The sequence below is a fragment of the Pseudomonas sp. TCU-HL1 genome (assembly GCF_001708505.1).
Taxonomy (GTDB): domain Bacteria; phylum Pseudomonadota; class Gammaproteobacteria; order Pseudomonadales; family Pseudomonadaceae; genus Metapseudomonas.
Genome location: NZ_CP015992.1, coordinates 1917046 through 1971518 on the forward strand (window position 1 = coordinate 1917046; position 54473 = coordinate 1971518).

The 54473-nt window shown below is 64.8% G+C and carries 59 protein-coding genes, 1 pseudogene and 1 riboswitch (1 of these 61 running past the window's edge); of the genes and pseudogenes, 40 read left to right on the top strand and 20 right to left on the bottom strand.

Going from position 1 to position 54473, the window contains the following annotated elements:
- Nucleotides 1–568: the 3' portion of an ATP-binding protein gene (locus tag THL1_RS08905; protein WP_069082927.1), read on the top strand. It extends 1049 nt beyond the left edge of the window; the window shows 568 of its 1617 coding nt (coding positions 1050–1617); the start codon falls outside the window, past its left edge; it ends in the stop codon at nt 566–568.
- A 267-nt stretch (nt 569–835) separates the two neighbouring features.
- On the opposite strand, the gene THL1_RS08910 is transcribed toward THL1_RS08905, so the two are convergent.
- On the bottom strand, nt 836–1552 hold the full coding sequence (locus tag THL1_RS08910) for a 4'-phosphopantetheinyl transferase family protein (protein WP_069082928.1): 717 nt from the start codon (nt 1550–1552) through the stop codon (nt 836–838).
- A 415-nt stretch (nt 1553–1967) separates the two neighbouring features.
- Here THL1_RS08910 and THL1_RS08915 point away from each other — a divergent pair, with 415 nt between their 5' ends.
- From THL1_RS08915 to THL1_RS08930, 4 genes are all read left to right on the top strand, one after another.
- On the top strand, nt 1968–2573 hold the full coding sequence (locus THL1_RS08915) for an outer membrane beta-barrel protein (protein WP_069082929.1): 606 nt from the start codon (nt 1968–1970) through the stop codon (nt 2571–2573).
- A 61-nt stretch (nt 2574–2634) separates the two neighbouring features.
- A complete protein-coding gene (locus tag THL1_RS08920) occupies nt 2635–3312 on the top strand; it encodes a response regulator (RefSeq protein WP_069082930.1) in 678 nt (225 codons plus the stop codon).
- Nucleotides 3309–4688, top strand: a complete 1380-nt coding sequence (locus tag THL1_RS08925; RefSeq protein WP_069082931.1) for an ATP-binding protein — start codon at nt 3309–3311, stop codon at nt 4686–4688. Before THL1_RS08920 ends, THL1_RS08925 begins: the two co-directional genes overlap by 4 nt.
- 98 nt (nt 4689–4786) lie before the next feature.
- On the top strand, nt 4787–5932 hold the full coding sequence (locus THL1_RS08930) for an IS110 family transposase (RefSeq protein ID WP_069082932.1): 1146 nt from the start codon (nt 4787–4789) through the stop codon (nt 5930–5932).
- A 399-nt stretch (nt 5933–6331) separates the two neighbouring features.
- Here the strand turns inward: THL1_RS08930 and THL1_RS08935 are convergent, their stop codons facing one another.
- On the bottom strand, nt 6332–7330 hold the full coding sequence (locus tag THL1_RS08935) for an AraC family transcriptional regulator (protein ID WP_069082933.1): 999 nt from the start codon (nt 7328–7330) through the stop codon (nt 6332–6334).
- Nucleotides 7331–7651: 321 nt separating this feature from the next.
- On the opposite strand from THL1_RS08935, the gene THL1_RS08940 reads away from it, so the two are divergent.
- The 3 genes from THL1_RS08940 (at nt 7652) to THL1_RS08950 (ending at nt 11700) form a co-directional block, all read left to right on the top strand.
- Nucleotides 7652–8947, top strand: a complete 1296-nt coding sequence (locus THL1_RS08940; RefSeq protein WP_069082934.1) for a dicarboxylate/amino acid:cation symporter — start codon at nt 7652–7654, stop codon at nt 8945–8947.
- Between the two features lie 254 nt (nt 8948–9201).
- Nucleotides 9202–10341: an acyl-CoA dehydrogenase family protein gene (locus THL1_RS08945; protein ID WP_069082935.1), complete on the top strand. Its 1140-nt coding sequence runs from the start codon at nt 9202–9204 to the stop codon at nt 10339–10341.
- Nucleotides 10342–10518: 177 nt separating this feature from the next.
- Entirely contained in the window at nt 10519–11700 is a 1182-nt protein-coding gene (locus THL1_RS08950) for a CaiB/BaiF CoA transferase family protein (protein ID WP_069086459.1), read from the top strand.
- A 7-nt stretch (nt 11701–11707) separates the two neighbouring features.
- Here the strand turns inward: THL1_RS08950 and THL1_RS08955 are convergent, their stop codons facing one another.
- The 3 genes from THL1_RS08955 to THL1_RS08965 all read right to left on the bottom strand — a co-directional run bounded on the left by THL1_RS08955 (nt 11708) and on the right by THL1_RS08965 (nt 13681).
- Complete coding sequence (locus tag THL1_RS08955) at nt 11708–12199, bottom strand: SprT family zinc-dependent metalloprotease (protein ID WP_069082936.1); 492 nt, start codon at nt 12197–12199, stop codon at nt 11708–11710.
- A gap of 127 nt (nt 12200–12326) precedes the next feature.
- Nucleotides 12327–12926, bottom strand: a complete 600-nt coding sequence (locus THL1_RS08960; protein WP_069082937.1) for a Yip1 family protein — start codon at nt 12924–12926, stop codon at nt 12327–12329.
- 155 nt (nt 12927–13081) lie between these two features.
- Nucleotides 13082–13681 (bottom strand): DNA-J related domain-containing protein, encoded by a 600-nt coding sequence (locus THL1_RS08965; RefSeq protein ID WP_069082938.1) that lies wholly within the window; start codon nt 13679–13681, stop codon nt 13082–13084.
- 100 nt (nt 13682–13781) lie between these two features.
- On the opposite strand from THL1_RS08965, the gene ttcA reads away from it, so the two are divergent.
- From ttcA to THL1_RS09000, 7 genes are all read left to right on the top strand, one after another.
- Nucleotides 13782–14606, top strand: a complete 825-nt coding sequence (gene ttcA / locus THL1_RS08970; protein WP_069082939.1) for a tRNA 2-thiocytidine(32) synthetase TtcA — start codon at nt 13782–13784, stop codon at nt 14604–14606.
- Between the two features lie 68 nt (nt 14607–14674).
- Nucleotides 14675–15346, top strand: a complete 672-nt coding sequence (locus THL1_RS08975; RefSeq protein ID WP_069082940.1) for a DNA-3-methyladenine glycosylase I — start codon at nt 14675–14677, stop codon at nt 15344–15346.
- 41 nt (nt 15347–15387) lie between these two features.
- Nucleotides 15388–16152, top strand: a complete 765-nt coding sequence (locus THL1_RS08980; RefSeq protein WP_069082941.1) for an NAD-dependent deacylase — start codon at nt 15388–15390, stop codon at nt 16150–16152.
- A 69-nt stretch (nt 16153–16221) separates the two neighbouring features.
- Nucleotides 16222–16845: a C40 family peptidase gene (locus tag THL1_RS08985; protein ID WP_069082942.1), complete on the top strand. Its 624-nt coding sequence runs from the start codon at nt 16222–16224 to the stop codon at nt 16843–16845.
- Nucleotides 16846–16988: 143 nt separating this feature from the next.
- Nucleotides 16989–17516 carry a C40 family peptidase gene (locus THL1_RS08990; protein ID WP_069082943.1) on the top strand — a complete coding sequence of 176 codons (528 nt, stop codon included), beginning with the start codon at nt 16989–16991 and terminating at the stop codon, nt 17514–17516.
- Nucleotides 17517–17523: 7 nt separating this feature from the next.
- A complete protein-coding gene (locus THL1_RS08995) occupies nt 17524–18174 on the top strand; it encodes an O-methyltransferase (protein ID WP_069082944.1) in 651 nt (216 codons plus the stop codon).
- Between the two features lie 5 nt (nt 18175–18179).
- The gene (locus THL1_RS09000) at nt 18180–18500 is read left to right on the top strand and encodes a hypothetical protein (protein ID WP_069082945.1); all 321 of its coding nucleotides are present in this window, start codon (nt 18180–18182) and stop codon (nt 18498–18500) included.
- A 78-nt stretch (nt 18501–18578) separates the two neighbouring features.
- Here THL1_RS09000 and THL1_RS09005 read toward each other — a convergent pair whose 3' ends face one another.
- Both THL1_RS09005 and THL1_RS09010 read right to left on the bottom strand, forming a co-directional pair.
- Nucleotides 18579–18920, bottom strand: a complete 342-nt coding sequence (locus THL1_RS09005; RefSeq protein WP_069082946.1) for a type II toxin-antitoxin system RelE/ParE family toxin — start codon at nt 18918–18920, stop codon at nt 18579–18581.
- Complete coding sequence (locus THL1_RS09010) at nt 18904–19200, bottom strand: type II toxin-antitoxin system Phd/YefM family antitoxin (protein ID WP_069082947.1); 297 nt, start codon at nt 19198–19200, stop codon at nt 18904–18906. Before THL1_RS09010 ends, THL1_RS09005 begins: the two co-directional genes overlap by 17 nt.
- Before the next feature lie 264 nt (nt 19201–19464).
- Nucleotides 19465–19677, top strand: a riboswitch (cobalamin riboswitch).
- A 71-nt stretch (nt 19678–19748) separates the two neighbouring features.
- On the opposite strand from THL1_RS09010, the pseudogene THL1_RS09015 reads away from it, so the two are divergent.
- The 11 genes and pseudogenes from THL1_RS09015 to THL1_RS09065 all read left to right on the top strand — a co-directional run.
- Nucleotides 19749–20267: pseudogene (locus THL1_RS09015) on the top strand (TonB-dependent receptor plug domain-containing protein); the annotation flags it as partial.
- A gap of 165 nt (nt 20268–20432) precedes the next feature.
- Nucleotides 20433–21044, top strand: coding sequence for a cob(I)yrinic acid a,c-diamide adenosyltransferase (gene cobO, locus THL1_RS09020; RefSeq protein ID WP_069082949.1), 612 nt, complete (start codon nt 20433–20435; stop codon nt 21042–21044).
- 66 nt (nt 21045–21110) lie between these two features.
- Nucleotides 21111–22445 carry a cobyrinate a,c-diamide synthase gene (locus THL1_RS09025; protein WP_069082950.1) on the top strand — a complete coding sequence of 445 codons (1335 nt, stop codon included), beginning with the start codon at nt 21111–21113 and terminating at the stop codon, nt 22443–22445.
- Complete coding sequence (gene bluB, locus THL1_RS09030) at nt 22442–23092, top strand: 5,6-dimethylbenzimidazole synthase (RefSeq protein WP_069082951.1); 651 nt, start codon at nt 22442–22444, stop codon at nt 23090–23092. The genes THL1_RS09025 and bluB overlap by 4 nt, the downstream gene beginning before the upstream one ends.
- A complete protein-coding gene (gene cbiB, locus THL1_RS09035; protein ID WP_069082952.1) occupies nt 23089–23997 on the top strand; it encodes an adenosylcobinamide-phosphate synthase CbiB in 909 nt (302 codons plus the stop codon). The genes bluB and cbiB overlap by 4 nt, the downstream gene beginning before the upstream one ends.
- Nucleotides 23990–24982 (top strand): threonine-phosphate decarboxylase CobD, encoded by a 993-nt coding sequence (gene cobD, locus THL1_RS09040; RefSeq protein ID WP_069082953.1) that lies wholly within the window; start codon nt 23990–23992, stop codon nt 24980–24982. The genes cbiB and cobD overlap by 8 nt, the downstream gene beginning before the upstream one ends.
- On the top strand, nt 24979–26454 hold the full coding sequence (locus THL1_RS09045) for a cobyric acid synthase (protein WP_069082954.1): 1476 nt from the start codon (nt 24979–24981) through the stop codon (nt 26452–26454). The genes cobD and THL1_RS09045 overlap by 4 nt, the downstream gene beginning before the upstream one ends.
- Nucleotides 26447–26968, top strand: a complete 522-nt coding sequence (cobU, locus tag THL1_RS09050) for a bifunctional adenosylcobinamide kinase/adenosylcobinamide-phosphate guanylyltransferase (protein WP_069082955.1) — start codon at nt 26447–26449, stop codon at nt 26966–26968. The genes THL1_RS09045 and cobU overlap by 8 nt, the downstream gene beginning before the upstream one ends.
- Nucleotides 26965–28023: a nicotinate-nucleotide--dimethylbenzimidazole phosphoribosyltransferase gene (gene cobT / locus THL1_RS09055; RefSeq protein WP_069082956.1), complete on the top strand. Its 1059-nt coding sequence runs from the start codon at nt 26965–26967 to the stop codon at nt 28021–28023. Before cobU ends, cobT begins: the two co-directional genes overlap by 4 nt.
- The gene (gene cobC / locus THL1_RS09060) at nt 28020–28586 is read left to right on the top strand and encodes an alpha-ribazole phosphatase family protein (protein ID WP_069082957.1); all 567 of its coding nucleotides are present in this window, start codon (nt 28020–28022) and stop codon (nt 28584–28586) included. The genes cobT and cobC overlap by 4 nt, the downstream gene beginning before the upstream one ends.
- On the top strand, nt 28583–29317 hold the full coding sequence (locus THL1_RS09065) for an adenosylcobinamide-GDP ribazoletransferase (protein ID WP_069082958.1): 735 nt from the start codon (nt 28583–28585) through the stop codon (nt 29315–29317). The genes cobC and THL1_RS09065 overlap by 4 nt, the downstream gene beginning before the upstream one ends.
- A gap of 118 nt (nt 29318–29435) precedes the next feature.
- Here the strand turns inward: THL1_RS09065 and THL1_RS09070 are convergent, their stop codons facing one another.
- Nucleotides 29436–29804: an endonuclease domain-containing protein gene (locus THL1_RS09070; protein ID WP_069082959.1), complete on the bottom strand. Its 369-nt coding sequence runs from the start codon at nt 29802–29804 to the stop codon at nt 29436–29438.
- Between the two features lie 140 nt (nt 29805–29944).
- On the opposite strand from THL1_RS09070, the gene THL1_RS09075 reads away from it, so the two are divergent.
- The 3 genes from THL1_RS09075 (at nt 29945) to THL1_RS09085 (ending at nt 32334) form a co-directional block, all read left to right on the top strand.
- Nucleotides 29945–30358 (top strand): MarR family winged helix-turn-helix transcriptional regulator, encoded by a 414-nt coding sequence (locus THL1_RS09075; protein WP_069086460.1) that lies wholly within the window; start codon nt 29945–29947, stop codon nt 30356–30358.
- A gap of 44 nt (nt 30359–30402) precedes the next feature.
- On the top strand, nt 30403–31608 hold the full coding sequence (locus THL1_RS09080) for an MFS transporter (protein WP_069082960.1): 1206 nt from the start codon (nt 30403–30405) through the stop codon (nt 31606–31608).
- A 171-nt stretch (nt 31609–31779) separates the two neighbouring features.
- The gene (locus THL1_RS09085) at nt 31780–32334 is read left to right on the top strand and encodes a glutathione peroxidase (RefSeq protein WP_069082961.1); all 555 of its coding nucleotides are present in this window, start codon (nt 31780–31782) and stop codon (nt 32332–32334) included.
- A 55-nt stretch (nt 32335–32389) separates the two neighbouring features.
- Here THL1_RS09085 and THL1_RS09090 read toward each other — a convergent pair whose 3' ends face one another.
- The 6 genes from THL1_RS09090 to THL1_RS09115 form a co-directional block, all read right to left on the bottom strand.
- On the bottom strand, nt 32390–33658 hold the full coding sequence (locus THL1_RS09090; RefSeq protein ID WP_069082962.1) for an OmpP1/FadL family transporter: 1269 nt from the start codon (nt 33656–33658) through the stop codon (nt 32390–32392).
- Nucleotides 33659–33838: 180 nt separating this feature from the next.
- Nucleotides 33839–34318 (bottom strand): hypothetical protein, encoded by a 480-nt coding sequence (locus THL1_RS09095; protein ID WP_069082963.1) that lies wholly within the window; start codon nt 34316–34318, stop codon nt 33839–33841.
- A gap of 243 nt (nt 34319–34561) precedes the next feature.
- Nucleotides 34562–35416, bottom strand: coding sequence for a sulfurtransferase (locus THL1_RS09100; RefSeq protein WP_069082964.1), 855 nt, complete (start codon nt 35414–35416; stop codon nt 34562–34564).
- Nucleotides 35417–35518: 102 nt separating this feature from the next.
- Complete coding sequence (gene metC, locus THL1_RS09105) at nt 35519–36694, bottom strand: cystathionine beta-lyase (RefSeq protein WP_069082965.1); 1176 nt, start codon at nt 36692–36694, stop codon at nt 35519–35521.
- Between the two features lie 201 nt (nt 36695–36895).
- Complete coding sequence (locus THL1_RS09110; protein ID WP_069082966.1) at nt 36896–37369, bottom strand: Lrp/AsnC family transcriptional regulator; 474 nt, start codon at nt 37367–37369, stop codon at nt 36896–36898.
- A gap of 372 nt (nt 37370–37741) precedes the next feature.
- Nucleotides 37742–38803, bottom strand: a complete 1062-nt coding sequence (locus THL1_RS09115) for an SMP-30/gluconolactonase/LRE family protein (RefSeq protein WP_069082967.1) — start codon at nt 38801–38803, stop codon at nt 37742–37744.
- Between the two features lie 413 nt (nt 38804–39216).
- Between THL1_RS09115 and dapA the strand changes: the two genes are divergently transcribed.
- The 6 genes from dapA to THL1_RS09145 all read left to right on the top strand — a co-directional run bounded on the left by dapA (nt 39217) and on the right by THL1_RS09145 (nt 44420).
- Nucleotides 39217–40071: a 4-hydroxy-tetrahydrodipicolinate synthase gene (dapA, locus tag THL1_RS09120; RefSeq protein ID WP_069082968.1), complete on the top strand. Its 855-nt coding sequence runs from the start codon at nt 39217–39219 to the stop codon at nt 40069–40071.
- A 110-nt stretch (nt 40072–40181) separates the two neighbouring features.
- Nucleotides 40182–41309: a ribonuclease D gene (gene rnd, locus THL1_RS09125; RefSeq protein WP_069082969.1), complete on the top strand. Its 1128-nt coding sequence runs from the start codon at nt 40182–40184 to the stop codon at nt 41307–41309.
- A gap of 47 nt (nt 41310–41356) precedes the next feature.
- Entirely contained in the window at nt 41357–41650 is a 294-nt protein-coding gene (locus THL1_RS09130) for a YcgL domain-containing protein (protein ID WP_069082970.1), read from the top strand.
- A complete protein-coding gene (locus THL1_RS09135; RefSeq protein WP_069082971.1) occupies nt 41650–42579 on the top strand; it encodes a D-2-hydroxyacid dehydrogenase in 930 nt (309 codons plus the stop codon). The genes THL1_RS09130 and THL1_RS09135 overlap by 1 nt, the downstream gene beginning before the upstream one ends.
- A 91-nt stretch (nt 42580–42670) precedes the next feature.
- The gene (locus THL1_RS09140; protein ID WP_069082972.1) at nt 42671–43120 is read left to right on the top strand and encodes a YcgN family cysteine cluster protein; all 450 of its coding nucleotides are present in this window, start codon (nt 42671–42673) and stop codon (nt 43118–43120) included.
- 76 nt (nt 43121–43196) lie between these two features.
- Complete coding sequence (locus THL1_RS09145) at nt 43197–44420, top strand: hypothetical protein (RefSeq protein ID WP_069082973.1); 1224 nt, start codon at nt 43197–43199, stop codon at nt 44418–44420.
- Nucleotides 44421–44739: 319 nt separating this feature from the next.
- On the opposite strand, the gene THL1_RS09150 is transcribed toward THL1_RS09145, so the two are convergent.
- Complete coding sequence (locus THL1_RS09150; protein ID WP_069082974.1) at nt 44740–45435, bottom strand: type 1 glutamine amidotransferase domain-containing protein; 696 nt, start codon at nt 45433–45435, stop codon at nt 44740–44742.
- A 41-nt stretch (nt 45436–45476) separates the two neighbouring features.
- Nucleotides 45477–45851, bottom strand: coding sequence for a YajD family HNH nuclease (locus THL1_RS09155; RefSeq protein ID WP_069082975.1), 375 nt, complete (start codon nt 45849–45851; stop codon nt 45477–45479).
- 131 nt (nt 45852–45982) lie between these two features.
- On the opposite strand from THL1_RS09155, the gene THL1_RS09160 reads away from it, so the two are divergent.
- Nucleotides 45983–46309 (top strand): hypothetical protein, encoded by a 327-nt coding sequence (locus THL1_RS09160; protein WP_069082976.1) that lies wholly within the window; start codon nt 45983–45985, stop codon nt 46307–46309.
- Here THL1_RS09160 and THL1_RS09165 read toward each other — a convergent pair whose 3' ends face one another.
- A complete protein-coding gene (locus THL1_RS09165; protein ID WP_069082977.1) occupies nt 46310–48352 on the bottom strand; it encodes a S9 family peptidase in 2043 nt (680 codons plus the stop codon).
- Nucleotides 48353–48447: 95 nt separating this feature from the next.
- On the opposite strand from THL1_RS09165, the gene THL1_RS09170 reads away from it, so the two are divergent.
- The 4 genes from THL1_RS09170 (at nt 48448) to THL1_RS09185 (ending at nt 51734) form a co-directional block, all read left to right on the top strand.
- On the top strand, nt 48448–48927 hold the full coding sequence (locus THL1_RS09170) for an MFS transporter (protein WP_069082978.1): 480 nt from the start codon (nt 48448–48450) through the stop codon (nt 48925–48927).
- Nucleotides 48928–49057: 130 nt separating this feature from the next.
- Nucleotides 49058–49831 carry a class II glutamine amidotransferase gene (locus tag THL1_RS09175; protein WP_069082979.1) on the top strand — a complete coding sequence of 258 codons (774 nt, stop codon included), beginning with the start codon at nt 49058–49060 and terminating at the stop codon, nt 49829–49831.
- An 18-nt stretch (nt 49832–49849) separates the two neighbouring features.
- Complete coding sequence (locus tag THL1_RS09180) at nt 49850–50374, top strand: DUF2937 family protein (protein ID WP_069082980.1); 525 nt, start codon at nt 49850–49852, stop codon at nt 50372–50374.
- 304 nt (nt 50375–50678) lie between these two features.
- Nucleotides 50679–51734, top strand: a complete 1056-nt coding sequence (locus THL1_RS09185) for a sterol desaturase family protein (RefSeq protein ID WP_069082981.1) — start codon at nt 50679–50681, stop codon at nt 51732–51734.
- A 30-nt stretch (nt 51735–51764) separates the two neighbouring features.
- Here THL1_RS09185 and THL1_RS09190 read toward each other — a convergent pair whose 3' ends face one another.
- The 3 genes from THL1_RS09190 to THL1_RS09200 form a co-directional block, all read right to left on the bottom strand.
- Nucleotides 51765–52943 carry a vWA domain-containing protein gene (locus THL1_RS09190; RefSeq protein WP_069082982.1) on the bottom strand — a complete coding sequence of 393 codons (1179 nt, stop codon included), beginning with the start codon at nt 52941–52943 and terminating at the stop codon, nt 51765–51767.
- A gap of 28 nt (nt 52944–52971) precedes the next feature.
- The gene (locus THL1_RS09195; protein WP_069082983.1) at nt 52972–53367 is read right to left on the bottom strand and encodes a GFA family protein; all 396 of its coding nucleotides are present in this window, start codon (nt 53365–53367) and stop codon (nt 52972–52974) included.
- Nucleotides 53368–53443: 76 nt separating this feature from the next.
- On the bottom strand, nt 53444–54289 hold the full coding sequence (locus tag THL1_RS09200) for an AAA family ATPase (protein ID WP_069082984.1): 846 nt from the start codon (nt 54287–54289) through the stop codon (nt 53444–53446).
- Nucleotides 54290–54473 lie beyond the last annotated feature (184 nt).

Sequence of the window (54473 nt, forward strand, 5' to 3'; positions counted from 1 at the left end):
GGACGGCGATATCCAGGAGCTGGATAAGCTGGTGGACGAGATGCTGACCTATGCGCGCCTGGAGCAGGGCTCGCCGGCGCTGCATTTCCAGCGCGTGGACCTGGATGCGCTGTTCGACCAGGTGATTGCCGAACTGTCCCCCCTGCGCGCCACTGTGCGTATCGAGCGCGGCCTGTGCCTGAACGTCGGCAGCGACGGTGCCTGGGTGGAAGCCGAGCCGCGCTACTTGCATCGGGCGTTGCAGAATCTGGTGAGCAACGCCATGCGCCATGCCGAGTCGCGGGTGCAGTTGAACTACCAGATCGGTCACAAGCGCTGCCGCATCGATGTCGAGGACGATGGCCCCGGCATACCGGAAAGCCAGTGGGAGAAAATCTTCAAGCCCTTCATGCGCCTGGACGACAGCCGCACCCGCGCCTCCGGCGGCCACGGCCTGGGGCTGTCCATCGTCCGGCGGATCATCTACTGGCACGCCGGCCGCGCGCAGATTGGCCGTAGCGATGCGCTGGGTGGCGCGCGATTCAGCCTGGTGTGGCCGCGGCGGCAGAGCGAGGCGGAAACGCTGTAGGTTTTGCTTCGCTTTTCTGTGGGAGATTCCATGTCAATCAGCCGCGCAGCGGCCCGTAGGTTGGTCCGAGCCTGCGAGGCCCAACGTGGCCAGTCACAGGCGCCGCAGCGTTGGGTTTCGCTGCGCTCTACACCAACCTACGAGAGGTTCGTGAGCGAATTTATTCGCGATGCAGGCCGAAGGGCTGACATAGGACAGCTGTGCTGTCCCTTTCGCGATTGAAATCGCTCCCACAAGGTCGGGGAGCAGGAGTGATTTCCACCCGCCTCAGGTTGGCACTGCCACCAGGCTCAATAGGCGCCCCTCGAAGTAGCAGTAACGCCCTTCCAGCTCACGCCCTGCCGTCCATTCCGCCGACAGGTCGATCAGCAGGCGCAAGTGCGCTTGTGCGCCGTTGCAGTCCGCCAGCTCCGCGTCGTGGAAGTAGAAGCGCTTCTGCGCCAGGGGGTAGAGCGCCTTGAACAGGCTTTCCTTGAGGGAGAAGGTCAGGGTGATGCGTTCGGCCTGCTGTTCGGGCGCCAGGCCGTCCAGTCGATTCAGTTCGGCCGGGGTGAGAATCTCTTCCGCCAGGCGCAGGGCGCGGTCGGTAGCCAGGGGTTCTTCCAGGTCCAGCCCCAGGCCGCGCCACTGTGTGCGGCTGGCGACCAGCGCGGTGGCCAGTCCATGATTGTGGCTGATGGAGCCGGTGATGCCTTCGGGCCAGACCGGCGCGCGGTCTTCGCCCAGGGCCGGCACGTCGGGGCGGCCGGTAAGGGCGAGGAGCGCGGTGCGGGCGCAGAGGCGGCCGGCGAGGAACTCCGTCTGCCGCTTGGCCACCGAGCGCTGGATATTGGCCGGCGCGGGAATGGCGCAGCGGGGGAAGTCATCGGCGGCGAACAGGGCCGAATCGAAGCGGCAGGAGCGCATGACAACACCGGGCAGTGGTTCAGCGAAGGGCCAGGTGGTGTTGAGCGGGCTGCAGCAGGCGGGGTGGTTCGAAGTCATGGCGGCATTCTGCCCGGCGTCGATGGAATCGGCCAGCCGCTCGCCCGTTTACATATGTTTGCAAATGGCAAACAAAGCGAAACGGAAGCCTGGCCCTGGTTTTTGCCAGACTAGCCCTGCGTTTCTTCTGGAACGCAGGTGAGGTTGTAGTCTGGAACCCTGGCCATGCCGGTTCCGGACATTTTCTCTGAATTGAGTGCGGGAGCCTGGATGGGCTCCCGTTTTTTTTTTTTGCCTGTCTTGCAGGGGCAGCTGGCGGGTGGGCTGAAGCCTACCCTGGAAAAAGTGTCTTAAGACAGCGTAGGAGGTTTCGTTCAGCTCAGGTTCAAGAAAGGTTCAGGAACGGTTCAGTGGTCGATGGGCAATCTAGCCCCGAGTTCAACGACTACTCGATCACTCGAAAAGGAATCACACCATGAGCCGTATCTTCAGCCGTATTGCCCTTGCTTCCGCCCTGGCCCTCGCCGCTGCTGGCGCCCAGGCCGCAGACAACTTCGTCGGCCTGACCTGGGGGCAGACGAACAACAACATCCAGAAGTCCGATTCGCTGAACGCGAACCTGAACAATCCCAAGCTGGACAAGGTCATCCACAAGACCGACACCTGGGGCGTGCGTGCCGGCCAGCAGACTGACAGCGGCCGCTACTACATGACCTACGAGAACTTCTCCGACACCAACAGCGGCTACAAGCTGCGCCAGCAGAACCTGCTCGGCAGCTACGATGTGTTCGTGCCGGTCGGCGACTACAACACCAAGCTGTTCGGTGGCGCCACCCTCGGCCTGGTCAAGCTGGAACAGGAAAGCAAGGGCCTGAGCCGCGACAGCAACATCAACTACGCGGCTGGCCTGCAGGCCGGTATTCTCCAGGACCTGAGCAAGAACGCCTCGATCGAAGCCGGCTACCGTTACCTGCGTACTAACGTCAGCACTGATATGGGTGAACACGGCGGCCCGCGCCTGGGCTCCCTGGATTTGCACAGCAGTGGCCAGGCGTACATCGGTGCCAACTACAAGTTCTGATGCGCTCCATGCAACAGGCCGGGCGATTGCCCGGCCGCCTCATTGAAAGGGAGAGCTGCCCATGAAGCTGCTGGTTGTGGAAGACGAGGCGCTGCTGCGCCATCACCTCTACACCCGTCTGGGTGAGCAAGGGCACGTGGTGGATGCTGTTCCCGACGCCGAGGAAGCACTCTATCGCGCCGCGGAATACCACCATGACCTGGCTGTGATCGACCTCGGCCTGCCCGGCATCAGCGGGCTGGACCTGATTCGCCAGCTGCGCAGCCAGGGCAAGAGCTTCCCCATCCTCATTCTCACCGCCCGTGGCAACTGGCAGGACAAGGTCGAAGGCCTGGCCGCCGGCGCTGACGACTACGTGGTCAAGCCGTTCCAGTTCGAGGAGCTGGAAGCACGGCTCAATGCGCTGCTGCGGCGTTCGTCCGGCTTCGTCCAGTCGACCATCGAAGCTGGCCCGCTGGTGCTGGACATCAATCGCAAGCAGGCACAACTGGACGGCGAGACGGTGCCGCTCACCGCCTACGAATACCGCATCCTCGAGTACCTCATGCGGCATCACCAGCAGGTGGTGGCCAAGGAGCGCCTGATGGAGCAGCTGTACCCCGATGACGACGAGCGCGATCCTAACGTGATCGAGGTGCTGGTCGGCCGCCTGCGTCGCAAGCTGGAGGGTGGCAGTGGCTTCAAGCCGATCGACACCGTGCGCGGTCAGGGCTACCTGTTCACCGAGCGCTGCCGATGACCGGGCGCTGGCAGGGTATCTACCATCCGCTGGGTTCGTCGCTGCGCCTGCGCTTGATGCTGGGCGCCGCGGCGATGGCGGTGCTGTTCATGCTGGCGCTGCTTCCGGCGTTGCGCGGCGCTTTCGTGATCGCGCTCGACCAATCCATCCAGCAACGCCTGGCGGCCGATGCCAGTGCGCTGATCGCGGCGGCCAGGGTGGTGGATGGCCGCCTGGAAATGCCCGAGAAGCTGCCGGACGAGGAATTCGACAACCTGGAAGCCAGCCAGTTGGGCTACATCTACGACAGCGAGGGTGTGCTGATCTGGCAATCCCGTTCTTCGCAGGACGAGCAGGTGAACTATCGCCCGCGCTACGACGGCCAGGGGCACGAGTTTCTTCGGGCGGTGGACGACAGGGGGCGCGAGTTCTTCGTCTATGACGTGGAAGTCGACCTGCTGCGCGGGCAGAAGGCCGCCTACAGCGTTGTCACCATGCAGCCGTTGAGCGATTACCAGTCCATGTACGACGGATTCCTCAAGCAGCTTTACCTCTGGCTGGGCGGCGCGTTGCTGGTGCTGCTGGGGTTGCTCTGGTTCGGCCTTACCTGGGGCTTTCGCAGTCTGCGAGGCCTCAGTGCCGAGCTGGATGAGGTGGAGACCGGCAGCCGCGATAGCCTGAGCGACGAACATCCGCGTGAGCTACTGCGCCTGACCAAATCCCTCAACCGCCTGCTGGACAGCGAACGCCGCCAGCGCGAGCGCTATCGGAACTCCCTGGATGATCTGGCGCACAGCCTGAAAACCCCGCTTTCGGTGCTACAGGGCGTCAGCGAGAACATTGCTACCCGGCCCGGCGACCGCGAGCAGGCGCGAGTGCTGCAGAGCCAGATCGAGCGCATGAGCCAGCAGATCAGCTATCAGCTGCAGCGCGCCTCCCTGCGCAAGAGCGGCCTGGTGCGCCACCGCATGCTGCTTGCCCCGCTGCTGGACACCCTCTGCGATGCCCTGGACAAGGTCTATCGCGAGAAACGCGTGCGCGTGGAGCGGGACTTCGACAAGGGCCTGACGATCCCGATGGAGCAGGGCGCCTTGCTGGAAATGCTCGGTAACCTGCTGGAGAACGCCTTCCGCCTCTGCCTCGGCCAGATTCGTGTCAGCGGCCGTGTACGGGATGGCTATTGCGAACTCAAGGTGGAGGATGACGGCCCCGGTGTCCCGGTGGACCAGCGCGAGCGCATCCTCAAGCGCGGCGAGCGGATGGACGCCCAGCATCCGGGGCAGGGCATCGGCACGGCGGTGGTCAAGGACATCATCGAAAGCTACGAGGGTGAGTTGTTCCTGGAAGAGTCGCCGCTGGGTGGGGCGGAGTTCCGGATTCGGTTTCCGTTGATTTGATCGAATCTGCCGCTTTTCTGTAGATCCTATGCAAAGGCCGCCCGCACGCCGATTCTTAATCCGGGGGATAGAAGGTTTGGCCCAGAGGAGGAATCGACATGCGAACGGCCTACGTTGAACAGCATAGTGCGAACGAACCGGTCTTGGCAGTGGCGCTGGAGTTGGCCAGGGCCAGTTGGAAAGTGGCGCTGAGTGATGCCCGGCGCGCCCCCCGGCTGAAGACAGTCGACGCACCGCAACCCCTGGCGCGCCTGGAGCAGGTGGTGCAAACGATCGCGGAGACGCGCGCGCTCTGGGCGTTGCCAGCGTCCGCCAGAGTGGTCGTGGTGTATGAAGCGGGCCAGGATGGCTTCTGGCTACAGCGCGCCTTGCAGGCGCGTGCGCTGGAGGTCCTGGCGATCGATCCAGCGAGCCTGCTGATGGCGCGGCGGAGGCGTCTGGCCAAGACTGACCGGCTGGACGCCTTGCGCCTGGTGGAGGCCCTGCTGGCCTGGCTGCGTGGCGAGCAGCGGCGTTTTCAGGTGGTGTGCCCGCCCAGCGTCGAGGACGAGGATCGCCGGCACTGGGGGCGCGAGCGCCAGCAGTTGCAGCGCGAGCTGCAGCAGCACCGCAACCGGATCGAGAAGCTGCTGGCGACGGTGGGCTGCTGGACCCGGCTGGATCGTGCCGGCCGCCAACAACTGGCCGAGGGCACGCTGCAGGACTGGGCTGGCCAGGCGCTGGGGGCGGCGCTGCAGGCCCGCCTGCAGCGGGAGCTGCAACGCTGGCAGGAGGCCCGGACCCAGCTGCGGCGGCTGGAGCACGAACACGCGCAGCGCTTCGGCACCCGCCAGGCCGAACAAGTGGCGCGACTGAGCCAGTTGCGCGGCATCGGCACCGTCGGCGCCCGGCAACTGGTACTCGAGCTGTTCTGGCGGCAGTTTCGCAACCGCCGTCAGTTGGGGGCCTGCGTTGGCCTGGTGCCCTCGCCCTACGACAGCGGCACGCTGCGGGTCGACCAGGGCATCAGCAAGCAGGGTAATCCCCGGGTCCGCGCGCTGCTGGTCGAACAGGCCTGGCTATGGCTGCACTACCAGCCGAACAGCGCCCTCAGCCACTGGTTCGCCAAGAAGGCCGGCGGTGATTGCCGTCGCAGTCGACGGGTAGCGATCGTGGCCCTGGCGCGACGCCTGGTGATCGCCTTGTGGCGCTACCTGGAGCGCGGTGAGCTGCCGGCGGGTGCAACACTGAAAGCCGTGCCCTGACACCACCACTCAGCCAGCGAGCCGCGACGAAAGAGTTACGCAGTCAACACGCCCGTAATTCGCCCGGGTCATCAGCGCGATGACCGATCTTGTAGAAAGGGTGTGGTGCAAAGGGGTATGCCTGAGCGCAACGCGCAAGCAGGATCGTGTTGGTCCTCGTGACCAGCGGATAGAAGGTGGTGAGACGCTAGGTCTCACGAGCAGCATGCCCCGCTGCCTTGATGCGTGCCCCAAGTCATGAATCGGAGGAACAGGCCTTGACACCGAGATCTTCATAGAAGGGGCGAATTCATTCGCCATGCAGACCGCAGGTCTGCCATTCACCCCCAAAGGGGCAGCTGCGCCGCCCTTGGCGAATGAATTCGCCCCTACACCGCCATTTCCTGTCAGTTGCTCAATTCACGCCTCCTGCGCCCTATACGCTCCCGGCGTCAGTCCCGTCCATTTCTTGAAGGCCCTGTGGAATGCCGACGGCTCGGAGAAACCGAGCTGTTCGGCGATGTCCTGGATCGACAGTTCGTCCCGGCCCAGGTGGTAGATGGCCAGGTCGCGGCGCAGGTGGTCCTTCAGCTCCTGGAAGCTGGAGCCTTCTTCACGCAGGTGGCGGCGCAGGGTCTGTGGGCTGATGTGCAGTTGCTGGGCGACGGCTTCCAGGTCCGGCCAGGTGCAGCAGTCGCGACCCAGCAGGCGGCGGATCTGGCTGGTCAGGCTGTCGCCGCCGTCCGGGCGGGCCAGCAGGTCGGCTGGAGAGTGTTCGAGGAAATGCTTGAGGGTGCGCTCGTCCTGCAATAGCGGCATGGCCAGGTAGCGGGCCTGGAAGCGCAGGCTGATGCGTGGCGCGCCGAACTGGCGCCGGGTTGGGAAGAGCAGTTCGTATTCACTGGCGTGGGCCGGTTCCGGGTAGCTGAAGGTGGCTTCTTCCAGGCGGATGCGTTGGCCGATCAGCCAACTGCCCAGGCGGTGCCAGATCACCAGCAGGCTCTCCACCAGGAAGTGATCCGGGTCCTGGAGCCTGGCGTCGTCCACGGTCAGGACGGCAAAGTCACCGTCCCGCGCGAGCGTGATGCGCGGCGCATCGGGGAACAGCCCGTAGAAGAGGGTGCCCCGGCCCAGGGCCTTTTCCAGGGTGCGGCAGTGGATGATGGCGTGGCACATCATGGCGAAGGTGCCGCGTTTGCTGCGCTGCACACCGAAGCCCATGTACTCGTCGTCCAGTACTTCCCAGAGCACTTGCATCAGCCGCGCGAACTGTTCGGGGGCGACTCGCGCGCGGGGTTCTTCCAGCAAGGCCGGCTGGATGCCGGCGGCGCGCAGCACGGGGGTGCAATCCACGCCATGGCGCATGGCGCCGCGCAGTGCGGCACGGACGAAATGGCTGGCGATGGTGCGCTCGCGCATGGGGCTGATCCGTGGTCGGGGTGGCCGATGGTAGGTCGCAGCTGGAGGGGGCCACAAGGGTGGAAGTGGCGGAAATCCCCCTGGGGTCCTGGCGGAAATCCGCCAGATACAGGCTGAATCTCGGTTTTTTGTTTTTATAACACATTGAAAAATAAGTATTTTATTTGTTTTCAGGAGTTGGCACAGCGACTGCTATAGGGACAGTGCCGTCCATTCGACTGGACCGCACAACAACAAAAGTCTCCCAGACAGGGAGATGTGTCGATCACAGTGACGCCAGGCCTTTGGAACAGGTCGGGATCACTTGAAAGGAACACTGCCATGTCCCGCCAACCGTTCTACAAGAGCTTGTACGTCCAGGTCATTGTCGCTATCGCCATCGGCATCCTCCTGGGCCATTTCTATCCGGAAACCGGCGTCGCGCTTAAACCCCTGGGTGACGGCTTCGTCAAGCTGATCAAGATGGCCATCGCGCCCATCATTTTCTGCACCGTAGTCAGCGGAATCGCCGGCATGCAGGACATGAAGGCAGTGGGCAAGACCGGCGGCTATGCGCTGCTGTATTTCGAAATCGTCTCCACCCTGGCCCTGGTCATCGGCCTGGTCGTGGTCAACATCGTCCAGCCGGGCGTTGGCATGCACGTAGATCCGGCTACCCTCGACACCAAGGGCATCGCCGCCTTCGCCTCTGCCGGCGAGCAGCAGAGCACCATCGCCTTCCTGCTCAACGTGATCCCCAGCACCATCGTCGGCGCCTTCGCGTCGGGCGACATCCTGCAAGTGCTGTTCTTCTCCGTGATCTTCGCCTTCGCCCTGCAGCGCATGGGTGACTACGGCAAGCCGGTCCTGGAGTTCATCGACCGCATCGCTCAGGTGATGTTCGGCATCATCAACATGATCATGAAGGTTGCGCCCATCGGTGCCTTCGGTGCCATGGCCTTCACCATCGGCCAGTACGGTGTGGGTTCGCTGGTGCAGCTCGGCCAGCTGATGCTGTGCTTCTACATCACCTGCGTGTTCTTCATCCTGGTGGTGCTGGGTGGCATCGCCCGTGCCCACGGCTTCAGCATCCTGCGCTTCATCCGCTACATCCGCGAAGAACTGCTGATCGTGCTCGGCACCTCCTCCTCCGAGTCGGCCCTGCCGCGCATGCTGAACAAGATGGAGAAGCTGGGCGCCAACAAGTCCGTGGTCGGTCTGGTCATTCCCACCGGTTACTCTTTCAACCTGGACGGTACTTCCATCTACCTGACCATGGCGGCCGTGTTCATCGCCCAGGCCACTGACACCACCATGGACATCACCCACCAACTGACCCTGTTGGCCGTGCTGTTGATCGCCTCCAAGGGCGCGGCGGGCGTCACCGGTTCCGGCTTCATCGTACTGGCCGCTACCCTGTCCGCAGTCGGCACCCTCCCGATTGCCGGCCTGGCGCTGATCCTCGGTATCGACCGCTTCATGTCCGAAGCCCGCGCCCTGACCAACCTGATCGGCAACGGCGTTGCCACCATCGTGGTTGCCAAGTGGTGCAAGCAGCTGGACGAGAACACCCTGCAGAGCGAGCTGGCTTCCGGCGGCAAGCCCCAAGTCTCGGGCGCTCCGCAGACCGCTGCCTGATCGACAACTGCTACAGCGTTCTCCTCCTTGTGAGGAGACTTTCTCAAGCCCGGCTCCCCGTAGCCGGGCTTTTTTTGCCTGCATTGTTCCTTGTGGGAGCGAATTCATTCGCGAAACCTAGCCGGATTCGCGCACTGGCCGAGCTGCCCTCGCCTGACCGATTGAGTCAATTCGCACTGAGCGCTTGCGTCATTGAGGGGGCAGGCGGCTGGCGCCTAACCTGCGGCACGACTTGGGCCCAGGGAGGCAACGCCATGCAGCGCATTCATTTCGAAACCGAGCACAACCTGTTCCGCGAGGCCTTCCGTGCCTTTCTGCAGAAAGAAGTAGTACCGCACCAGGAAGAGTGGGAGGCCGCCGGTGTGGTCGACCGCAGTGTGTGGGAGAAGGCGGGGGAGATGGGCTTCCTGCTGCCCTGGGCGGACGAGGAATACGGCGGTGCCGGGCTGAAGGACTTCCGCTACGAGCAGATCATGTGCGAGGAGCTGGCCTACATCAACGAGCCGGGCTTCATGATCCCGCTGCACTCGGCGCTCTGCGGTCCGTACATCGCCGAGTATGGCAATGCCGAGCAAAAGGCGCGCTTGCTGCCCGGCATCATCCGTGGCGAAACCATCCTCGCCGTGGCTATGACCGAGCCTGCCGCCGGCTCCGACCTGGCCGGCATGCGCACCACCGCGGTGGACAAGGGCGATCACTACCTGCTCAACGGCTCCAAGGTGTTCATCTCCAACGGCCTGCTGGCGGACGTGGTGATTGTTGCCGCCAAGACCGATCCGTCGAACAAGCACGCCATGGGCCTGTTCCTGGTGGAGCGGGGCATGGAAGGTTTCGGTCGTGGCCGCAACCTGAAGAAGCTGGGCATGAAAAGCCAGGACACCGCCGAGCTGTTCTTCAACAACGTCAAGGTGCCCAAGGAGAACCTGCTGGGCGATGCCCGTGGAGGCTTCTTCTACCTGATGAACATGCTCGCCCAGGAGCGCTTGACCAACGCCTGCGGCGCGGTGGCTGGCGCCGAGGCCGCGCTGCTCACCACCCTCTCCTACGTGAAGGAGCGCAAGGCCTTCGACCGCCCGGTGGCGCACTTCCAGAACACCCGATTCAAGCTGGCGGAAATGCGCACCCAGATCGACGTCGCCCAGGTGTTCACCGACCGCTGCGTGATGGACCACAACCAGAAGAAGCTCACGCCTGAGGTAGCGGCCGAGGCCAAGCTGTTCACCACCGAACTGCTGTGCAAGGTGGTGGACGAAGGCGTGCAGTTGCATGGCGGTTGGGGCTACATGTGGGAGTACCCCATCTGCAAAATGTATGCGAATGCGCGCATCCAGCGGATCTTCGCCGGCACTTCGGAAATCATGAAAGAGATCATCAGCCGCGGGATGAAGCTCTGAGCCAATGCACGCAGGCCCGCCATGCTCGCCGGGCTGGTCAGCGTGCTGCTCTATCTCCTGCAGTCGGCGGAGAGCATCGACTATGTGCTGCGCCACTCGGCCTACAAGGTAATCATCCTCGGTAAGCTGGACGTTGCATTGGGAATGACCGCCCGAACACACGAATCTGGAGCTGCCATGAAAGGCCCATTGTCTTCGCTGAAAATCCTCGACTTCTCCACCCTTTTGCCGGGGCCGTTCGCGTCGCTGATGCTGGCGGATATGGGCGCCGAGGTGCTGCGGGTGGAATCCCCGTCGCGCGTGGACCTGGTGCGTGTGCTACCGCCCCACGACGGCGGCCAGTCCACCAGCCATGCCTACCTCAACCGCAACAAGCGCAGCATCGCCCTCGACCTGAAGCGGCCGGAGGCGGTGGAGCTGGTCAGGCAACTGGTGCGGGACTACGACATTGTGCTGGAGCAGTTCCGCCCTGGCGTAATGGACCGCCTCGGTCTGGGGTACAGCGCGCTGAAGGCGGTCAATCCGCAGTTGATCTACGTATCGATCACCGGCTACGGCCAGACCGGCCCTTACCGCGACCGCGCCGGGCACGACATCAACTACCTGGCCCTGGCCGGCATCGCCAGCTACACCGGGCGTCGCGACAGCGGGCCGCTGCCGTTGGGCGTGCAGCTGGCGGACATCGGTGGTGGTTCGTTGCATGGCGTGATGGGCTTGCTGGCGGCGGTGATCCATCGCCAGGCGACGGGGGAGGGGCAGCACGTCGACGTGAGCATGACCGACTGCGCCTTCGCCCTGCACGGCATGGCGGGGGCGGGTTACCTGGGCGCTGGCGTGGAGCCGGCCATGGAGAACCAGGCGCTGAACGGCGGCAGCTTCTACGACTACTATCGCACCCGCGACGGCCGCTGGTTCTCGGTGGGTAGCCTGGAGCCGCAGTTCATGCAGCAGTTCTGCGCCGCCATCGGCCGACCGGAACTGGCGGCCAAGGGGCTGTCGTCCAAGGCTGAAGACCAGCGCGAGCTGAAGCGGGCCATCGAGGTCGAGTTCGAGAAGCGCGACTTCGTCGAGTGGGTTGAAGTGTTCGCAGCTTTGGATGCTTGCGTGGAGCCGATGCTGCCGCTGTCCGAAGCGGTAGAGCATCCACAGATCAAGGCTCGCGACCTGGTGGTGGACGTGCCGCGCGATGGCCTGCCGGCGCAACAACAGATCGCCTGCCCGATCAAATTCTCCGCCGGCCTGCCGGCACCGCGTCACGCCGGCGGAACTGTTGGCGCGCATACCGCCGAAGTGCTGGCTGAGCTGGGGCTTGGCGCCGAGCAGATCGAAGCGCTGAAAGCGGCGAAGGTGGTGGGCTGACAATGCCTTACATCTGGCTCTGTTCCCCGCTGAACACCAGCGTCACCCGACAGCGCCGGCAGTAATAGCAGCGGCCGCGTGTCACCAGGGCGTGGCGCTGGGCGGAGAAAGGGTGGCTGTCGGGGCAGGCGCAGCGGTAGAGGTAGCGCGTTACCCGGCGCCGCTTCACTTCATAGGTGTGGCAGCGGTTGGGGGGCAGTTCGTAGGCGCCGCGCATGATCAGTTGCCATTCCTCGCCATGGGGCTGGATGCGCGCACCGAACAACTGGTGGGCCACTAGATGCGCCACCTCGTGGGCGACTGTCTGGCGCAGGAAGTCTTCCTGGTTTTCGCGGTAGAGCTGCGGGTTGAAACGCAGCTTGTTTTCGTCCAGATGGGCGACGCCGGCCTTCTGCCCGCGCAGCTTGAAACTCACTTCGGGGCGGGGGAACCGGCATTTGAAAAAGGCTTCGGCCTGCTGGTAGCAGGTTTCGACGCGGGCAAGTAGCTGCTCGGGCATAGGGCACTCCGTTGGCGCGGAATTATGCCGCAAAGCCGGAATCGCCCGAAGGGGGTGGCGCCGAGCGGTTATTCCCGGCCACAAGAAAAGGCCGCCCGCAGGCGGCCTTCTGGTCAGCGAGGAATAATCAGCTGGTGTACACCGGGCCGAGGCCGAAGCCCCAGAGGATCACGGCAGAGGCGATCATCGCCACCAGCACCACCAGGCCCACTGCCAGCACCGAGCTGGAGAACAGGAAGCCTTCGTCCTTGGGAATGTTCATGAAGGTCGGTATGCCCACATAGAGCAGATAGACCGTGTAGCAGATGGCGAGCGTGCCCACCGTCGCACCGAACCAGAGGTGCGGGTAAAGCGCTGCCAGGCCGCCGATGAACAGCGGGGTCGCGCAATAGGCTGCGAAGACGATGCACTCAGTGATGCTCGGGTTGGCATCGTAGGTACGTGCCATCCAGTGGATGAAACCGCCCATCACCGCCACCCCGGCCAGCATCGCCAGGTAGGACATGATGGACATCTGCATCGCGCTGGCCTGGGTGAGCATCACGGGATCGCCCTTGCCCAGTACCCAGCCGACCTGGGTGGTGCCGATATAGGCAGAAATCACGGGAATTGCAGCAAGGATCAGGACGTGGGTGAGATACATGTGGCTAACGCTTTCCTCTTCGCCACGAATCTCCTGCCACTCTTGATCGGGATGAGTGAAGAGCCCCCAAACGTGGTGGATCATGCTGAACACCTCCTCATTATTATGAGGTCGCCCCCCAGCGAAGCGCCGGAAGCGCGTAGCCAGCGCCGTCCGGTGCTCGGCCGACCTATGCGACCTTATGTCGCAGTATAGGCAGGCTGTCCGGCGTCGCCTTAGAGCGAATCGAAGATTCAACCTTAGCTGTAATAGCGTTGCAGTATTTCCATAGCCTTGTTGATCGACTGCAGGCGCGAGGTGCTGCCGCCGCGATCCGGGTGATGCTGGCTCACCAGTTGCCGATAGCGCTGCTTGATCACCGCCAGGCTGAGCGGCTGGTTGCCGTTGTGCAGGCCGAACAGTTCCAGCGCCGCGAGCTTCTCCTCGCTGCCTTGCATGCGCGTCCAGAAGCTGGCCAGCAGCCGCTCCACATCGTCTTCCGTGGTGTCCCGAAGGTTTGTCAGGTCCAGGTAGTACTCGCGCAGTGGGTCCAGTTCGCTGAGGGCCGCCGCCGTGCCCGCTTCGTAGGGCAGCAGCTGAACGCACAGCGGGCTGATGGCGAGATGGGCCAGACCTTCGCCGCTCAGGCGGTCGCGCAACAGATAGAGGGCGTTGAAGACCAGGAAGTGGGTGCGGAACAGCACCAGCTTGTCGGTCAGTTCGAGATGCGGGATATGGGTGGAGTGGTGCGCCTTCAAGGCCTGGATCAGCTGGTACTCGCTCAGGCCTTCAGGCGCCCCACGCAAGAGTTCGTGGAGTTGATCACTCAGGCTCAGGTTGGGGTCGAGTTCATGGCTCATTCGCGGGAGCCTAGCACAGGCGGATAAGGGGGCTGGGGCCGCGCGCGCTTTGTGCGTAAAATAGCCAGCTTTTCGCATCTCCCCCGGATTTCAGAGCACCATGGGCACCCTTTCGGTCAACCAGAACAAACTGCAGAAACGTATCCGCCGCCTGGCCGGCGAGGCCATCGCCGACTTCAACATGATCGAGGATGGCGACAAGGTCATGGTCTGCCTGTCCGGCGGCAAAGACAGCTACACCATGCTGGACGTGCTGCTGTATTTGCAGAAGGTCGCGCCGATCAAGTTCGAGATCGTGGCCGTGAACATGGACCAGAAGCAGCCCGGCTTCCCCGAGCACATCCTGCCGGCCTATCTGGAGTCCATCGGCGTGCCGTACCACATCATCGAGAAGGACACCTACTCGGTGGTGAAGGAGAAGATCCCGGAAGGCAAGACCACCTGCTCGCTCTGCTCGCGCCTGCGCCGCGGCACCCTCTATACCTTCGCCGACGAGATCGGCGCGACCAAGATGGCCCTGGGGCACCACCGCGACGACATCCTGGAAACCTTCTTCCTCAATATGTTCTACGGCGGCACCCTCAAGGCCATGCCGCCAAAGCTGCGTGCCGACGATGGCCGCAACGTGGTGATCCGCCCGCTGGCTTACTGCAACGAGGCCGACATCGAAGCGTATTCCGTCCTCAAGGAATTCCCGATCATCCCGTGCAACCTCTGCGGCTCCCAGGAGAACCTGCAGCGTCAGGTGGTCAAGGAAATGCTCAACGAATGGGAGCGCAAGTCGCCGGGCCGTACCGAGATCATGTTCCGTGCCTTGCAGAATGTGGTGCCTTCGCAGCTGGCCGACCGCAATCTGTTCGACTTCGTCAATTTGCGCATCGACGAAACCGCCGCGCCGCGCACTTTGGACGTGGTCAACATCTGACTGTGCCCCTGTAGGAGCGAGCTTGCTCGCTCCTACAGGGAATTGTTTCCGCATCGAAAGGACACCGCATGCGCGACTACCGTTGGCTCCACGAGTACTGCCTGAACCGCTTCGGCTCGGCCGAAGCCCTGGAAGCGCGCCTGCCGCAACCGCGCAGCGATGCCGAGCTGCGCGTGCTCAGTGATGACCGCTACCTGTCGCTGATCGCTCTGCGCGTGTTCCGCGCCGGCCTCAAGCACAGCCTGGTGGATGCCAAGTGGCCGGCCTTCGAGGAAGCGTTCTTCGGCTTCGATCCGCAGAAAGTGGTGCTGATGGGCGCGGAGCACCTGGAGCGTCTCATGCAGGACGCGCGGCTGATCCGTCATCTGGGCAAGCTCAAGAGCGTGCCGCGCAATGCCCAGTTCGTGCTGGACGTGGCGCGGGAGAAGGGCAGTTTCGGTGCCCTGATCGCCGACTGGCCGGTGACGGATATTGTTGGTTTGTGGAAATACCTGGCCAAACATGGCAACCAGCTTGGCGGACTGTCGGCGCCGCGCTTCCTGCGCATGGTCGGCAAGGACACCTTCATCCCGACCGACGACATGGTCGCCGCCCTGAAGGCCCAGGACATCATCGACAAGGCACCGACCAGCCAGAAAGACCTGGCCCAGGTGCAGGCTGCCTTCAATCAGTGGCATGCCGACAGTGGTCGCCCGCTCTGCCAGCTGTCCGTGATGCTGGCGCATACCGTCAATCACTGAGTCGCGATGCCCGCCCGGCGCCGGCCGGTAGAGGAGGGAGCATGTCGGATATCCAGCGTGTGGCGGCTGCCATCAAGGCGGCCGAGCGAATCCTGATCATCACCGGGGCCGGGCTCTCGGCCGACTCCGGCCTGCCCACTTACCGGGGATTGGGCGGTCTCTACAACGGTGCAACGGAAGAGGGACTGCCTATAGAGGAAGCGCTTTCCGGGCCAATGTTGCGGCGCAACCCTGCGCTCTGCTGGAAGTACCTCGCGCAACTGGGGCGCGCCTGCCTGGATGCCCGCCCGAATGCGGGTCACGAAGCCATCGCAGAGTTGCAGAAGATCAAGCCGGAATGCTGGGTGCTGACCCAGAACATCGACGGTTACCACCGCCAGGCGGGGTCACCGCCGGAACGGCTGATCGAGATCCATGGCGAGCTGTCACCGCTGTATTGCCAGTCCTGCGGGGCGGAAAGTTCCGACCTCGCCCGACATCTGGCAGGGGAAATGCCTCCCAAATGTCATGACTGTGGTGGTATTCTCCGCCCACCTGTGGTGCTGTTCGAAGAAATGCTTCCAGAGCAGGCCATCGACAGCCTCTACGCCGAGCTACGCAAGGGATTCGATGCGGTGATCTCGGTGGGAACCACGGCGAGCTTTCCTTACATCATCGAGCCCGTTCTCCGTACCCGCCAGGCAGGCGGTTTCACCGTGGAAATCAACCCGGCGCTCACCGACCTCAGTCCTGTCGTCGATGTCCACCTCAGAGGAAAGGCCTTAGAAGTTTTGCAAGGACTGCTGAGTCACATTTCGGGCGATTAAATTTGCAAATGGGTTTGATAGAGGGCATAGTCGCGCCTTCATCAAAAACCATTCGACACGGTCGTGCCCATGCTGAAGCGCTTCGCACCCCTCGTGCCTCTCACCTTCGCCCTGTTTCTCGCCGCTTGCGCAGGCAATGTGCAGCAGCAACCCCAGTTCCAGTCCCAGGCTCCCATAGCCGATGGCGCGCCCGATTCGCTGCTGAATGAGCGCGAGCCCACCGCCCTGGACCTGGCGAATCTCACCGACGACGAGCCCTACCAGATGCCATCCCTGTCCGATGGCCTGCTGGAGCGCGGTTTCGAACTGGTGGGCACGCCCTACCGCTTCGGTGGTCGTTCCCTGAAGACCGGCTTCGATTGCAGCGGCTTTGTCGGCTACCTGTTCAAGGAAGAAGCCGGTATCCAGTTGCCGCGTTCTACCCGCGAGATGATCAACCTGGATGCCCCGGTGATCGCCCGCAGCGAGCTGCAGCCTGGCGATATCGTGTTCTTCAATAACCGTGGCCGTGGCCGTGTCAGCCACGCCGGCATCTATATCGGCGATGACCAGTTCATCCACTCCAGCAGCAGCCGCAGCGGCGGTGTGCGCGTCGACAGCCTCGACGACCGTTACTGGAAGGCCAGCTACATGGAAGCCAAGCGCGTCCTGGCAATGAACACCCCGGCTCGCCAATCCCCGCTGCATCGTTGATCCCGCAGGGCGCGAGACGACAAGCCGAGGCGTCCTCCAGGGCTGCCTCGGCTTTTTTCTGCCCGGTCGTGCAGCTTTTGCTTGCAATATCACTGTGAGATCAGCAAATTAGCGTGCATTCCTCAAGTCAGGACTGACTTGCCATGCTCGCACCGGACCGCCTCGCCATCATTGCCCTGGCCGCGTTGCTCACCGCTTGTGCGAGCAAGGTACCGCCGCCTTATTCTCCCTCTGTCGTTACTGCCCCTGCCCAGCAGTTCTCGCCTGCGGCGGAAGACGTGCTGTTTCGCGCGTTGGGCCTGGTGGGCACGCCCTATCGCTGGGGCGGCAACACCCCGGACAGCGGTTTCGATTGCAGCGGCCTGATCGGCTACGTCTACCGCGATGCCGTGGGCATCAGCCTGCCACGCTCCACCCGCGAACTGATCGCCATGCGCGCGCCCAGCATCGGTGTCAACGCCCTGCAGAGCGGCGACCTGGTGTTCTTCGCTACCAACGGTGGCGGGCAGGTCAGCCATGCCGGCATCTATGTGGGCGAGGGGCGTTTCGTCCACGCGCCGCGAACCGGTGGAACGGTCCGCCTGGACAGCCTGTCGAACAGCTACTGGCAACGTAGCTACCTGAGCGCCAAGCGCGTTATCTTCGACCCGCGCCTGGCCCAGAATCACTGAGGTCGCCATGACCAACCGCACGCTGAACCTCGACGACGCCCTCTACAGCTATCTCCTCGATGTCTCACTGCGGGAGTCGCCTTTGCTGGAACGCTTGCGTGCGGAAACTGCAGCCATGCCCATGGCCCGTTGGCAGATCGCGCCGGAGCAGGGGCAGTTCATGGCCTTGCTGGTCAAGCTCACCGGCGCCCGCCGCATCCTCGAAGTAGGTACCTTCACCGGCTACAGTGCGTTGTGCATGGCCACCGAGATGCCCGAGGACGGCCGCATGCTCTGTTGTGACCTGCCGGGTGAGTACAACGCTATCGCCCACCGCTACTGGCAGGAAGCTGGGGTTTCCGCGCGCATCGAACTGCGCCTTGCGCCGGCGCTGGATACGCTGGCCGGCCTGGAAGCCGGCCGCTTCGATCTGATCTTCATCGACGCCGACAAGGCCAACTACCCGGCCTATCTGGAAGAAGCCCTGCGCCTGGCGCGCCAGGGCGGGTTGATCCTCTTCGACAATGTGCTCTGGAGTGGCCGCGTGCTGGAAGCCGAGCCGGACAGCGCCGATACCCGCGCCATCCAGGCCCTGAACCTGGCCCTGAAGTCCGACCCGCGCGTCGACCTGTCGCTGCTGCCCGTGGGTGATGGCCTGACGCTCTGCCGCAAGCGCTGAAGGGCATGCCCGAACCCATCCGCCTGCCGCCCCAGCCCGACGCCTGTGAGCTGTGTGGCCACGCCTCCCCGCTGACGCGCCATCACCTGATCCCCAAGGCCCTGCACGACAAGCCCTATGTGCAGAAACGTTTTGCGAAGAGCGAACGCATCACGGCCACCCTCTGGGTCTGCCGCCCCTGCCACAACCAGCTCCACAAGCTGTTCAGCGAGAAGGAGCTGGCCCTGACCTACAACAGCCGTGACGCCCTGCTGGCTGATGAGCGCCTGCGTACCTTCGTCGACTGGCTGGCCGGCAAGCCGGCCGGCTTCAATCCGAGGCATTGAATGGCCGCCCTCCCGACAGCCTGATCCGGAGCCTGCAGGGCGCTCAACACCATCCGGCGGTTTGCCTCGCGATTGACTTCAGCGCATCAGGCAATAGTTGATGAGCTGCTCTTCGATGCTCTGTCGCTGGCGTAGGAACAGTGCCACTACAACCCGTGCCTCGGGCTCAAGGTAGCGATAGAGGATGCGGTATTCACCGATATGCAATTCCCGGTAATGACGAATGCCGAAGAGGGCAGCCTGCTCGCACACCGGGGCGGCCAGCGGGTGTGACTTCAAGCGCTTTTCGGCGCTCCTGACCAGTTCGATCAGTCGCGCCTGGGCTTGTTCGGGGCCATGGTGGGGCGTGAGGTGGTGGATCTGGGCAACCAGGCTTTCTTCGGCTGTCGAGGCGTAGGCGATCTCAATCGTTCTGCTCATCCTGGGCGTCTCCCGGTGCTCCCGGTGCTCCCTGGGCAATGGGGCTGCGCTGCTTGAGGCGTTCCAGCAGGGTGTCACCCGAGATCAACCGGCCTTCGGCCGCATCGCGGTCGGCGAAGGACAGCAGTTTGATCAACGCAAGCGCTTCGTCACGACGCTGGCGCTCGGCATAGGACTCGACCACGTAGGCCGGCACGCCATTCTGGGTGATCACCATGGGCTCGCTGAGGTCCAGCGAGGCAGCATGCTGCTTCAGGTAGCTGATGGTCTGGATTTTCATGACATCTCCCAGGTGGTGTGGGCGCGGCGCCCCGACGGGGTGAAGCGCCCCAACGAGACTGAATGGGGTGGGCCATTTATAGTCCGAATTAAGACTTGCATCAATTGACGAATTCGGGCCGAACTCACCGGTTGCATTGAGAGCCTTGCCACAGCGCTGGTGGAAGTGAAGAGCGACTTCCACCCTTGTGTTCGATTCGTTGAGAAATTGCCTGACCTGCCGGCTGCGCCGTGTCGGATTTGACGCTACCCCGCGCACCCTCTAACCTTCGCCGCTGCCTCAGGTGCCCCTTGGCTTTGGCCAAAGGGGTGAAACAGGGAAGCCGGTCCATTCCTTTGAAGAATCCGGCGCTGCCCCCGCAACGGTAGGCGAGTAGAACGCCGCAATCGGCCACTGTGCGCACGCATGGGAAGGCGCGGCACGGGAGTTCAGGCTCCACTCGCAAGCCCGGAGACCGGCCTGGCGCAAGCAGGGCATCGCGGAGTGTTTCCGCATGCAGTACCCCTTGTAGATGTCGCGCGGGTGGCACGACGGAGATTTCGACCTTGATTCGCAAGCCTTTCATCGGGCCGGCGGCGTTTGCGCTGCTTGGCAGCTCGTCCTTTTCCCCTTTCCTGGCCGCAGCGCCGTTGACGCTGGACAAACAGGTCGTCACCGCCACCCGCAGTGAGCGGCCGGTTCGCGCCAGCCTGGCGGCAACCACCGTGTTCGACCGCGCGGAGATCGAACGCAGCCAGGCGCGTTCGGTGCCCGAGCTGCTACAGAAAGTGCCGGGCGTGACCCTCAGCAATAACGGCAGCCCTGGCAAGAACACCACCCTGTTCCTGCGTGGCAGCGAATCCGACCATGTGCTGGTGCTGATCGACGGCATCAAGGTGGGCTCGGTGAGCGCCGGTATCACCGCCTTCCAGGACCTGCCCGTGGAACTGATCGAGCGCATCGAAGTGGTGCGTGGCCCTCGCTCCAGTCTTTATGGTTCCGAGGCCATTGGCGGGGTCATCCAGATATTCACCCGCAAGGGCGGGGAGGGGGCTGCCAAGCCCTGGTTCTCCGCCGGCTACGGCACCGTCGACCTGCGCGGTGAGTATTGGCTGACCGAAGAATGGCGCCTGCAGGCCAAGGTGACCAACCTGCTGGACGCCGACTATGAATCCGCGCTGGACTACAACCAGCCGGGGCAGGCAGTGTTTTTTACCGTCCGCTATCAATCCCTTTGACCTGAGGATTTTCCCATGACCGAATCCGCCGACCGCGACGCCCGCCACAAGGCCCGCATGCAACGCAAGAAGGCCGTCGTCGACGAGAAGATCGCCCAGGCCCAGGACGAGTACGGCCTGCTGCTGGTGCACACCGGCAACGGCAAGGGCAAGAGCAGTTCGGCCTTCGGCATGGTCGCCCGGGCCCTTGGCCATGGCCTCAAGGTCGGCGTGGTGCAGTTCATCAAGGGCGGCATGTCCACCGGCGAAGAGCTTTTCTTCCGCCGCTTCCCCGAGGAAGTCAGCTACCACGTGATGGGCGAGGGCTACACCTGGGATACCCAGGACCGCCAGCGCGACATCGAGAAAGCCCAGCAAGCCTGGGCTGTGGCCCGCAGCCTGATGGACGATCCGCAGATCGGCCTGGTGGTGCTGGATGAGCTGAACATCGCCCTCAAGCACGGTTACCTGGAGCTGGACGCCGTGCTGAAGGACATCGAATCCCGCCCCGAGCATCAGCATGTGGTCGCCACCGGTCGTGGCGCCCCGCAGGGCCTGATCGATGCCGCCGACACCGTTACCGAAATGAGCTTGGTCAAGCACGCCTTCAAGGCCGGCGTGAAGGCCCAGAAGGGCGTGGAGTTCTGATGCCGCTGACTGTTGCTGCTTTTACCCCCTCTCCCTTCAGGGAGAGGGCCGGGGAGAGGGCCACCCATGCCTGACCAGCTTTCCCTCACCCCCACCCCTCTCCCAGAGGGAGAGGGGAGACAATGCCCCGCGCTACTGATCGCTGCCCCCGCTTCCGGCCAGGGCAAGACCACGGTGACCGCCGCGCTCGCTCGCCTGCACGCCCGCCAGGGCAAGCGGGTGCGGGTGTTCAAGTGCGGGCCGGATTTCCTCGACCCGATGATCCTGGCCCGCGCATCTGGCGCGCCGGTCTACCAATTGGACCTGTGGATGGTGGGCGAGGCGGAAAGTCGCCGCCTGCTCTGGGAGGCGGCGGGGGAGGCGGACCTGATCCTGATCGAGGGCGTGATGGGTCTCTTCGACGGCTCACCCTCGGCCGCCGATCTGGCGCGCCACTTCGGTGTGCCGGTGCTGGGCGTGATCAACGGCGCCGCCATGGCCCAGACCTTCGGCGCGCTGGCTGTAGGTCTGGCCACTTACCAGCCGGACCTGCCCTTTGCCGGCGTGCTCGGCAACCGCGTCGGCAGCCAGCGCCATAGCGACCTGATCCGCGAAAGCCTGCCGGACTGGATTCGCTGGTACGGCTCCCTGCCGCGCAGCTCCGATGTCGAACTGCCCAGTCGCCATCTGGGCCTGGTGCAGGCCGAGGAACTGGCGGACCTCGACGCACGCCTGGATGCCGCCGCCGATGCCCTGGCTGCCAGCGCGGAAGTCGCCCTGCCGCCGCCCGTGAGCTTTGCCGCGCCCGAGCCCCAGGATGTGGGTGACGGGCTCGCCGGCGTACGCATCGGCGTGGCGCGGGATACCTCTTTCGCCTTCCTCTACCAGGCCAACCTCGATCTGCTGCAGCGCCTGGGCGCCGAACTGGTGTTCTTCTCGCCGCTGGCCGACCCGCGCCTGCCTGAGGTGGACAGCCTCTACCTGCCGGGCGGCTACCCCGAGCTGCACTTGCGCCAACTGGAGGGCAACCGCGCCATGGCCGAGGCCATCCGCGCCCACCATGGGGTGGGCAAGCCGATCCTCGCCGAGTGCGGCGGCATGCTCTATCTGCTGGAAGCCCTGGCCGATGCAGGCGGTGAATCCGCCGCATTGCTCGGCCTGCTGCCCGGCCGCGCCACCCTGCAGAAGCGCCTGGCGGCGCTGGCCCTGCAAGAGGCGCCGTTGCCGGAAGGCAGCCTGCGCGGGCACACCTTCCACCACTCACTGCTGGATTCGCCACTGGAGCCGCTGGTTCGCGGGCTGTGCCCGAACGACAAGCCGGTGGCCGAGGCGGTGTTCCGCATTGGCCGCCTGACCGCGTCCTACATCCACTTCTACCTGCCGTCCAACCCCCGGGCGGCTGCGGAGCTGTTCCGACCATGAGCGAGCACGCCTTCAGCCGGGATGAGCGCGCGGCGGTCTACCGCGCCATCGCCGAGCGGCGCGACATGCGCCACTTCTGCGGCGGTGAAGTGGCCCCCGACCTGTTGGCTCGGTTGCTGGAGGCGGCTCATCACGCACCCAGCGTCGGGTTGATGCAGCCCTGGCGGTTCATCCGTATTACCGCAAAGGCGCTGCGCGAGGCTATCCAGGCCCTGGTGGAAGCCGAGCGGGTACGCACGGCCGACGCCCTGGGTGAACGCTCCGACGAATTCATGAAGCTCAAGGTCGAAGGTATCCGCGATTGTGCCGAACTGCTGGTGGCCGCGCTGATGGACGGCCGCGAAGCCCATGTGTTCGGCCGTCGCACCCTGCCGGAAATGGACCTGGCCTCACTTTCCTGCGCTGTCCAGAACCTCTGGCTGGCGGCTCGCGCGGAAGGTCTGGGCATGGGCTGGGTATCGCTGTTCGATCCGCTCGCCCTGGCCGACCTGCTCGGCATGCCCGCAGGCAGCAAGCCCATGGCGGTGCTCTGCCTGGGGCCGGTCGAGGCGTTCTACCCGGCGCCCATGCTCGCGCTGGAAGGCTGGGCGCAGCCACGTCCGCTGGCGGATCTGGTGTTCGAGAATCAGTGGGGGCAGCGTCCATGAGCCTGGGATTTCTCACCCTCGGTGCCGTGGCGTTGGACGCGCTGTTCGGTGAGCCGAAGGGGTGGCACCCACTGGTGGCCTTCGGCAAGCTCGCCAACCACCTGGAGCAGCGCTTCAACCCTGGCGGGCGCGGCTGGCGTAGCCATGGCGTGAGCGCCTGGGTGCTGGCGGTGTTGCCACTGACATTGGCGGCCTGGCTGCTCTCGGAGCTGCCTTATATCGGTTGGCTGGTCGGCGTTGTCGCGCTCTATGCCGCCATTGGTCTGCGCAGCCTCAACGAACATGCCGAGCCTGTGGCCAGCGCCCTGCAGGCGGGTGATCTGGCCCAGGCACGCAAGCGCGTGGGCTATATGGTCAGTCGCGAAACCCGTGAGCTGGACGAGCCCGCCGTGGCGCGCGCCGCCACCGAGTCGGTGCTGGAGAACGGCAGCGACGCGGTGTTCGCCGCGCTCTTCTGGTTCGCCGTGGCTGGTGCGCCCGGCGTGGTGCTCTACCGCCTGTCCAACACGCTGGACGCCATGTGGGGCTACCGCAACGCGCGCTTCGAGCGCTTCGGCTGGGCGGCCGCGCGTATCGACGACCTGCTCAACTACATTCCGGCGCGCCTGGTGGCCCTGACCTATGCGCTGCTTGGCAAGACTGCTCTGGCCCTGCGCTGCTGGCGCCGTCAGGCGCCGCAGTGGGACAGCCCCAACGCCGGTCCGGTGATGGCTGCTGGTGCTGGCGCGCTGGGCGTGGCCCTGGGCGGCCCGGCCGTCTATCACGGCGAGTTGCATCAGCGCCCGGTGCTGGGCGAAGGCCCGGCCGCGCGCGCCGAGGATATCCGCCGCGCCATGGACCTCGTGCGCCAGGGCGTGCTGCTCTGGCTGGCGGTACTGATCATCGGAGGCTGGTTCCTTGCTTGAACATGGCGGACGGCTGCGCGCGGCCGCACAGCGCTACGGCATCGCCGAGGCGGACTGGCTCGACCTCTCCACTGGCATTGCGCCCTATGGTTGGGCGCTGCCGCCAATTCCCGCGTCCGCCTGGGCACGCCTGCCGGAACGTGACGATGGCCTGGAAGACGCGGCCCGTCAGTTCTACGGCTGCCAATCGCTGTTGCCGGTGGCCGGCTCCCAGGCTGCGATCCAGGCTCTGCCGCGTCTTCGCGCGCCTGGCCGCGTCGGGGTGATCTCGCCCTGTTACGCCGAGCATGCCCACGCCTGGCGCCGCGAAGGCCATGAGCTGGAAGAGCTGGATGCTGAAACCGCCGAACGCGAGCTGGCGCGATTCGACGTGCTGCTGGTGGTCAACCCGAACAACCCCACTGGCCAGCGCCTGGCGCCGCAGACGCTGCTGGATTGGCGCGCGCGCCTGGCGCAGCGGGGCGGCTGGCTGCTGGTGGATGAAGCCTTCATGGATTGCACGCCGGAGCAGAGCCTGGCCACCCATTGCCCCTTGCCCGGGCTGGTGGTGCTGCGCTCCTTCGGCAAATTCTTCGGCCTGGCGGGAATCCGCCTGGGCTTCGTGCTGGCCGAAACGGCCTTGCTGGTGGCGCTCGAAGAGTTGCTCGGCCCGTGGACGGTAAGCGGCCCGGCGCGAGCACTGGCAAAGGCCCTGTTGCAGGATGTCGAAGGCCAGCAACGCCAGCGCCAGGCCCTGTTGCTGGATGGCCAGCGGCTGGAGGCCCTGCTGCGCGAGTACGGCCTGACGCCCGGCGGCGGCACGGCGTTGTTCCAGCGCCTGGTTCGCGACGACGCAGCGCCTCTGCACGAATTCCTCGCCGCTCACGGCATTCTCACTCGGCTGTTTACCGCACCGTCCAGCCTGCGCTTCGGCCTGCCGCCGAACGAGGCGGGCTGGGAGCGGCTGCGGCTGGCCCTGATCGATTACTCCAAGGAGCGGCCATGACGACCCTGATGGTGCAGGGCACCACCTCCGACGCCGGCAAGAGCACCCTGGTGACCGCCCTGTGCCGCTGGCTTGCGCGCCAGGGTGTTGCGGTGGCGCCGTTCAAACCGCAGAACATGGCGCTGAACAGCGCGGTGACCGCCGATGGTGGCGAGATCGGCCGTGCCCAGGCGGTACAGGCGCAAGCCTGCGGACTGGCGCCCCATACCGACATGAACCCGGTGCTGCTCAAGCCGAACACCGACATCGGTGCCCAGGTGATCATCCACGGTCGCGCCGTTACCAGCATGAATGCGGCGGCCTACCACGACTACAAGAAAGTCGCGATGGCGGCCGTGCTGGAGTCCCATCAGCGCCTGTCGGCCCGGTATCCGGTGGTGATGGTGGAGGGCGCCGGCTCACCGGCGGAGATCAACCTGCGCGCCAACGACATCGCCAACATGGGTTTCGCCGAAGTGGTGGATTGCCCGGTGATCCTGGTGGCCGATATCGACCGGGGCGGCGTTTTCGCCCATCTGGTGGGCACCCTGGAGTTGCTGTCGCCCAGCGAGCAGGCGCGGGTGAAGGGCTTCGTCATCAACCGTTTCCGCGGCGATATCGCCCTGCTCAAACCGGGACTCGACTGGCTGGAACAACGTACCGGCAAGCCCGTGCTTGGCGTACTGCCCTACCTCACTGACTTCCACCTGGAAGCCGAGGACGCCATCGACCAGCGCCAGGCTTTCAAGGGCGGCGAGTTGCTGCAGGTGGCGGTGCCGGTGCTGCCGCGCATCAGCAACCACACCGACTTCGACCCCCTGCGCCTGCACCCGCAGGTACAGCTCAACTTCGTTGGTCCCGGCCAGCCCATTCCGCCGGCTGACCTGATCATCCTGCCCGGCTCCAAGAGCGTGCGCGCTGATCTCGCGCGGCTGCGCGAACACGGATGGGATAAGGCCTTGCAGCGTCATTTGCGCTATGGCGGCAAGGTGCTGGGCATCTGCGGCGGCTATCAGATGCTCGGCTGCAGCATTGCCGATCCTCACGGCCTCGAAGGCCCGGCGGGGGCGAGCGACGGCCTCGGCCTGCTGGACATCGACACCGTGCTGGAGCCGGAAAAACAGCTGCGCAATGTCGGCGGCCGCCTGCTGCTGGAAAGCGCGACCGTGAGCGGCTACGAAATCCATGCCGGCGTCACCACGGGCGCCGGTCTCGAACACCCCGCCGTCGCGCTGGACGATGGCCGAGTCGATGGCGCCCGCAGCCTGGATGGCCAGGTCATGGGCACCTACCTGCACGGCTTTTTCGAATCCTCCGATGCCTGCGCCGCCATCCTTCGCTGGGCAGGCCTCGCGGCGGTGCAAACAGTGGATTACCACGCCTTGCGCGAACGCGATATCGAACGTCTGGCCGACCAGGTGGAGCAACACCTGGATACCCGCTGGCTGGCCGATCTGTGCGGCCTTGGCAACCAGGAGCATCGTCATGCGTGAACTCATCCTCGGCGGCGCCCGTTCCGGCAAGAGCCGCCTTGCCGAGAAGCTGGCTGCGGAGAGCGGCCTGAAGGTCGTCTATATCGCCACCAGCCAGCCGCTGGACGGCGAAATGAACGCGCGGGTGGCCCATCACCGCGCCCGTCGCCCGGACCATTGGGGGCTGGTGGAAGAACCGCTGGAACTGGCCCGCGTGCTGCGCGAGAACGCCGCCGCCGATACCTGCCTGCTGGTGGATTGCCTGACGCTCTGGCTGACCAACCTGTTGGTGCTGGACGACCCGGCGCGGCTCGACGACGAGCGCGAAGCGCTGCTCGGCTGCATGGCCGCACTGCCGGGCCGCGTGCTGCTGGTGAGCAATGAAACCGGCCTGGGCGTCGTGCCCTTGGGCGAGCTGACCCGCCGCTATGTCGACGAAGCCGGCTGGCTGCACCAGGCCCTGGCGGAACGCTGCGAACGGGTGATATTCACCGTCGCCGGCCTGCCCACGATTCTCAAGGGAGACGCCCTATGACCCCGCTGCAATGGTGGCAGGCCCCCTGCCAGCCCCTCGACCCCATCGCCCGCGCCAAGGCACAGGCCCGGCAGGACCAGCTCACCAAGCCCCGCGGCGCCCTTGGCCAACTGGAAGCGCTGGCTATCACCCTGGCCGCCCAGCAGGGCCGCGAGCGGCCGAGTGTCGAGCGTCCCTGGTTCACGGTGTTCGCCGGTGATCACGGCGTGGTGGAGGAGGGCGTGTCCGCCTACCCGCAGGCCGTGACCGGTGAGATGTTGCGCAACTTCGTCCGGGGTGGCGCTGCCATCAGCGTACTGGCGCGTAGCCTCGGCGCTACCCTGGAACTGGTCGACCTGGGCACAGCGTTGCCTTTGGAGCCGCTGCCCGGAGTGCTGCATCTTCATGTGGGTGCCGGCACGGCGAACTTCGCCCGTGAACCGGCGATGACCGCCGCCCAGTGCCTGATCGCCCTGCAAGCCGGCCGCTCCAGTGTCGAACGTGCCCAGGGCGCCGGCGCCGATCTCTACGTCGGTGGCGAGATGGGCATCGGTAACACGACCACCGCCAGCGCTCTGGCCTGTGCACTGCTCGGTCTGCCCGCGACGGCGCTGGCCGGCCCCGGCACGGGCCTGGACGGCGAGGGAGTGGCGCACAAGATCCAGGTCATCGAGCATGCCCTGGCCCTGCATCGCGAACACTGCGACAGCCCGGAGGAAACGCTGCGTCGCCTCGGCGGCTTTGAAGTCGCGGCGCTCACCGGCGCCTACCTTGCCTGCGCCCAGCTCGGTTTGCCGGCCCTGGTGGATGGCTTCATCTGCAGCGTCGCGGCGCTTTGCGCGGTGCGCCTCAATCCCGCCTGCCGTGAATGGCTGCTGTTCTCCCACCGATCCGCCGAACCGGGCCACGTCGCGGTGCTTTCCGCACTGGAAGCCCAGCCGTTGCTGGACCTGGGGCTGCGCCTGGGCGAAGGCAGCGGTGCCGCCATCGCCCTGCCACTGCTGCGTCTGGCCTGCGAGGTGCACGACGGCATGGCCACCTTTGCCGAAGCCTCGGTTTCGGATCGTCCGGCATGAAGCTCGACCTTCTGCGTCACGGTGAAACCGAACGGGGCGGCGGCTTTCGCGGCAGCCTCGATGACGCCCTGACCGATACCGGCTGGGCGCAGATGCGCGCCGGCGCTGATAGCGCGGGGCCGTGGGACATCCTAGTGAGTTCACCGCTGCAACGCTGCGCCGCCTTTGCCCGCGAACTGGAGCAGCGACTTGGCTTGCCGCTGCAGTTCGACGCCGACCTGCGCGAACTGCACTTCGGCCAGTGGGAAGGCCGCAGCGCCGCCGAGTTGATGGAAGACCACGCCGAAGGCCTGGGCCAGTTCTGGAACGACCCCTACAGCTTCACGCCGCCGGACGGCGAAACCCTGCTGGACTTCGAGGCGCGGGTACTGGCGGCGGCCGAGCGCCTGCGCGAACGCTTTGCCGGTAAACGGGTGCTGCTGGTCACCCATGGCGGTGTGATCCGCATGCTGGTGGCCCGTGCCCGGCAGCTGCCGCGTGCCCAGTTGATGCAGGTGGAGGTCGCGCACGGCGAATTGTTCCGCCTGGCCTTCGACGAACATGGCCTGCGTGAGCGACCATGACGCCGCTGCTGATCGCCCTGCAATTCCTCACTCGTCTGCCGGTTCGCCTGCCGGGCATGCCGGAGCCCCGGCAGTTCGGCCGGTCGCTGCTCTGGTATCCCCTGGTCGGGCTGCTCATCGGCCTGTTGCTGCTGGGCGCCGCGTATCTGCTGGAGGGGCGTCCGGTCCTGTTGTCGGCTGCGCTGGTGCTGGCGCTTTGGGTAGGGTTGTCCGGGGGGCTGCATCTGGACGGCCTGGCGGATACAGCCGACGCCTGGGTCGGTGGCTATGGCGACCGCGAACGCACCCTGACGATCATGAAGGACCCGCGTAGCGGGCCCATCGCGGTGGTCGTGCTGGTGGTGGTGCTGTTGCTGAAGTTTGCCGCGTTGGCTGCCTTGCTACAGGCCGGGCAATGGCTCCCCCTGCTGCTGGCGCCCTGGCTGGGACGCGGGATGTTGCCGCTGTTGTTCCTCACCACTGCCTATGTCCGTCCGGGTGGCCTGGGCCAGGCATTGGCCGAACACCTGCCACGCCGGGATCTACCCGTGTGGCTGGCGGTGCAGGGGGCGGCAATGCTGGTGCTGGGCAGGCCGGCCTGGATCGCGCTGGTGATTGCGCTGATTGTTTTCGCCTGGCTGCGGGGGCGCTTTATGCAGCGGCTGGGTGGGACGACCGGGGATACGGCGGGGGCGCTGGTGGAGGTGGTTGAGGTGGCGGTGTTGGTGGTGGTGGCGTTTGCGCTGACCTGATTGGCCCTCTCCCCCGGCCCCTCTCCCTGAAGGGCGAGGGGAGCTTGTCCGTGCTGGAGTCCGACTCTGTGCTGCCGGCTACCTCCAGCATTACAGGCGCGAGTCACCCCTCTCCTCTTCAGGGAGAGGGGCCGGGGGAGAGGGAGTTACCTGGAAATGCCTCTTCCGCAGCCAATCGAATGGTTTCCAGTACGGCTTCAGTTTCCAGCAGCACTTCGTGGTTCCAGAACCGCAAGATTCTGAATCCCCGACTGGCCAGCCATGCATCCCGCTTCTCGTCAGTTGAACTTTCCAGATGCTGTCCGCCATCCACTTCCACTATCAGCATTCGCTCCTGGCAGATGAAGTCGACGATGAAGTGGCCAATGGGTTTCTGCCGTCGAAACTTCAAACCGAGCAGCCGTTTTGCGCGCAAATGCCGCCACAGCCACTGTTCCGCATCGGTCTGTTCCGCTCTTAGCCTTTTGGCGAATTCGAGCCTTTCCATGGCCTTTCCTCTTCTTGATGGAAAGGCCCGATCTTCCCTGCTATCAGCCTCGGAATGGTCCGAGAGCTGCCAGCGATTCCCCTCTCTACGGGCAGGATTCGATTGACGCTCCAACAAGTGCGGGTATATACATGCATCCCATGTTGCCGACCCAATGCCTCTGCACCAAGCTGCGCCGCGCCACCCGCAATGTGACCCGGCTATACGACGATGCCCTTGCCGACGTCGGGTTGAATGTCGCCCAGTATTCGTTGCTCAAGCATGTGACCCGGCTGGATCAGCCGAGTATCACCAGTCTGGCGGAATCCATGGGCCTGGACCGCAGCACCCTGGGGCGCAACCTCAAGGTGTTGGAGGCCAAGGACCTGGTGCAGCTGGAGGGCGGTGAGGACCAGCGCAATCGACTGGTGTCCCTGACGCCGGCCGGTCGCGCCAGCCTCGACGCCGCGTTGCAGGCCTGGGAGCGGGTGCAACAGGAGATGGGGCAGCGCATGGGGCCGGAGAAGCGGGCGGCCCTGATGGCGTTGCTGGATGATCTGGAACATATCGGCTGATCTTTTTGCTTTGAAGCGGGTATCTACCCGTAAAGGAATGTTCTATGACTTCAGTATGGCGTACGAGCGGCTGGGTTCTTCTAGGGGCCTCGCTGATCCTGGCGCTGTCGTTGGGTATTCGCCATGGCTTCGGCCTGTTCCTGGCGCCCATGAGCAGCGAATTCGGCTGGGGCAGGGAAGTGTTCGCCTTCGCCATTGCCTTGCAGAACCTGATCTGGGGCCTGGCGCAGCCCTTCACCGGTGCCCTGGCCGATCGCTTCGGCGCGGCGAAGACGGTGGTCATCGGTGGGGTGCTTTATGCGCTGGGTCTGGTGCTGATGGGCTACTCCGATTCGGCCCTGTCGCTGTCGTTCAGCGCCGGCTTGCTGATTGGTATCGGCCTCTCGGGCACGTCGTTCTCGGTCATCCTGGGCGTTGTGGGTCGCGCCGTGCCGGTTGAAAAACGCAGCATGGCCATGGGCATCGCGGCGGCTGCCGGTTCCTTCGGCCAGTTCGCCATGCTACCGGGCACCCTCGGGCTGATTGGCTGGCTCGGCTGGTCCGCGGCACTGCTGGCGCTGGGGTTGCTGGTGGCGCTGATCGTGCCGCTGGTGGCGATGATCAAGGACAACCCCCCACCGCCCCAGGCCCATGAGCAGAGCCTGGGCGATGCACTGCGCGAGGCGGCCGGCCACTCGGGCTTCTGGCTGCTGTCGCTGGGCTTCTTCGTCTGCGGCTTCCAGGTGGTATTCATCGGTGTTCACCTGCCGGCCTACCTGGTGGATCAGCACTTGCCGGCGACCGTCGGTACCACGGTGTTGGCCCTGGTAGGGCTGTTCAACGTCTTCGGCACCTACATCGCCGGCTGGCTGGGCGGTCGTCATGCCAAGCCGAAGCTGCTGACCGCGCTCTACCTGCTGCGCGCCGTGGTGATCGTGGCCTTCGTCTATGCGCCGCTGACCGCCTGGAGTGCCTACGCCTTCGGCATGGCCATGGGGCTGTTGTGGCTGTCCACCGTGCCGCTGACCAACGGTACGGTTGCCACGCTGTTTGGCGTACGCAACCTGTCCATGCTCGGTGGTATTGTCTTCCTGTTCCACCAACTGGGCGCCTTCCTCGGCGGCTGGCTGGGGGGCTACCTCTACGACCACACAGGTAGTTACGAACTGGTATGGCAGATTTCCATCTTCCTGAGCCTGATGGCCGCAGTGCTGAACTGGCCGGTGCGCGAGCAGCCGGTGGCGCGCCTGCAGCCCGCTGGAGCCGCATGAACCAGCGCCTGGGCTGGGCGCTGGGTGCCTTGCTGGCGGGTTTGCTGCTGGCGCTCGGCTGGTGGGGCTGGCAGCAGGGCGGCCTGGCGTTGATGCAGCTGGGATTCAATTGCTAGGCGGGTAGCTTGGCAGTAGCGTAGGCGGATCACACGATTTGAACGGGAGTCCGTCATGAAAGCCTTGCCCGCCCTGTCACTGTTGCTGCTCGCCCTGTTCGGCGGCCAGGCCATGGCCGCCGAATGCCCTTCGCTCCTGCAGCATCAACTGCCTCAACTGCGCTCCAGGGACACCATCGACCTTTGCCAGCGTTTTGCCGGCAAGCCCCTGCTGATCGTCAACACCGCCAGCCACTGCGGCTTCACCCCGCAGTTCAAGGGGTTGGAGGCGTTGTACAAGCGCTACAAGGAGCAGGGTTTTGAGGTGTTGGGCGTCCCTTCTGATGACTTCAAGCAGGAAGCCGCCACCAACGAGGAAACTGCCAAGGTCTGCTACGTGAATTACGGTGTGACCTTCGCCATGACCCAGCCGCAGCACGTCAGGGGCGATGAGGCGACGCCGCTCTACAAGGCGCTGATCGCCCAGTCTGGACAGTCGCCCCGCTGGAACTTCTACAAGTACGTGGTGGACCGCCAGGGCAAGGTGATCGCCCATTTCTCCAGCCTGACCAAGCCGGACGACCCGGACCTGCTCAAGGCCGTGGAACAGGCCCTGGCCAGTAAACCCTGAAGGGCTGGCACAAAAAAACCGGACATGTCCGGTTTTTTTGTGCCAGTGCGCCCACTCAGAAGCGGTAGGTCAGCTGCGCACCCAGGCCGTGGGCGCTGTTCTTGAAGGTGGAGCGATAGGCCCCCTTGCTGGCGTTGACCTGATCGATGTCGGCGTCTTCTTCCTTCAGGTAGGAGTAGGCGACGTCGATGGTCATGTCGTCGTTGGGGCTCCAGGCGGCACCCAGGCTGAGGATCTTGCGATCGTCGGTGGGGATGCGCGGCGAGCGGAATTCGTTGCGGGCCGGAGATTGGTCGTAGGCCAGGCCGGCGCGCAGGGTCCACTGTGGGTTCAGCTTGTAGGCGGCGCCGACGGCGTAGGACCAGGTGTCGCGCCAGTCCTGCTCTTCGGTAATGGTGCCGAGGGCTGGAGCCAGCAGGCCACGAACGCCGGTGTTCTCCACCTTGATTTCTTCCAGGCGGCTCCAGCGGGTCCAGGTGCTGCCTGCGTAAAGGGTCCAGGTGTCGTTCAGGTCATGGGTGACGGAGAAGTCGACCGATTCCGGGGTTTCCAGCTCCAGCGAGGCGTCGTATTTGCCAGCGGAGCTGCCCAGTACGGCGCCGCTGCCGGAAACGGTGGTGTCACCGCGCAGCTTGTAATCCACCTTGGAGTGGTAGGTCAGACCGAAACGGGTGCGCGGGTCCAGCTCGAACAGCACGCCGGCGTTGAAGCCGAGAGCGGTGTCGTCACCCTTGACCTTCACCTTGCCGTCGTTACGGCCCGGGGACAGCGGGTTGAGTACCGAAGAAGTGAGCTCACCGTCGATGCGGTTGATGGTGGGGCCGAAGCCGACTGAGAGCTGGTCGTTGATGCGGTAGCTGACGGTGGGCTGCACCGTGATTACGCGTACTTCGCTGCGGTCGCCGTAATAGCGGCCGGCAAAGCCGCTTTCATAGTCGGTGATCAGGCCGAAGGGCACGTAGACGCCCAGGCCGAAAGCCCATTTGTCGTCGATCGGCTTGACGTAGTAGCCCATGGGCACGGCCACGGTGGGAACCATGTCGCCGTCGTTGCTGCCGCCGAAGGTGCCACGGCCGTTGTCGATGTCGGTCTTGGCGAAGATCGCTGCAGCGCCGGCGCTCACTTGTTCGCGCTTCAGACGGGCCATGCCGGCGGGGTTGCCGAACACGGTGGTGGCGTCATCGGCCGAGGAGGAGCGGCCTGCAAAGGCGGTCCCCATGGCGCTGACGCTTTGTTCGTTGATGGCGAAGCCTGCCGCCAGGCTGTAGGTGGAGGCGGCGCTGACAGCCAGGGCGAGGGCGGTCCTGAAGACTCTGCTGATCACGGTGAACTCCTGAACGATGGTGCAAAGGCCGGCACGCTAACAGGATTGGGAGGGCCTTTCCAGTTCAAGAGTTTGTAAGGATTTTCATTGTAAGATTGTCGAACAATGTACCCAATGATGGCATTTTCGGTGATCGTGCATATTGCCTTGTACGCTTGTTCCTGACTGGTTGGTCAGTGATCAGGCGACCTGGCAAAGCCCTCCGACATGGCGCTGCCAGGCATCGATGAAGTCACGAGGACTGCCCTCGGGCTGGAACACCTGGCGCCAGACCATGGCGAGGCCGATCAGGTCGTCGGCAGCAGGCAGCACGAGCACGGTCGACTCCACCAGCATCCAGGCGATAGCGGTGGCATAGCGCAGGTTGACGGTCAGCTCCAGGTGCGGCGCGCCGAGGAATGCATGCTGGCTGGCCAGCCCACGCACCTGGCTGGCGAGTTCCGGGTCCCGGGCCAGGTGCTGGTCCCAGAGCTGCTGGTGGCGTTCGTCGCTGATGCGATAGAGGCCGCGCCCTTTGTCGCAGCCCAGGGCGGCTCCGAGGGCGGACTGGCAGGCTGCGGCGCCCAGCAACAGGCTTTCGGCGGTGGAGGAGGGGCGCTGCAGATAGAGCAGCGTCGGTCGTATCACATGCTGGCGCAGATCGCTGGCGGCAATGCCCATATGGCCCTCGCGAAAGGTGCCGGCGGGGCCGGGGCGTTTTGGCAGCTTCTCGTCGTTCTAGGGAAGGGCCCCACCGGGAGCGGGTTTAGCCGCTCGATTTGAAGTGTAGTGCGATATATGTGCTGTAAAGGCCTGTTTTTAAACTCTTTCAGGCTTCTGGTTATTGTCTATATAGCTGCCTGTGATTAAAAAACAGCCAGCAGGAGTGCGCCGCCAAGCCTCATTCCTGCTGGCGTTTCAGGGCTATTCGCCGGTGGCCAGGGGCCGCGCAGGCTGGGTGATCCACTCGCTCCAGGAGCCGGCATAGAGCTTGGCCAGGGGGTAACCGGCCAGGCTCAGGGCGAAGAGGTTGTGGCAGGCAGTGACACCGGAGCCGCAATAGGCCACCAGCTCGTCCTGCGGGCGGTCGCCGATCAGGGCGGCGAAGCGCTGCTTGAGCGTATCGGCGGGGAGGAAGCGCCCATCGCTGCCGAGATTGTCGGTAAACGCCGCGCATTGGGCGCCGGGAATGTGCCCGGCCACGGGGTCGATGGGTTCCACTTCGCCCTTGAAACGGGGCAGGGCGCGGGCGTCCAGCAGGGTCAGGCCGGCGTTGCCCAGGCGCTTCTGGAGCGCATCGGCGTCCACCAGCAGGCTGGCGTCGGGTTGGCCTGCGAAGGTGCCGGGCTGCACCGCCGGCGTCACGGTGGTGAGCGGCAGTTCCGCGTCACGCCAGGCCTTGAGGCCACCATCCAGCAGGAATACGCCATCGCGCTTGCCGAGCCAGGCCAGCAGCCACCAGGCGCGGGCGGCGAAGGCGCCGGGGCCGTCGTCGTAGAGGACGATGGTGCTGTCGGCACTGACGCCCCAATCGCGCAGTTTGCCGACCAGGGCCGCCGGGTCCGGTAGCGGGTGGCGACCGGTCACGCCACGGGTCACCGGGCCGGAAAGGTCGTGCTCCAGGTCGGCGAAGCGGGCCTTGGGGATGTGGCTTTCGGTGTAGCTGCGCTGGCCGTAGGCCGGGTCGTCGAGGGAGAAGCGGCAGTCGAGGATGACCAGGCCCGGTTCATCCTGGCGAGCGCTGAGTTGGGCAGGGCTGATGAGTTGTGCGAGCGACATGGCGGGTTCCTTGTCGTGGCCAGTGTTGTGGCAAGCATCATAAGGACGCCCGCCCGGCCTGTCGCGCCCTATCGACGGCGCGGAGGCCGCGCCGCCCGTGGCTCAGCGACAAGTGGCGCGCAGGCGCTGGAAACCGGCGTCGAGGTCCGCGATCAGGTCGTCCGGGTGTTCCAGGCCGATGTGCAGGCGCACCAGCGGGCCATCGGGCTTCCAGGTGGTGGCACTGCGGTGGGCGCTGGGGTTGGTCAGCAGGATCAGGCTTTCGAAACCACCCCAGCTGAAGCCCATGCCGAACAGCTGCATGTTGTCGAGCATGGCGTGGATGGCCTGCTCGGGCACAGGCTTGAAGATCACGCTGAACAGGCCGCAGGCGCCGCTGAAGTCGCGTTTCCACAGCGCGTGGCCGGGGGCGCCGGGCAGGGCGGGGTAGAGGATCTGTGCCACTTCCGGCTGCTCGGCCAGCCACCGGGCGATTTGTTCCGCGTTGCGTTGGTGTCGCTCCAGTCGCGTGGACAGGGTACGCAGACCGCGCAGGGCGAGGTAGGCGTCGTCCGCGCTGACCGAGAGGCCGAGCTGCTTGTAGAAGCCGCGTACCTGCGGGAACAGCGCTTCGGTGGTCAGGATCACGCCCATCAGCACATCGGAGTGGCCAACGATGTACTTGGTGGCCGCATGGATGGAGATGTCCACGCCGTGCTTGAAGGAGGCGAAATGCACCGGGGTGCTCCAGGTGTTGTCGAGCATCACCAGGGCGCCGTGGGCATGGGCGACTTCGGCGATGGCGGGCACGTCCTGCACTTCGAAGGTGAGCGAGCCGGGGGATTCGAGGAACACCACGCGGGTGTTGGGACGCATCAGCTCGGCGATGCCGCGACCGATCAGGGGGTCGTAGTAGGTGGTCTCGATGCCGAAGCGTTTCAGGGTTTCGTCGCAGAAGGCGCGGGTCGGGTCGTAGACCGAGTCGGTCATCAGCAGGTGGTCGCCAGGCTTGAGCGTGGCCAGCAGGGCGGTGGTCAGGGCACTCAGGCCGCTGGGGGTCAGCATGGCGCCGTAGGCACCTTCCAGCTCCGCCAGGGCGCTTTCCAGTGAGCGGGTCGTCGGGTTGCCGTGGCGGCCGTAGGTATTGAGGGTGCCGTGCTGGGCATGCAGGGCTTCCACCGTCGGGAAGAGCAGCGTGGAAGCGCGGTAGACCGGGGTATTGACGGTGCCGCCGACCCGGCCCCGTTCGCGGCCTTCATGGGCCAGCAGTGTTTCATGGTGCAGCTTGCGGTCGTCCACGGATGTTTCCTCTGAATCCGGATAGCAGGGGTAGCATCTGCCGCGGTCGGCAGGTGGCTGGAGTGGGGAGAAGATTACCGATGGCGGCGGGGAAATTCTTTGCTTTGATTTGCCCTTAATTGCTGGATGGTAGAAATAAAATCTACTTAAAGTTCAATTTGTAGGAAATATTTCCTAGCGCTCGCCTTGTCGTGGAAATCGTCAGTCTCCCTCCTGCGTGAGGTGGCCGAGCGGTAGGGCGGTGGTGTGCTTGATCACTTCCATGGCGAAGCCGGAGCTGACGTCGGACAGGTCCGCGACCCGGATCAGGCGCTTGTACACGGCGTCGTAGCCCTTGATGTCGGGCACCACGATCTTGAGCAGGTAATCGACGTCGCCGGTCATGCGGTAGATCTCGACGATCTCGGGAATGTCGCGGGTGCCTTCGATGAACTGCCGGGTCCAGTCGTCGCTGTGGCGGCTGGTGCGGATGGTGACGAACACAGTGACCCCGAGGTTGAGTCGTTCGGCATCGCACAGGGCGACCTGCCGGGTGATCACGCCGTCTTCACGCAATTTCTGCAGGCGCCGCCAGCAGGGCGTAGGGGAAAGGTTGACCGCCTCGGCGAGCTCCGCGAGCGAGATGGAAGCGTCCTGCTGCAGGAGGCTGATGATCTGCAGGTCTTTCTTGTCCATGGGGCTGGGTCCGGGCCGGAGGCATTGGGTCAGCAGGCTGGCGGGCCAACTGTGTCGAAGCGATGACATTCGAAATCATAAGGTCACCCGTGCTTGAAGTCGCGCGGGCCGACCTGGATACCGCCCGACGCCAGCCCTTGCGGCGCGGAGCGTCTCGGCCAAATGATGGCCGATACCCGTGGGCGAATGGAGGCATTGCTGGGGCCTGAGTCCGGTGAAGCTGCGGTCGTGGTGCTGCGTAAAGTGGCGGTGCAATCCAAGGGTGGATAGCGCTTTTCTATCCACCATTGGCGTTGCTGCAGGCCCCGGATGGTGGACATGAAAAGCGATGTCCACCTTACACATTCGATCCGGACTCCGGTCTTTCGGGGCTCAGCGGATCTTCAGCTTGCCGATCCGGTCGTTGTCCAGGCTGCCCAGGTAGAGGTAGTCCCCCGCCGGCTTGACCGATGTGACCATGCGCAAGTGGGTACCACTGGTATCGTGCAGGCTGTGGATGATCTCGCCCTTCTCGTTCAGTTGCAGCGCCAGGCCGTAGGGCACCGGCTTGGGCCAGAACATGCGCGGCAGCTTGGCGAGCTGCGCCTTCAGCCAGGGCTGGGTGTGCAGGAAATCGGCGTCTGCCTTGCGCGGGGTGGGCAGGGCGACCCAGAAGGTGCCCTGGTGGTCACCCTGGAGGTTGTCCGGCAGGCCCGGCAGGTTGTCGATGAACACATCATGGGTGCCGGCCTTCTCGCCGCTCAGCCAGTAGCGGGTGATGCGATAGCGGTAGGTCTCGTTGACCAGCACGAAGTCCTCATTGGCCGACAGCGCTACGCCATTGGCGAAGTACAGGTCCTTGAGCAGCACCTCGGTCTTGCCGGTCACCGGGTCGAAGCGCATCAGGCGGCCGTGGGGACGGGCTTCCAGCAGGTCCAGCAGGTAATCCGGTTGCTCGAACTTGCTCGAGGCGTCGGTGAAGTAGATGCGGCCGTCCTGGGCGATGTCCAGGTCGTTGGTAAAGCGGAAGGGCCCGCCTTCGGCTTCGGCGGCGAGTACGCTGATCTGGCCCTGCGGGTCGATGCGCAGCAGGCCCTTGTAGGCATCGCCCACGATCAGGTTGCCGGCGGCGTCGAAGTCCATGCCCAGCGGGCGGCCGCCAGTTTCGACAAAGGTTTCCACCTGGCCGTTCTCACCGATGCGCACGATGCGGCCGTCATGCAGGCCGGCATAGAGGCGGCCCTGGGCGTCGACGGCGGTGTCTTCCGGGCCCTGTACCTGGCCCTGGGCGATCAGCTCGGCCTTCATCAGGGTGTCGTTGGGCTCCAGCACGCCGGTCATGGTCGGTGCCTTGGGGGCGTCCCAGGCCAGCGGATCGATGGGGGAGGGGGTGATGGCGAGGTAGACCGCCACGGCGGCGATCAGCAGGGCGAGCAGGCCCAGCAGCTTCTTCATGTTCTTGTATCCCTTCAGGTCGGTGTCGGCCGGAGCCTTGTTCTTCTGCGCGGGCTTTTTAGCAGCCGTCCGCCACTGGCGCCAGGGCTGAATGTTGCGGCATCAGGCAGGCCGCAGTTGACAGTGCCGGGGCCGCTTGCGCAGTATCAGGCCCTTCGCTGCATTCAACCGAGCTTTCAATGCCCGCCATCGCTTCCTCCGCCGTTCTTGCCCTGGCCCTTCCGGCCCAGGCGTCGGCTATTGGCGTCGTTGTGGGTAAATCGAAGAAACAGTCGCTCATTTGACCGGGGCGCGCTGTCCCGTCAGATGGGCTGACAGGACAGTGGGCGCGAAAGTAGGTCGATCCTCCCTCGAACATCCCTCCCTGCATCCCTCCGACGGTGACTCTGACGGTCAGCCAAAGGAGATTTGCAATGCCTGTGTTTTCTGGAATCTGGGTTGCCCTGGTGACCCCCTTCAATGATGGCGCCATCGACTTTCCCGCACTTCGCCGCCTGGCTCGGCATCTGCTGGATGAAGGTGCCGCCGGGCTGGTGGCCTGCGGCACCACGGGGGAGGCGGCGGCCTTGTCCAAGGACGAACAATTGGCCGTGCTGGACGCGCTGCTCGACGAAGTGCCTGCCGAGTGCCTGGTGATGGGGCTGGCGGGCAATAACCTGGCCGACGTGCTCGCCTTCCAGCGCGAGGTGCAGCGCCGACCCGTCGCAGGCGTGCTGGTGCCGGCGCCTTACTACATCCGCCCGTCGCAGGATGGTCTGCTGGCCTGGTTCAGCGCCATCGCCGATGCCTCGATCGTGCCGGTGATTCTCTATGACATCCCCTATCGCACCGGTGTCCGCCTCGAACTGCCCACCCTGCGCCAACTGGCCCGGCACCCGAGGATCGTTGCGATCAAGGATTGCGGCGGCAACCCTGAAACCACCCAGGCGCTGATCGCCGACGCTGAGCTGGACGTGCTGACCGGCGAAGATGGGCAGATCTTCACCACGCTCTGCCTGGGCGGTCGCGGGGCCATCTCCGCCGCAGCGCATATCCACACCCGCGAGTTCGTGCGGCTGGTGGAATACGTTGGCACCGGTGAACTCGACGCCGCGCGAGGGATCTTCCAGAAACTGCAGCCGCTGCTTCGGCTGGCCTTCGCCGAGCCCAATCCCGCGCCGGTGAAAAGCCTGTTGGCCATGCAGGGGCTGATTACCGACGAACTGCGCCTGCCGATGCTGCCCAGTTCCGCGGCCTTGCGCGAACGCCTGCGCAGCGAGTTGGCCTAGGCGCCAACCCGCCCCGCCGGGACGCGTTGCAGCGGGGCGGGAGCGATGCAAGGCGCGAAGCGAGGCTCCGCGCGATATATACTGCGCGCCACTGATTCAAGGAGAGCCTTGTGGCCATCGACATTATCTGGATTCGCGACGACGCCTCGCTGGCCAAACACTGCGCCGATTGGCGTCGCCTGCCCTTCGTGACCCTGGACACCGAGTTCATGCGGGTCGACACCTTCTATCCCAAGGCCGGGCTGGTGCAGGTCGGCGACGGCGAGCGGGCTTTCCTGATCGATCCGCTGCTGATTGGCGACTGGTCCGCCTTCGCCGGGCTGCTGGAAGACACCGCCGTGCTCAAGGTGGTGCATGCCTGCAGCGAAGACCTGGAAGTCTTCCTGCGCCTGACCGGCTCGTTGCCGCAACCGCTACTGGATACCCAACTGGCTGCCGGCTACCTGGGCATCGGTTACTCCATGGGGTACTCGCGCCTGGTGCAGTCGGTGCTGGGCATCGACCTGCCGAAGGACGAAACCCGCTCCGACTGGCTGCAGCGCCCGCTCACCGAGATGCAGGTGCGCTATGCCGCCGAAGACGTCCAGCACCTGGCCGAGGTCTACGCCGCCCTGGCACCGCGCCTGACCGAGCCCAAGCGCGCCTGGGTACTGGAAGACTGTGCCGAGCTGGTGGCCAACCTGCGCCGCGAGATTGCCCCCGAAGAGCTCTACCGCGAAGCCAAGCTGGCCTGGAAACTGTCACGCGCCCAGCTCGCGGTACTGCGAGAGCTGTGTGCCTGGCGCGAAATAGAGGCACGCCTGCGTGACCAGCCGCGCAACCGCATTCTCCGCGAGCACAGCCTCTGGCCCCTGGCGCGCTTCCAGCCGGACAATTTGGTATCGCTGGCGAGAATCGACGACATGCATCCGCGCACCGTGCGTCAGGACGGCAATACCCTGCTTAAATTGATCCGCGAGGCCGCCGAGACGCCGCCCGAGCACTGGCCCGAGACGCTGCCCGAGCCGTTGCCGCACGAGGCCTCGCCGCTGCTGAAGAAGCTGCGCGCGGTTGGCCAGGCCGAAGCCGAGCGCCTGGGAATGGCCCCGGAACTGATGCTGCGCAAGAAGCACCTGGAGGCCCTGCTGAAGAGCGGCTACCCCGATGGCCCCTACAGCCTGCCCGAGGGCCTGCGTGGCTGGCGCCGCGAGTTGATGGGCCAGGCCCTGCTGGACACCCTGGCCACTGCCGGCCAATGAACCCTCAAGCCGTGCCGCCCGGCACGGCCTGCCCCACGAGCCCGACCATGAAACGTATCTGCTCCATCTACAAAAGTCCGCGCAAGAACGAGATGTACCTCTACGTTGACAAGCGCGAAGCCCTGAGCCGCGTGCCCGAGGCCCTGATCGCCGCCTTCGGCGCCCCTCTGCACACCTTCGACCTGGTGCTCAGCCCCGAGCGCAAGCTGGCCCGCGAGGATATCGGAAAGGTGCTGGAGAACATCGAGAAGCAGGGCTACCACCTGCAGATGCCGCCGGGCGAGGAGGAGTACATCGAGCACCTGCCGGAAGAACTGTTGCGGATGAACGACCCTCTCTGATGAAAATCCTGATCGCCGAAGCGGAGTTCGCCCTCTACGCCGACCTGCTGCGCACCGAGTCCGGCCTGCAGTTGCATGGCGGCAGCGAGGTCGAGCGTTTGCTGGATGCGGCGCGGGAATGCCCGGTGTGGCTGGGCGAGCCCGACCTGATGGCGGAATTGCTGCGCAAGGGCTGCAAGCCGGAATGGATGCAGTCCACCTGGGCTGGCATCACCCCGCTGCTGGCGGCCGATCTGCCCCATGACTACCAGCTCACCCGCGCCGTCGGCATCTTCGGCCAGGTGATGGCCGAATACGTGCTCACCTACCTGCTGGCGCATCAGCGGCAGCTGCTTTCGCGGGTTGCCGCCCAGGCCGAAAAGCGCTGGGACAATCGCCTGCCGCGCAGCCTGGAAGGCAAGCGCGTGCTGATCGTCGGCAGTGGCGATATCGGCCAGAGTGTGGCGGGCTTCCTTGAACCCTTCGGTGTCGAGCTCCACGGTATTGCCCGCGAGCCCCGCCAGCTGGAACCGTTCGAGCGGGTTTTTGGCATGGAAGCCCTGGCCGAGCAGGTGGGCTGGGCCGATTGCGTGGTGAACCTGCTGCCGGACACCCCGGCCACCCGCGACATCTACAATGCCGCCCTCTTCGCGTGCATGCGTCCGAGCGCACTGTTCATCAATGCCGGGCGCGGCGTGGCGGTGGTCGACCATGACCTGGTGGCTGCGCTGGAGGCCGGCCAGTTGGCGGCTGCCGTGATCGACGTTTGCCGTGAGGAGCCGCTACCGGCCTGGCATCCGTTCTGGAACGCGCCCAACCTGCTGGTCACCGGGCACAGCTCGGCCCCCACGCTGCCCAGCGCCATGGCCGCACTGTTCGTCGACAACCTGGGGCGCTACCGCTGCGGGGAGCCGCTTCGGGGGCAGGTGAGCTTCGAGCGCGGCTACTGAGCGGGCCGCGCCGTAACCAATGGTCAGCTATGCTTGGCCGACACCTTGGACCCGACTAGACTACGCGCCCCCGAATTAGCCCCCGCACGCCATGGCCGCCAAAGTCGAACCCTTCTGGAAGCGCAAGACCCTCGATCAGCTCGATCAGGAGGAATGGGAATCCCTCTGTGATGGCTGCGGCCTGTGCTGCCTGCAGAAACTCGAGGATGAGGACGACGGCAGCGTCTATTACACGCGCATCGCCTGCAAGCTGCTGGACCTCAAGACCTGCCGCTGCACCGACTACGCCAATCGTCGCCAGTTCGTCGCCGACTGCATCCAGCTCACCCCGGCCCAGGCCGACGAGTTCCGCTGGCTGCCGCCCACCTGCGGTTACCGGCTGGTGGCCGAAGGCAAGGACCTGCCGCCCTGGCACCACCTGGTCTGCAACGACCCGGAAGCGGTGCACAAGGCGGGCATCTCCCAATCCGGTCGCATGCTCAGTGAAAACAGCGTGGCGGAGGATGATTGGGAGGACTATCTGATTTTTCGCGCAGGCTAGGGCCGGTCACGGATCAAACCGCCGCCTTTCGAGTCTCAGGGACTGACCGTCACATCCACCAAGGAAGCCACCCTCGATGTCCGCCCGCACCCAGCTGTTGCTGTCCTCCCTCCTGCTGACCCTGAGCGCCCCGCTGTGGGCGGCCAAGAAGGTCGATCTCGACTACCAGGTGCGTTTCCTCCCCGAGAGCGACCAGGCCGAAGTCAGCCTGGTGCTGGAAAAGGGCGACGTGGTGCGCAGCCTGCGCTTCGACCTGGGCGACAAGGGCTACTACAGCGACTTCAAGGCCAGCGGCAGCTGGACCCAGGATGACCCGACCCATGGCACCTGGGTGCCCGGCAGCGGCAAGGCCAGCCTGAGCTATAAGGTGCGCATCAGCCATCCGCGCGGTGACGGCCGCTTCGACGCCCGCATGACCCCCGATTGGGCACTGCTGCGGGGCGACGATCTGGTGCCCAGTGCGCGCCTGGACATGCTGGACGGCGTCGACCTGCTGGCGCGCCTGCAATTCGAATTGCCCAAGGGCTGGCAGTCGGTGGAAACCGGCTGGTCCCGCGTTGGCAAGAACCGCTTCCGTATCGACAACCCCGAGCGCATGTTCGACCGGCCCACCGGCTGGATACTCGCCGGCAAGCTCGGCAGCCGCCGCGCGACGCTGGGGGCGACGGACGTTACCGTCAGCTCGCCGGTGGGTGAGGGCATGCGTCGCATGGACATCCTGACGATGCTGACCTTCGTCTGGCCCCATGCCCAGGAAGTCTTCCCGCGCGAACCGGGCAAGCTGCTGATCGTCGGTGCCAACGACCCCATGTGGCGCGGCGGCCTGTCGGCCCCCAATTCTTACTTCATGCACTCAGCCCGTCCGTTGGTGAGCGAGAACGGCACCAGCTCCCTGGTGCACGAACTGGTGCATGTGCTCAGCCGGATCAGCGATACCGACCGCAGCGACTGGATCAGCGAAGGCGTTGCCGAGTACTACGCCATCGAACTGGTGCGCCGTGCCGGCGGCCTGGGCGACGATCGTTACGAAGCCATTCGCAAGCAACTGCGCCAGTGGAGCAAGAAAGTGGACAGCCTGCGCGGCGAACAGGCCTCCGGCCCCGTCACCGCACGCGCCGTGCTGCTGCTTCAGGACCTGGACAAGGAAATCCGCCTGCGCACCGATGGCAAACATTCCATGGACGACGTCGCCCGTGGCCTGATGCGCCTGGACAAGGCCAGTACCAAGGACTTCATCGAGATTACCGAAAACATCATGGGCGGCGCGTCGGACGTGCTGGATACCAAGCTGTTGCGGTGACTGCTGCTTTGTATTGTGGGAGCGAATTCATTCGCGAATCGACGTGCAGGGCTACAACCTGTAGCAGGCCTGCGGCCTGCATCGCGAGTAAAGATCCACGTTCGTAGAACGTGGACTTGTGTTTGCCCCCTGTAAGGGGGGCCATCCTCACACGCAGCACCCAACTGATCTCCGCCACCGTGCCCAACAGTAGGGTGCGCTATGCGCACCGAGGCGATGGTGGCGACTCCGAGTCCGTCTCACGGTGCGCGCGGCGCACCCTACGGGACCGGCAGCATCCTGCTGGTTTCCCACGTTCAAATGAATTCGCTCCCACGGGTTACATCTCCCCCCGCCGTCCGCTCAGAAGTTCCAGCAGGGCCGCTGCGACCGGCTCGGACGACGCCGGGTTCTGCCCGGTGATCAGGTTGCCGTCTGTGACCACATGGGGTTGCCAGTCCGCCACCTTGGAGTAATGGCCGCCTTGCTCCTTCAGCGCATCTTCCAGCAGGAAGGGCACCACCTCGGCCAGGCCCACGGCGCTTTCCTCGGAGTTGGCGAAACCGGTCACCGCGTTGCCCTGCACCAGCGGCGCGCCGTCCGGAGCCTTGGCGTTGAGCAGCACCGCTGGGGCATGGCACACCGCGCCCACCGGTTTGCCTGCGGCGTAGAAGCTTTCGATCATCACGATGGAATGCAGGTCGTCCACCAGGTCCCATAGTGGACCGTGGCCGCCCGGGTAGAACAGCGCGTCGTAGTCGCCCGGCACCAGGCCAGCCAGCATCTGGGTGTTGGCCAGGGCGCGGCGGGCTTCGTCGTCGCCACGGAAGCGGTGGGTCGCCTCGGTCTGGGCGTCCGGATCGTCACTCTTGGGGTCCAGTGGCGGTTGGCCGCCCTTGGGTGAGGCCAGCACCACGTCGGCGCCGGCGTCGCGGAAGGCAAAATAAGGCGCGGCGAACTCCTCCAGCCAGAAACCGGTCTTCTTGCCGGTGTTGCCCAACTGGTCGTGGGAGGTCAGTACCATCAGGATCTTCATCGTGATCTCCTTGCGGACTCGGTGACGAACGGCGCGGCGGGCTATTGCTCGCGCTTCAACAGGTCGCCGATGGCGGCGAATGCCTTGTAGGTGGCGCGGGGTTGCGAACCCGCGCCAGCCTGTTCTTCGCTGTGCCACTGCTGGTCGGTGTAACGGGAGTGCTCGTTGTCGTGACAATAAAGGCAGAGCAGCTCCCAGTTCGAACCGTCCGGTGGGTTGTTGTCATGGTTGTGATCGCGGTGATGCACCGTAAGTTCGGAAAGGCGCTTGCCGCTGAATTCGCGACCGCAGCGGGCGCACACCCAGGGATACAGCTTCAGCGCCTGCTCCCTGTAGCTGTGTTCGCGTCGCTTGCGTTCGTCGGCAAGCAACCTGTCCAGCTTGCTCGCTGGAGACGTGGGGCGTTCCGTGGTCATCCGCCGGACTCCGTGCCAGGGCCTGCAGAAAAGTCTAGACCGGGTAATGAGGATCGCCGTACTGTCGAATGGCGAGTCGCCCCGTCCATCGGGGATTAGACTCAAGCCAGGTACGAGCCGAAGGCAGGCCCATGAAGCGATCGCACATTCAGCTGCTGCTGGCGCTGGCCCTGATTGCGGGTGGGGCGGCGGCGCAGAATTCGCCGCTCTTGCGTGCGCCCTTGCAGGCGCCGGCCGGCTCGCCCGGTGTCGCCAACCCGCAGCCTTATCCGCAGGTAACACCGCGTGCCATCACCAGCCCGGCGCCGCAGAGCGGCAGCCCGCAACTGATGAAGCGTCCGGACCAGGAACAGCGCCTACGGGAATCCCTGGAGCAGCGCGACCAGTCGATTCCGGTGCTGGAGCAGCAGCTGGAACGCAACTCCAGAGGGCTCGGCACCAGCACCGGCAGTCCCTGATCAGCCTTGAGGCAAGCCCAGCACCTTTAGCAGGAAGGCATACTCCAGCGCCACGTCGCGCAGCGCCTGGTAGCGGCCGCTCATGCCGCCATGGCCGGCGCCGAGGTCGGTCTTGAGCAGCAGCGGGTTGCTGTCGGTTTTTTTGGCGCGCAGGCGCGCTACCCACTTGGCCGCTTCCCAGTACTGTACGCGGCTGTCGTTGTAGCCGGCCACCACCAGCATCGCCGGATAGGCCTGGGCGCTCACGTTCTCGTAGGGTGCGTAAGCCTTGATCCGTGCGAACACCTCGGGTTCGTTCGGGTCGCCCCATTCGTCGTACTCGGTCACTGTCAGCGGCAGATCGGGGTTCTGCATGGTATTCAGCACATCCACGAACGGCACTTCGGCAATGGCCGCGGCGAACAGGTCCGGGCGCAGATTGAGCACTGCCCCCATCAGCAGGCCGCCAGCGCTGCCACCGCTGATGGCCAGTTGCGCCGGGCGGGTGTAGCCCTCGGCGATCAGGTGCTCGGCGCAGGCGATGAAGTCACCGAAGCTGTTGGTCTTGTGCTCCAGCTTGCCGGCGCGATACCAGGCTTCGCCCAGCTCGCCGCCGCCGCGCACATGGGCAATGGCAAAGACAAAGCCGCGCTCCAGCAGGCTCAGCCGTGCATGGGAGAACCAGGGGTCGAGGCTTTCGCCGTACGCCCCGTAGCCATAGAGGTAGAGAGGGGCGGGCTTGCCCAGGGTTTCGCGGCGGGCCACCAGGCTGATGGGCACGCGCGTGCCGTCCGCCGCCGTGGCCCATAGGCGCTGGCTGACGTAGGCGTCGGCGTCGAAGGGGCCTTCCACCGGGGTTTCCTTGAGCACCTGCTGGGCGCCGCTGGCCAGCTCCAGCTGGCGGACCTGCGCAGGGCGATTGAGGGCCTCGTAGCGCAGGCGGATCACCGGGCTGTCGAATTCCAGGCTGTCCTGCACATACAGGCTGTAGGCGGCATCGGGCAGTTGCAGCGGGTACGGCGCGGCGCCTTCCGGGTGCACCTGGATGATCGGCAGGCCGCCTTCACGCAGGCTGAGCACGAAGCCTCCTTCATTCAGGCTGACGCCTTCGAGCATGCGCGCCTCGTCATGGGCGATCAGCTCGTGCCAGTGGGCGCGGGTGGGTTCGGCTTCCGTGGCCCGGTAGAGCGCGAAGTTGATGCCGGTCTGGTTGCTGCGGATCAGCCAGGTCCACTGGCCAGCGAGCTTGCCGTGGTCGGCGTAGTACTCGTGGCTTTCCTCGCGAGGGGCCAGGCAGGTCCAGGTACCTTCGGGGGTGTCGGCATCCAGTACCCAGGTTTCGCTGGTGGTCTTGCTGTTCAGCAGCAGGATCAGCTGGCGTTCTGAGCTGGCGCGGTAGCAGTTGAGGAAGAAGCGCCCGTCGCCCTCCTCGAACACGAGTTCGGCGCCGGTTTTGCCCAAGCGGTGGCGGTGCAGGCGGTGCGGGCGGTGGGTGTCGTCCAGCTCGCCGAAGAACAGCGTGGCGCTGTCGTTGGCCCAGGTCATGCTGCCGTCGCACTGCTCGAAGGGCAGGGCGCGGGTCTCACCCGTGGCCAGTTCCTTGACGAACAGCTGGTAGATCTCGTCGCCACTGGTATCCAGGCTGTAGGCGAGGCGGGCGTGGTCGGGGCTGATGCTGAAGGCGCCGATGGAGAGAAAACCGCCGGCCGCCAGTTCGTTCGGGTCCAGCAGCAGTTCCTCGTGGGTGTCGTCCAGCGTCAGCGAACCGTCGGCCGGGCGTGGGCAGCGGTAATGGCGTGGGTACTCGTCGCCCGCTGTGGTGCGCTGGTAGTAAAGCCAGGGGCCCCAGGGCACCGGCAAGGACAGGTCGGTCTCGCGGATGCGGCCCTTGATTTCCTGGAACAGCGTTTCGCGCAGGTCCTTCTGGCTGGCCAGCTCGGTTTCCAGCCAGGCGTTCTCCGCTTCGAGGTGGGCGAGCACTTCGGGGGCGTCGCGTTCCTCCAGCCAGCGGTAGGGGTCGTCACCGGATTCGATGCGGGCGATAGGGGCGTGGGGCATGGGCAGTCTCGAAGGCTGGGCGGGCGGCGACGGCAGGAGCGCCGGAACCGAGAAAAGCCGTTATCATAAGCGCCCTTTTGCCAGCCTTGCCACGGACGCCAATGACTGAAAACGACTACCTGCTCGCCTGGGCCGCCTACGGAGTTGCCGCGCTTGGCTGCCTGCTGGTCTGGTTCCGCCTCACGGGCTGGATGTGGCGCTGGCTGCGGGAACCCCTGCGGGTGCTGGTGGCGGTGCTGCTGCTGACGCCCACCATTGTCGACCCGGCCAAGGACCTGTTCGCACCGGCCGTGGCCATTACCGCCCTGGACGTGCTGTTCAAGGTCGGCAACAACGCCTGGAAGGGCGTGCTCGACCTGACCATGTACAGCATCATCGCCTTGACCCTGTACCTGGTATTCGCCGCTATCCGCTGGCCCATCGAGCAGAAGCTCAAGGCCCGCCGCGCCGAGCGAGAAGCCGCGGAAAAGGTCGAAGAGGAGCCCACCCTGCGCGAGATGATGCAGGAGCGCTCTCCCGAGGTGGATACCCGCTACGACGAGGACGGCGACCGCCGCCTGCGTATCGAACCCAGGCTCTGACCTGCCGGGCCTTGCAGCCCGGCCACGGGGCGTTCAGCATGGGCCACACCCGGCCTGGAACGCCCTGATTCGCTTCCCGCTCCGGGAAGTCGCCCAATTCCAGGAACGCCTGACGCCAGAGTCCCGAACCATGTGCGAACTGCTTGGCATGAGCGCCAACGTCCCCACCGATATCGTTTTCAGCTTCACCGGCCTGATGCAGCGCGGCGGTGGCACCGGCCCGCACCGCGACGGCTGGGGCATTGGCTTCTATGAAGGGCGCGGCCTGCGCCTGTTCCAGGACCCGGCGGCGAGCGTCGAGTCCGAAGTGGCGCGCTTGGTACAGCGTTACCCGATCAAGAGCGAGACGGTGATCGGCCACATCCGCCAAGCCAACGTCGGTAAGGTCTGCCTGTCCAATACCCACCCCTTCGTGCGCGAGCTCTGGGGGCGCAACTGGTGTTTCGCCCACAACGGCCAGTTGGCCGGCTTCGAGCCGCCCAAGGGTTTCTACTGCCCGGTCGGCGACACCGATAGCGAAGCCGCCTTCTGCGACCTGCTGAACCGCGTGCGCGGTGCCTTCCCCGAGCCGGTGATGGCGGAAATCCTCCTGCCGGTGCTGATCCAGGCCTGCTTCGAATACCGCCAGAAGGGCGTGTTCAACTGCCTGCTCAGTGACGGCGACTGGCTGTTCAGCTTCTGCTCCACCAGGCTCGCCCACATCACCCGCCGTGCACCTTTTGGCCCGGCACGCCTGAAAGACGCCGACCTGACCGTCGACTTCCAGGCCGAAACCACGCCCAACGACGTGGTCACGGTGATCAGCACCGAGCCCCTGACCGATAATGAAACCTGGAACATCTTCCAGCCCGGCGAGTGGATCCTCTGGCGCCGTGGGGAAATCATCACCCAGGGCCGTACCTGACCACCGGAGAAACAGGGAATGTTGCGAAGCTACCTGCGCCTGATCCTGTTCACCCTTGGCCTGCTGGTCGGGGTGCAGGTGCCGGGCTTCATCGATGACTACGCCAAGCGCGTCGACGCCCATCGCCTGGAAGCGGAGCAGGGTCTTTCAGGCTTCCGCGAAACCGCCGCGCGCTTCTTCGAAGGCAACCTCGACACCCTGGTGGCGCATTACCGCGCAAGCAGCGATCCGGTGATGCGCAGCGATGCCGACAGCCTCGCCAGCCTCGTGGCCCGCAATGACCTGATGCAACGGGAATGGCAAGCCCTGCAAGGCCCCTGGTTCCAGCGTGCCTGGCACGTGCTGGCCATGGCCAACCCCGAACTGCGCCAGGAAACCATCGCCGCCTACAGCTACCAGTTGCTGCTGAAACCCGAAGCCATCGCCTGGGGGCTCAGCGCCGGTCTGCTGCTGGCCTGGGTGGTGGAGAGCGTTCTCCTGCTCATCGGCGCCGCTGCCGGTGTGGGCCGCAGCCGGAAGGTGCAGCAGCGCCATTGGCGCTGAGCACGCCGTCACTCTCCCTTGTGGGGGCGAATTCATTCGCGAAAGGCAGCAACGCTGCCCCTGATGTGCAGGCCTGCGGCCTGCATCGCGATTGAAATCGCCCCTTCAGGTGATTCGAACTCAGTAGCAGGGCATAGCGCCAAGGCTGACCCGGCAATCGGTGCGCATACGGCCTACGGAAGCCCGAAGATGTATCGGTTGATGCATGCCGGCTATCGCCTGGACGCAATGCGAACAAGGCGGATTCGTAGATGATTCCTATCTTGATTTACAATGCGTTCCCTTTTGTCGAGGCCAGCCATTCATGGGTGTTCTCCTGCATCTCTATGAGCAACTGGCCGAGTGGGTGATCGAGCCGGTCAGCCACCAGTTCGCCGGCATTTTCGATCTGAACGGCCGCTTCGGCGTGCTGTTCCTCTGTATCTCCTACGGCATCGCCTACGGCCTGTTCCGCTTCCGGAAGCACCGCGAGCTGTCCGACGCCCGCTCGTTCTGGCAATTCATCGGCGGCAGCCGGGTGTATTTCCACAGGTCGGCGTTGCTGGATTACCGCTACTACTTCGTGCGGGCCATCCTCAAGGTCGCCCTGGTCTTGCCCATAGTCGGGCTGGTCGACCCGCTCATACTGCGCTCCGGGGACTACATCGCCTTCTTTACCAACCTCTGGGGGGCGCGCCCGCAACTGGGGGAGAACCTCGGGCTTTCCCTGCTCTTCGGGCTGGGCGTATTCCTGGTGAAGGACTTCGTCCACTACTGGGCTCACCGGGCCTTCCATTCCCGCTGGCTCTGGGCCTTCCACAAGGTCCACCACTCGGCGCCTGTGCTGGTGCCTGCGACGGCGAGCCGGGTCCACTTCCTTGAGAAGATCGTCGAGAAACTGAGTACCGGCATTTTCCTCGGCCTCTACATCGGCGCCTTCTGGTACGCCTGTGGCGGGGAGATCAGCCGCTACACCCTGTTTGGGGTCACCTACCTGGTGTTCATCTTCAACGGCCTGGCGGCCAACCTGCGGCATAGCCATGTCTGGCTGTCGTTCGGGCCTGTGGTCGAGCATGTACTGAACAGCCCGGCCCAGCACCAGATTCACCACAGCGACGCACCCAAGCACTTCAACAAGAACTTCGGTACCAACCTGTCACTCTGGGACTGGATGTTCGGCACGCTCTACGTCACGACCTCGACACCGGAAGACATCCGTTTCGGCACCGGAGAGAAGGACCGAGAGCGCTTCCTGACGATCTACAGCCTGATCGTGACCCCCTTCGTGGAGACGGCCCGGAAGTTCGGCCCGCGAAGCGCCCGCAGGGCGACTCAGCCCTCGCCGGTATTCTCGAACACCAGTTCGCCCTCGACCGACTGAATGAAAAACGGGCCCTTCGGGGCCCGTTGTTCATTTCGACAGAAACCTCATCCCGTCCTCCAACCCCTGCAGGGTCAGGGGATGCATCTGGTCGTTGACCAGCTCGCGGACGATGTTGGTGGAGGCGGTGTAGTTCCAGGTGTCTTTTGGGTAGGGGTTGATCCAGATGAGCTTCTTGTACTTCTCCATGAAGCGCTTCATCCAGGCGTAGCCGGGCTCCTCGTTCCAGTGTTCGACGCTGCCGCCGGCCTGGGTGATTTCATAGGGCGCCATGGCGGCGTCGCCGACGAAGACCACTTTGTAGTCCGGGCCGTACTTGTGCAGCAGGTCGAGGGTAGAGGTGCGCTCGGAGGTGCGGCGCAGGTTGTTCTTCCACACCGACTCGTAGATGAAGTTGTGGAAGTAGAAATATTCAAGATGCTTGAACTCGGTCTTGCAGGCCGAAAACAGCTCCTCGCAGACTTTCACGTGGGCGTCCATGGAGCCGCCGATGTCCAGCAGCAGGAGCAGCTTCACGGTGTTGCGGCGCTCTGGGCGCATCTGGATGTTGAGCAGGCCGGCGTCCTTGGCTGTGTGGTCGATGGTGCCTTCCAAGTCCAACTCTTCCGCCGCGCCTTCGCGGGCGAACTTGCGCAGGCGGCGCAGGGCGACCTTGATGTTGCGGGTGCCCAGTTCCACCTGGTCGTCGAGGTTCTTGTACTCGCGCTGGTCCCAGACCTTCACGGCCTTGCCCTGGCGCTTGCCGGCATCACCCACGCGGATGCCTTCGGGGTTGAAGCCCCCTGAGCCGAAGGGGCTGGTGCCGCCGGTGCCGATCCACTTGTTGCCGCCGGCATGGCGTTCCTTCTGCTCTTCGAGGCGCTTCTTGAACTCCTCGATCAGTTTGTCCAGGCCACCGAGGGACTGGATCTGCGCACGCTCCTCATCGGTGAGCATGCGTTCGAATTCCTTGCGCAGCCATTCCTCGGGAATCAGCGCCTGGAGGTAGTCGTCGAGCTTCTCCAGGCCCTTGAAGTAGGCGGAGAAGGCACGGTCGAACTTGTCGAAATGTCGCTCGTCCTTGACCAGCACCGTGCGGGCGAGGAAGTAGAACTCGTCCATGTCGGCGAACACCACGTTGTGCTTCAACGCGTTGATCAGGTCCAGCAGCTCGCGGACCGAGACCGGTACCTTGGCTGCGCGCATTTCGTTGAACAGGTTGAGCAGCATGGCTGCACCCTCGTCTATCTGTTGGTTCTCAGGAGCGGGGCTCCTGGGGCAGGCCGTCTGCGATGGCGTACCAGTCGGCCTTGGATTCGGGGTAGATGTGCTTCTGCGGGATCGGTCCCAGCGGTGAGTCCAGCGTGCCCAGGGCGAGCGAAACCCAGTTGGGGTACGGATGGTCGGCGAACCATTGCAGGTTCGAACCGCACTGCCGGCAGAACGTCCGGGTCACCCCAGGGGACGAGTGAAACTCGGCCACCAAATCCAGCCCCTGTACGAAGCGGAAATGCTCGCGACGAACGTTGCCGTAGGAGGCGAACGCCGCGCCGTGGCCCTTGCGGCACTGGCTGCAATGGCAATGGGTGGCCGACTCGATGGGCGCGTCGATTTCGTACTTCACCGCGCCGCACAGGCAACTGCCGTGGTGCATGGTTATAACCTCCTGCGTTCGGCTGGGCTTCCCTCACCCCCGGCCCCTCTCCCGGAGGGAGAGGGGAGAAAAGCGCTTAGCGGCTGGCGCGGCGGCTCATGAAGGCCAGGCGCTCGAGCAGTTGCACGTCCTGCTCGTTCTTCACCAGGGCGCCGGCCAGCGGCGGGATGGCCTTGGTGGGGTCGCGCTCGCGCAGCACGGCTTCGCCGATGTTGTCGGCCATCAGCAGCTTCAGCCAGTCCACCAGCTCGGAAGTGGAGGGCTTCTTCTTCAGGCCCGGCACCTTGCGCACGTCGAAGAACACGTCCAGCGCCTCGGCCACCAGCGAGTTGCTGATGTTCGGGTAGTGCACGTCGACGATCTTCTGCAGGGTGTCGCGGTCGGGGAAGGCGATGTAGTGGAAGAAGCAGCGGCGCAGGAAGGCGTCCGGCAGCTCCTTCTCGTTGTTCGAGGTGATGATGATGATCGGGCGCTGCCTGGCCTTGATGGTCTCGTTGGTCTCGTAAACGTAGAACTCCATCTTGTCGAGCTCCTGCAACAGGTCGTTGGGGAACTCGATGTCGGCCTTGTCGATTTCGTCGATCAGCAGGATCACGCGCTCGTCGGACTCGAAGGCCTCCCAGAGCTTTCCTTTCTTGATGTAGTTGCGAACGTCGTGGACCTTGTCGGAATCCAGCTGGGAATCGCGCAGGCGGCTGACCGCGTCGTACTCGTACAGGCCCTGGTGCGCCTTGGTGGTGGACTTGATATGCCAGGTGATCAGCTTGGCGCCGAAGGCGGCGGCCAGTTGCTCGGCCAGCATGGTCTTGCCGGTACCCGGTTCGCCTTTGACCAGCAGCGGGCGCTGCAGGGTGATGGCGGCATTCACCGCGAGCTTGAGATCGTCGGTGGCGACGTAGGACTGGGTGCCTTCGAACTTCATCAGGGAATCCTCGGACTTAAGGCGCCGGTTGGAAAACCGGACGGTTCAGTATTTGGGAAAAAGCTGACTATAACGCGCGCGCAAGTCGACTGTGAACGCAGAAGCTTCATTCAGTCACTGAATGGCAGGTATGCCCTCGAGCAGCTTCCGTGGAGCGCTGGACGCTCCTGCGGCTGAGCCTTAG

Bases quoted from the DNA above. Each gene is read 5' to 3' on its own strand.
- THL1_RS08910 (WP_069082928.1), bottom strand. From the start codon at position 1,552: ATGACTTCGAACCACCCCGCCTGCTGCAGCCCGCTCAACACCACCTGG.
- THL1_RS08915 (WP_069082929.1), top strand. From the start codon at position 1,968: ATGAGCCGTATCTTCAGCCGTATTGCCCTTGCTTCCGCCCTGGCCCTC.
- THL1_RS08920 (WP_069082930.1), top strand. From the start codon at position 2,635: ATGAAGCTGCTGGTTGTGGAAGACGAGGCGCTGCTGCGCCATCACCTC.
- THL1_RS08925 (WP_069082931.1), top strand. From the start codon at position 3,309: ATGACCGGGCGCTGGCAGGGTATCTACCATCCGCTGGGTTCGTCGCTG.
- THL1_RS08930 (WP_069082932.1), top strand. From the start codon at position 4,787: ATGCGAACGGCCTACGTTGAACAGCATAGTGCGAACGAACCGGTCTTG.
- THL1_RS08935 (WP_069082933.1), bottom strand. From the start codon at position 7,330: ATGCGCGAGCGCACCATCGCCAGCCATTTCGTCCGTGCCGCACTGCGC.
- THL1_RS08940 (WP_069082934.1), top strand. From the start codon at position 7,652: ATGTCCCGCCAACCGTTCTACAAGAGCTTGTACGTCCAGGTCATTGTC.
- THL1_RS08945 (WP_069082935.1), top strand. From the start codon at position 9,202: ATGCAGCGCATTCATTTCGAAACCGAGCACAACCTGTTCCGCGAGGCC.
- THL1_RS08950 (WP_069086459.1), top strand. From the start codon at position 10,519: ATGAAAGGCCCATTGTCTTCGCTGAAAATCCTCGACTTCTCCACCCTT.
- THL1_RS08955 (WP_069082936.1), bottom strand. From the start codon at position 12,199: ATGCCCGAGCAGCTACTTGCCCGCGTCGAAACCTGCTACCAGCAGGCC.
- THL1_RS08960 (WP_069082937.1), bottom strand. From the start codon at position 12,926: ATGATCCACCACGTTTGGGGGCTCTTCACTCATCCCGATCAAGAGTGG.
- THL1_RS08965 (WP_069082938.1), bottom strand. From the start codon at position 13,681: ATGAGCCATGAACTCGACCCCAACCTGAGCCTGAGTGATCAACTCCAC.
- ttcA (WP_069082939.1), top strand. From the start codon at position 13,782: ATGGGCACCCTTTCGGTCAACCAGAACAAACTGCAGAAACGTATCCGC.
- THL1_RS08975 (WP_069082940.1), top strand. From the start codon at position 14,675: ATGCGCGACTACCGTTGGCTCCACGAGTACTGCCTGAACCGCTTCGGC.
- THL1_RS08980 (WP_069082941.1), top strand. From the start codon at position 15,388: ATGTCGGATATCCAGCGTGTGGCGGCTGCCATCAAGGCGGCCGAGCGA.
- THL1_RS08985 (WP_069082942.1), top strand. From the start codon at position 16,222: ATGCTGAAGCGCTTCGCACCCCTCGTGCCTCTCACCTTCGCCCTGTTT.
- THL1_RS08990 (WP_069082943.1), top strand. From the start codon at position 16,989: ATGCTCGCACCGGACCGCCTCGCCATCATTGCCCTGGCCGCGTTGCTC.
- THL1_RS08995 (WP_069082944.1), top strand. From the start codon at position 17,524: ATGACCAACCGCACGCTGAACCTCGACGACGCCCTCTACAGCTATCTC.
- THL1_RS09000 (WP_069082945.1), top strand. From the start codon at position 18,180: ATGCCCGAACCCATCCGCCTGCCGCCCCAGCCCGACGCCTGTGAGCTG.
- THL1_RS09005 (WP_069082946.1), bottom strand. From the start codon at position 18,920: ATGAGCAGAACGATTGAGATCGCCTACGCCTCGACAGCCGAAGAAAGC.
- THL1_RS09010 (WP_069082947.1), bottom strand. From the start codon at position 19,200: ATGAAAATCCAGACCATCAGCTACCTGAAGCAGCATGCTGCCTCGCTG.
- cobO (WP_069082949.1), top strand. From the start codon at position 20,433: ATGACCGAATCCGCCGACCGCGACGCCCGCCACAAGGCCCGCATGCAA.
- THL1_RS09025 (WP_069082950.1), top strand. From the start codon at position 21,111: ATGCCTGACCAGCTTTCCCTCACCCCCACCCCTCTCCCAGAGGGAGAG.
- bluB (WP_069082951.1), top strand. From the start codon at position 22,442: ATGAGCGAGCACGCCTTCAGCCGGGATGAGCGCGCGGCGGTCTACCGC.
- cbiB (WP_069082952.1), top strand. From the start codon at position 23,089: ATGAGCCTGGGATTTCTCACCCTCGGTGCCGTGGCGTTGGACGCGCTG.
- THL1_RS09045 (WP_069082954.1), top strand. From the start codon at position 24,979: ATGACGACCCTGATGGTGCAGGGCACCACCTCCGACGCCGGCAAGAGC.
- cobU (WP_069082955.1), top strand. From the start codon at position 26,447: ATGCGTGAACTCATCCTCGGCGGCGCCCGTTCCGGCAAGAGCCGCCTT.
- cobT (WP_069082956.1), top strand. From the start codon at position 26,965: ATGACCCCGCTGCAATGGTGGCAGGCCCCCTGCCAGCCCCTCGACCCC.
- cobC (WP_069082957.1), top strand. From the start codon at position 28,020: ATGAAGCTCGACCTTCTGCGTCACGGTGAAACCGAACGGGGCGGCGGC.
- THL1_RS09065 (WP_069082958.1), top strand. From the start codon at position 28,583: ATGACGCCGCTGCTGATCGCCCTGCAATTCCTCACTCGTCTGCCGGTT.
- THL1_RS09070 (WP_069082959.1), bottom strand. From the start codon at position 29,804: ATGGAAAGGCTCGAATTCGCCAAAAGGCTAAGAGCGGAACAGACCGAT.
- THL1_RS09075 (WP_069086460.1), top strand. From the start codon at position 29,945: ATGTTGCCGACCCAATGCCTCTGCACCAAGCTGCGCCGCGCCACCCGC.
- THL1_RS09080 (WP_069082960.1), top strand. From the start codon at position 30,403: ATGACTTCAGTATGGCGTACGAGCGGCTGGGTTCTTCTAGGGGCCTCG.
- THL1_RS09085 (WP_069082961.1), top strand. From the start codon at position 31,780: ATGAAAGCCTTGCCCGCCCTGTCACTGTTGCTGCTCGCCCTGTTCGGC.
- THL1_RS09095 (WP_069082963.1), bottom strand. From the start codon at position 34,318: ATGGGCATTGCCGCCAGCGATCTGCGCCAGCATGTGATACGACCGACG.
- THL1_RS09100 (WP_069082964.1), bottom strand. From the start codon at position 35,416: ATGTCGCTCGCACAACTCATCAGCCCTGCCCAACTCAGCGCTCGCCAG.
- THL1_RS09110 (WP_069082966.1), bottom strand. From the start codon at position 37,369: ATGGACAAGAAAGACCTGCAGATCATCAGCCTCCTGCAGCAGGACGCT.
- THL1_RS09115 (WP_069082967.1), bottom strand. From the start codon at position 38,803: ATGAAGAAGCTGCTGGGCCTGCTCGCCCTGCTGATCGCCGCCGTGGCG.
- dapA (WP_069082968.1), top strand. From the start codon at position 39,217: ATGCCTGTGTTTTCTGGAATCTGGGTTGCCCTGGTGACCCCCTTCAAT.
- THL1_RS09130 (WP_069082970.1), top strand. From the start codon at position 41,357: ATGAAACGTATCTGCTCCATCTACAAAAGTCCGCGCAAGAACGAGATG.
- THL1_RS09135 (WP_069082971.1), top strand. From the start codon at position 41,650: ATGAAAATCCTGATCGCCGAAGCGGAGTTCGCCCTCTACGCCGACCTG.
- THL1_RS09140 (WP_069082972.1), top strand. From the start codon at position 42,671: ATGGCCGCCAAAGTCGAACCCTTCTGGAAGCGCAAGACCCTCGATCAG.
- THL1_RS09145 (WP_069082973.1), top strand. From the start codon at position 43,197: ATGTCCGCCCGCACCCAGCTGTTGCTGTCCTCCCTCCTGCTGACCCTG.
- THL1_RS09150 (WP_069082974.1), bottom strand. From the start codon at position 45,435: ATGAAGATCCTGATGGTACTGACCTCCCACGACCAGTTGGGCAACACC.
- THL1_RS09155 (WP_069082975.1), bottom strand. From the start codon at position 45,851: ATGACCACGGAACGCCCCACGTCTCCAGCGAGCAAGCTGGACAGGTTG.
- THL1_RS09160 (WP_069082976.1), top strand. From the start codon at position 45,983: ATGAAGCGATCGCACATTCAGCTGCTGCTGGCGCTGGCCCTGATTGCG.
- THL1_RS09170 (WP_069082978.1), top strand. From the start codon at position 48,448: ATGACTGAAAACGACTACCTGCTCGCCTGGGCCGCCTACGGAGTTGCC.
- THL1_RS09175 (WP_069082979.1), top strand. From the start codon at position 49,058: ATGTGCGAACTGCTTGGCATGAGCGCCAACGTCCCCACCGATATCGTT.
- THL1_RS09180 (WP_069082980.1), top strand. From the start codon at position 49,850: ATGTTGCGAAGCTACCTGCGCCTGATCCTGTTCACCCTTGGCCTGCTG.
- THL1_RS09185 (WP_069082981.1), top strand. From the start codon at position 50,679: ATGGGTGTTCTCCTGCATCTCTATGAGCAACTGGCCGAGTGGGTGATC.
- THL1_RS09190 (WP_069082982.1), bottom strand. From the start codon at position 52,943: ATGCTGCTCAACCTGTTCAACGAAATGCGCGCAGCCAAGGTACCGGTC.
- THL1_RS09195 (WP_069082983.1), bottom strand. From the start codon at position 53,367: ATGCACCACGGCAGTTGCCTGTGCGGCGCGGTGAAGTACGAAATCGAC.
- THL1_RS09200 (WP_069082984.1), bottom strand. From the start codon at position 54,289: ATGAAGTTCGAAGGCACCCAGTCCTACGTCGCCACCGACGATCTCAAG.